Source organism: Nocardia sp. NPDC051911 (assembly GCF_040681035.1).
GTDB lineage: Bacteria > Actinomycetota > Actinomycetes > Mycobacteriales > Mycobacteriaceae > Nocardia > Nocardia sichangensis.
The window spans coordinates 110,205-154,094 of record NZ_JBFAXY010000021.1 but is presented as its reverse complement, the minus strand read 5'-3'; the positions used below and the strand labels follow the sequence as shown (position 1 = coordinate 154,094).

Annotated in this window: 34 protein-coding genes and 1 pseudogene (1 of these 35 cut by a window edge); 15 read left to right on the top strand and 20 right to left on the bottom strand. The window is 69.9% G+C overall.

Features of this window, described 5'->3' with window-relative positions; genetic code table 11:
* Window positions 1-105: 105 nt before the first annotated feature.
* The 8 genes and pseudogenes from AB0L97_RS24920 to AB0L97_RS24885 form a co-directional block, all read right to left on the bottom strand.
* Window positions 106-224, bottom strand: a pseudogene (locus tag AB0L97_RS24920) (transcriptional regulator); the annotation flags it as partial.
* Window positions 225-260: 36 nt separating this feature from the next.
* Complete coding sequence (locus tag AB0L97_RS24915) at window positions 261-1,496, bottom strand: cytochrome P450 (protein WP_364433652.1); 1,236 nt, start codon at window positions 1,494-1,496, stop codon at window positions 261-263.
* Complete coding sequence (locus AB0L97_RS24910; RefSeq protein WP_364433649.1) at window positions 1,493-2,764, bottom strand: cytochrome P450; 1,272 nt, start codon at window positions 2,762-2,764, stop codon at window positions 1,493-1,495. Before AB0L97_RS24910 ends, AB0L97_RS24915 begins: the two co-directional genes overlap by 4 nt.
* Window positions 2,761-3,333: an ATP/GTP-binding protein gene (locus AB0L97_RS24905; RefSeq protein ID WP_355076707.1), complete on the bottom strand. Its 573-nt coding sequence runs from the start codon at window positions 3,331-3,333 to the stop codon at window positions 2,761-2,763. The genes AB0L97_RS24910 and AB0L97_RS24905 overlap by 4 nt, the downstream gene beginning before the upstream one ends.
* A gap of 52 nt (window positions 3,334-3,385) precedes the next feature.
* Window positions 3,386-3,751: a DUF742 domain-containing protein gene (locus AB0L97_RS24900; protein ID WP_355076479.1), complete on the bottom strand. Its 366-nt coding sequence runs from the start codon at window positions 3,749-3,751 to the stop codon at window positions 3,386-3,388.
* Window positions 3,748-4,164, bottom strand: a complete 417-nt coding sequence (locus AB0L97_RS24895) for a roadblock/LC7 domain-containing protein (protein WP_355076477.1) — start codon at window positions 4,162-4,164, stop codon at window positions 3,748-3,750. The genes AB0L97_RS24900 and AB0L97_RS24895 overlap by 4 nt, the downstream gene beginning before the upstream one ends.
* On the bottom strand, window positions 4,161-5,543 hold the full coding sequence (locus tag AB0L97_RS24890) for an ATP-binding protein (protein WP_364433644.1): 1,383 nt from the start codon (window positions 5,541-5,543) through the stop codon (window positions 4,161-4,163). The genes AB0L97_RS24895 and AB0L97_RS24890 overlap by 4 nt, the downstream gene beginning before the upstream one ends.
* 483 nt (window positions 5,544-6,026) lie before the next feature.
* Entirely contained in the window at window positions 6,027-6,443 is a 417-nt protein-coding gene (locus AB0L97_RS24885; protein ID WP_355076474.1) for a hypothetical protein, read from the bottom strand.
* A gap of 175 nt (window positions 6,444-6,618) precedes the next feature.
* Here AB0L97_RS24885 and AB0L97_RS24880 point away from each other — a divergent pair, with 175 nt between their 5' ends.
* Entirely contained in the window at window positions 6,619-7,026 is a 408-nt protein-coding gene (locus tag AB0L97_RS24880) for a TIGR03668 family PPOX class F420-dependent oxidoreductase (RefSeq protein WP_355076705.1), read from the top strand.
* A gap of 95 nt (window positions 7,027-7,121) precedes the next feature.
* Window positions 7,122-7,553: a nitroreductase/quinone reductase family protein gene (locus AB0L97_RS24875; RefSeq protein WP_356965373.1), complete on the top strand. Its 432-nt coding sequence runs from the start codon at window positions 7,122-7,124 to the stop codon at window positions 7,551-7,553.
* A 25-nt stretch (window positions 7,554-7,578) separates the two neighbouring features.
* Here AB0L97_RS24875 and AB0L97_RS24870 read toward each other — a convergent pair whose 3' ends face one another.
* The 6 genes from AB0L97_RS24870 to pruA form a co-directional block, all read right to left on the bottom strand.
* On the bottom strand, window positions 7,579-8,796 hold the full coding sequence (locus tag AB0L97_RS24870) for an MFS transporter (RefSeq protein WP_355076471.1): 1,218 nt from the start codon (window positions 8,794-8,796) through the stop codon (window positions 7,579-7,581).
* Window positions 8,796-9,437 (bottom strand): GntR family transcriptional regulator, encoded by a 642-nt coding sequence (locus AB0L97_RS24865; RefSeq protein WP_364433640.1) that lies wholly within the window; start codon window positions 9,435-9,437, stop codon window positions 8,796-8,798. The genes AB0L97_RS24870 and AB0L97_RS24865 overlap by 1 nt, the downstream gene beginning before the upstream one ends.
* Before the next feature lie 281 nt (window positions 9,438-9,718).
* A complete protein-coding gene (locus AB0L97_RS24860; protein WP_355076468.1) occupies window positions 9,719-11,128 on the bottom strand; it encodes an amidase in 1,410 nt (469 codons plus the stop codon).
* 117 nt (window positions 11,129-11,245) lie between these two features.
* On the bottom strand, window positions 11,246-12,691 hold the full coding sequence (locus AB0L97_RS24855) for an amino acid permease (RefSeq protein WP_355076466.1): 1,446 nt from the start codon (window positions 12,689-12,691) through the stop codon (window positions 11,246-11,248).
* A 162-nt stretch (window positions 12,692-12,853) separates the two neighbouring features.
* The gene (locus AB0L97_RS24850) at window positions 12,854-13,810 is read right to left on the bottom strand and encodes a proline dehydrogenase family protein (protein WP_364433635.1); all 957 of its coding nucleotides are present in this window, start codon (window positions 13,808-13,810) and stop codon (window positions 12,854-12,856) included.
* The gene (gene pruA / locus AB0L97_RS24845; RefSeq protein WP_364433659.1) at window positions 13,810-15,447 is read right to left on the bottom strand and encodes an L-glutamate gamma-semialdehyde dehydrogenase; all 1,638 of its coding nucleotides are present in this window, start codon (window positions 15,445-15,447) and stop codon (window positions 13,810-13,812) included. Before pruA ends, AB0L97_RS24850 begins: the two co-directional genes overlap by 1 nt.
* A gap of 125 nt (window positions 15,448-15,572) precedes the next feature.
* Between pruA and AB0L97_RS24840 the strand changes: the two genes are divergently transcribed.
* From AB0L97_RS24840 to AB0L97_RS24780, 13 genes are all read left to right on the top strand, one after another.
* Complete coding sequence (locus AB0L97_RS24840; protein WP_364433632.1) at window positions 15,573-16,820, top strand: helix-turn-helix domain-containing protein; 1,248 nt, start codon at window positions 15,573-15,575, stop codon at window positions 16,818-16,820.
* Window positions 16,821-17,071: 251 nt separating this feature from the next.
* Window positions 17,072-19,069: a serine/threonine-protein kinase gene (locus AB0L97_RS24835; RefSeq protein ID WP_364433629.1), complete on the top strand. Its 1,998-nt coding sequence runs from the start codon at window positions 17,072-17,074 to the stop codon at window positions 19,067-19,069.
* A gap of 244 nt (window positions 19,070-19,313) precedes the next feature.
* Complete coding sequence (locus AB0L97_RS24830) at window positions 19,314-20,246, top strand: LysR substrate-binding domain-containing protein (RefSeq protein ID WP_355076459.1); 933 nt, start codon at window positions 19,314-19,316, stop codon at window positions 20,244-20,246.
* A 97-nt stretch (window positions 20,247-20,343) separates the two neighbouring features.
* Window positions 20,344-22,026: an AMP-dependent synthetase/ligase gene (locus AB0L97_RS24825; RefSeq protein ID WP_364433624.1), complete on the top strand. Its 1,683-nt coding sequence runs from the start codon at window positions 20,344-20,346 to the stop codon at window positions 22,024-22,026.
* Between the two features lie 95 nt (window positions 22,027-22,121).
* Window positions 22,122-23,381: an NAD(P)/FAD-dependent oxidoreductase gene (locus AB0L97_RS24820; protein WP_364433621.1), complete on the top strand. Its 1,260-nt coding sequence runs from the start codon at window positions 22,122-22,124 to the stop codon at window positions 23,379-23,381.
* Window positions 23,378-23,983: an SGNH/GDSL hydrolase family protein gene (locus tag AB0L97_RS24815; protein ID WP_364433618.1), complete on the top strand. Its 606-nt coding sequence runs from the start codon at window positions 23,378-23,380 to the stop codon at window positions 23,981-23,983. Before AB0L97_RS24820 ends, AB0L97_RS24815 begins: the two co-directional genes overlap by 4 nt.
* 28 nt (window positions 23,984-24,011) lie before the next feature.
* Window positions 24,012-30,572, top strand: coding sequence for an SDR family NAD(P)-dependent oxidoreductase (locus AB0L97_RS24810; RefSeq protein ID WP_364433615.1), 6,561 nt, complete (start codon window positions 24,012-24,014; stop codon window positions 30,570-30,572).
* The gene (locus AB0L97_RS24805; protein ID WP_364433612.1) at window positions 30,569-32,620 is read left to right on the top strand and encodes a beta-hydroxydecanoyl-ACP dehydratase; all 2,052 of its coding nucleotides are present in this window, start codon (window positions 30,569-30,571) and stop codon (window positions 32,618-32,620) included. The genes AB0L97_RS24810 and AB0L97_RS24805 overlap by 4 nt, the downstream gene beginning before the upstream one ends.
* A complete protein-coding gene (locus AB0L97_RS24800) occupies window positions 32,617-34,185 on the top strand; it encodes a PfaD family polyunsaturated fatty acid/polyketide biosynthesis protein (RefSeq protein WP_364433609.1) in 1,569 nt (522 codons plus the stop codon). The genes AB0L97_RS24805 and AB0L97_RS24800 overlap by 4 nt, the downstream gene beginning before the upstream one ends.
* Window positions 34,182-35,864, top strand: coding sequence for an acetyl-CoA carboxylase carboxyl transferase subunit alpha (gene accA, locus AB0L97_RS24795; protein WP_364433606.1), 1,683 nt, complete (start codon window positions 34,182-34,184; stop codon window positions 35,862-35,864). Before AB0L97_RS24800 ends, accA begins: the two co-directional genes overlap by 4 nt.
* Window positions 35,864-36,382: a biotin/lipoyl-containing protein gene (locus AB0L97_RS24790; protein ID WP_355076446.1), complete on the top strand. Its 519-nt coding sequence runs from the start codon at window positions 35,864-35,866 to the stop codon at window positions 36,380-36,382. The genes accA and AB0L97_RS24790 overlap by 1 nt, the downstream gene beginning before the upstream one ends.
* Entirely contained in the window at window positions 36,379-37,755 is a 1,377-nt protein-coding gene (locus AB0L97_RS24785) for an acetyl-CoA carboxylase biotin carboxylase subunit (RefSeq protein WP_364433602.1), read from the top strand. The genes AB0L97_RS24790 and AB0L97_RS24785 overlap by 4 nt, the downstream gene beginning before the upstream one ends.
* 133 nt (window positions 37,756-37,888) lie before the next feature.
* Window positions 37,889-38,491, top strand: a complete 603-nt coding sequence (locus AB0L97_RS24780; RefSeq protein WP_355076442.1) for a hypothetical protein — start codon at window positions 37,889-37,891, stop codon at window positions 38,489-38,491.
* 112 nt (window positions 38,492-38,603) lie between these two features.
* Here the strand turns inward: AB0L97_RS24780 and AB0L97_RS24775 are convergent, their stop codons facing one another.
* The 6 genes in view from AB0L97_RS24775 to AB0L97_RS24750 are tightly spaced (at most 34 nt apart) and all read right to left on the bottom strand, a layout consistent with a single transcriptional unit that may run on beyond the window.
* Entirely contained in the window at window positions 38,604-39,416 is an 813-nt protein-coding gene (locus tag AB0L97_RS24775; protein ID WP_364433598.1) for a carbohydrate ABC transporter permease, read from the bottom strand.
* On the bottom strand, window positions 39,406-40,356 hold the full coding sequence (locus tag AB0L97_RS24770; RefSeq protein WP_364433595.1) for a sugar ABC transporter permease: 951 nt from the start codon (window positions 40,354-40,356) through the stop codon (window positions 39,406-39,408). Before AB0L97_RS24770 ends, AB0L97_RS24775 begins: the two co-directional genes overlap by 11 nt.
* Window positions 40,357-40,360: 4 nt before the next feature.
* Window positions 40,361-41,218, bottom strand: coding sequence for a metallophosphoesterase (locus tag AB0L97_RS24765; protein ID WP_364433592.1), 858 nt, complete (start codon window positions 41,216-41,218; stop codon window positions 40,361-40,363).
* Window positions 41,215-42,588, bottom strand: a complete 1,374-nt coding sequence (locus tag AB0L97_RS24760; protein WP_364433589.1) for an ABC transporter substrate-binding protein — start codon at window positions 42,586-42,588, stop codon at window positions 41,215-41,217. The genes AB0L97_RS24765 and AB0L97_RS24760 overlap by 4 nt, the downstream gene beginning before the upstream one ends.
* A gap of 34 nt (window positions 42,589-42,622) precedes the next feature.
* A complete protein-coding gene (locus tag AB0L97_RS24755; RefSeq protein WP_364433586.1) occupies window positions 42,623-43,756 on the bottom strand; it encodes an ABC transporter ATP-binding protein in 1,134 nt (377 codons plus the stop codon).
* Between the two features lie 9 nt (window positions 43,757-43,765).
* Window positions 43,766-43,890, bottom strand: partial view of an alpha/beta fold hydrolase gene (locus AB0L97_RS24750; RefSeq protein ID WP_364433583.1) — the 3' end only. The gene runs 769 nt beyond the window's last position; only the last 125 of its 894 coding nucleotides appear in the window; its start codon lies off the right edge, out of view; its stop codon occupies window positions 43,766-43,768.

Genomic DNA, 43,890 nt, shown 5'->3' with positions numbered 1-43,890 from the left:
TCGCACGCTGGGTTGCGCGGGCAGCAGTGCCCGCCCTTCACCTCCGCTCGTCCCAGTGTTGGGAGTGACTGCCCAAGGCGAGCATTAAGGAGTGCGTAGCAGAGATGTCACCCCGGTGAGTATTGCGACCTCTGCTCGCCGTAGGCCGGGCGACCGCCGCCGGCCCACTGTCGGCAGACCGACGTCCTTCGGCGTGATCCGGCCCTACGGGTGCGGAGTCGCACAGCTGGGCGCGCCGGTGCGAATTCGCCGGTCACGGATCAGTTCCCGAGATAGACCGGAAATGCTTCGAGGTCGTTCTGGGTGAGCACCGGCAGGTTGCGGATCTGTTCGACCGGCACGGCGAAGCGCAGGCCGGGGAAGCGGGCGAACAAGGCGGGCAGCGCGATGCCCGCTTCCATGCGGGCGAGCGCGGCGCCGGGGCAGATATGCGGGCCGTAGCCGAAAGCCAAGTGCCGGTTGGCCGTCGGGCGGGAGACGTCGAAGTCGTCGGCGTCGTCGCCGTGCACGGCGAAGTCCCGGCCGATCGCACGGTAGGACATGACCACACCCTCGCCCTTTTCGATGACGGTGTCGCCGACGGCGATGTCCTCGGTGGCGAAACGCATGAGCAGATGGGTCACCGGGCTGTCCCAGCGCAGGGTCTCCTCCACCGTGGCGTCCCAGGTGTGGTCACCGGCGTGGACGGCGCTCAACTGCTCCGGCCGCGCCAGCAGGGCGCGCACGGTGTTGAGGATGAGGCCGATCGTGGTCTCGTGCCCGGCGGCCACCAGCGCCTTCAGGTTGCCGACCACTTCCTCTTCGGTCAATGGCTCGGTGTCGTCGCCGCCGACGATGAAGGCGCTGGTCAGGTCGTCGGTCGGGTCGGCGGTCTTCTTGCGCACCAATTCGGTGAAATACAGGTCCAATTCGTCGATCACCCGCAGCCGCTCGTCCTGCGGCGTCAGCAGCGAGAAGAACGCTTTGTACCAGTCGAGCAGCATCGGATGGTCGGCGCGGTCCACGCCCATCAGCTCACTGATGACCCGCATCGGCAGCGGGTAGGCGAACACCGTCTTGAGGTCGACCGCCGCGCCGTCGCGTCCGGCCTCGGCCAGGTCGTCGAGCAGTTCGGCGGTCATCCGCTCGACCGCGGGACGCAGCGCGTCGAGCCTGCGCTTGGTCAGCGCCTGGGTGGTCTTGATCCGCAGCCTGCGGTGCTCGGGACCGTCGACGGTGAACATGGAACGGCCCGCGTCGACCATACCGATCAGCGGCCACTGCCTGGTCACCGCGCCGGACTGCCACAGTGACCAGGCGTTGATGTCCTTGACCAGCCTGGTGTCGACGAGCAGCTGCCTGGCCAGCGCGTGCCGGGTGACGGTCCAAGCGGGCACGCCGAGCAACTCGATCCGGGTGAGCGGACCCGCGGCGCGCAGCCTGCTGGTCTCTCCGCCCAGGTCGCCGACCATCGGATCGATGACAAGGGCTGCTGCGTGTGGGCATTCTCTGCTCACGGGGTACCTCCGACGGCGCGAACGGGTGTGAAGCGGACGGGCAGGGATGTCATGCCGCGCAGGAAGGCCGACGGTCGCCGGACCAGGTTCTGGGCGGGCACCGCGAGATCGAGGTCGGGCAGCCGGTCGAGCAGCACCTCGATGCCGGTGCGCGCGACGACCTCGGCGATCTCCTGCGCGGGAAACGGGCAGCGGTATTCGCCGTAGCTGAACGCGAAGTGCGCGCTGTTGCCCGAGTGTGCCGGCTCGGCGCCGTCGGAAACATGCTGGCGCACATGGGGATCGGCGTTGGCCGCGGCCAGGCCGAGCAGCAGCATGTCACCGGCCCGGATGACCTTGTCGCCGAGCCGCGTGTCGCGGGCTGCCCACCGTCCGGCGAGGATCTGGGTCGGCGTGTCCTCCCACAGCACTTCGTTCATCGCCTGTCCCACGCTGTGTCGCCCGCCGCCGAGCGCCGCGGCGAACCGGTCGTCGGTGAGCATCAGCCGCACCGAGTTCCCGATCCAGTCGGCCGTGGGCAGGTATCCGGCGGCGGTGACCGCCATCAGGTCCAGGACGTATTCCTCGTCGGAGAACGGACCGGGATGCGCCAGCATCCAGGACACCAAATCGGCGCCTCGCGCGACTTTCTTGGTCGCGAGCAACCGCCCCATGTGCTCGGCGAACTGCTGATGCGCGGCTTGGGCGTCGGCCCCGCCGTCGGCGAGCGTCTTCATCGTCCACGCCAGCCGCGGTCCGTCCGCGTCGGGGAAGCCGAGGATCCGCGCCAGGGCCAGCACCGGCAGCGGTTCGGCGAAATCGGCGACCAGCTCCGCTTCGCCCCTGCCGCAGAACGCGTCGATCAGGCGGTCGGCCAGGTCCTCGCAGGTGCGGCGCAATTCGAAGGTGTCGACCGTCTCCAACGCCGGTTCCACCATCGCCACGTGCCTGCGGTGCTCCGCGCCCGCGGTGAAATAGATCGACGGCATCGGCTGCCCGACCATCGGCAGCAAGGGCCAGTCCGGCGGGATGTTCGGCCACTGGTTCCACCGCCCGACATCGCGGGGGAACAACTCGGGATCGTTGGTCACCTGATGCAATTCGCGGTAGCCGATGACCAGCCACGCGGGGACGCCGCCGGGCAGCTCCACGGCGACCACCGGTCCGTGCTCCCGGCGCATCTCGTGATAGAGCTGATGCGGGTCGGTATGGAAACGCGGGCCGCTCAACGTGACCGGTGCGGTGCGGACGGGGCAGCTGTCGGTGGAACTCGGCGCGGGCGTGGTCATGACGCGGCCTCCGGAGTCGGGAACAAGGGGCGCCGGGCCGCCGGGGACGGCGCGCGGGAATAGAGGTGCTCGACGAGGGTGATGAGGACGCCCTTGCCGGACTCGCGGGAGCGGGCGTCGCAGTCGATCACCGGCACGTACCGATCCAGGTCGAGCGCGTCGCGGACCTCGTCGGGGCGGTGGCCCTCGCCGAAGTCGTTGCAGGCGACGACGAACGGCGTCTTCTGGTGTTCCAGCCGGTCGACCGCGTACCAGGAATCCGCGATCCGGTGCGGGTCGACCAGCACGATCGCGCCGAGCGCGCCGGTGAACAGCCGATCCCAGAGGAACCGGAACCGCTGTTGTCCCGGTGCGCCGAACAGGTACAGCACGTGCTCGTCGTCGATGGTGATGCGCCCGAAGTCGAAGGCGACGGTCGTCGTCGATTTGCCCGGCGCGCCACTGGGATCGTCGATCTCCAGCCCCTCGTCGGTCATGATCGCCTCGGTATCGAGCGGCCGGATCTCGCTGACCGCGCGGACCATCGTCGTCTTGCCGACGCCGAAACCGCCGACGATGACGACCTTCAGTCCCCGCGTGGTCGCACGGTGCAGGGGCGCGTCCGCGCGGGCGGGACGCGGATCAGAGCTTGCGGAGTCCAACGAGCACCTTCTCGAGCGTCGTGGTGTCGGGCAGGCAGTGCCATGGCGAGTCGGACGGACCGGCCTGCGGAGGACGCACGGTGATCTTGCCCGCGTGCAGCAGGTCCGACAGCAGGATGGTCGCGATGCCGACCGGAATCCGCAGCTCGGCCGCGATTTCGACGACGGCGGTCGGAGCTCGGCACAGGTCGAGGATCGCCACGTGCTCGGACTGCATGCCCGGCGTCGGCGCGCACTCGCTGACCACCAGGGTGACCAGATCGAAGGTGTCGGAGTCCGGTTTGCTGCGCCCGCCGGTCAGCGTGTAGAGCCGATCGGGGTCGTCGTCGCGGCCTGGTCTGCTCACGACACGCCCGCTCCCGGGAAGCGCGGCGTGGCCGCCAAGTGTTCGCCGAGCTGTTCCACCAGCTCCCGCATATTGTGGCCGACCAGCCCGGCGTCCGCGTCCTCTGCGGCGACGACCGCGATGTGCGCGCCGAGCCCGGCTTCGACGATGAACAGGATGCCGCCGTAGAACTCCGTCATCGACTGGCGCACCCCGGGCCGGCCGTCGCCGAATTCCACCGACGCGCCGTGCGAGAGGCTCTGAATGCCCGCCGAGATGGCGGCTAGCTGGTCGGCTCCGTCCACGGTGAGTTCGGGCGTGTGGCAGATCTTCAACCCGTCGCTGGACAGCAGCAGAGCGTGCCTGGTGCGCGGTGTGCGGGTGAGCAGCTGTTCCAATAGCCAGCTCAGCTGGGCGGTCTCGGAGGTCGTCATCGTTCGTTCTCCATGGAGACGGAAGGGGCAGGGGGAGTGGTGGTGGCGCTGCCGGTCGTGGGCCCGGACACCGCGCGCTGGAACGCGCCGAGCGAGTCCGGTCGTGCCGGAGGAGGAGTCGGTGCGGTGGCCTCCGGCGCGCCGATGCCCTCGGGATGGACAGCGGCCAGCGTGCTGCCGCGACGCCGCTTGGGCAGCGCTCGGGGCGCGACGGCGGGAGCGTCCAGCGCGGGCGACGGACGCACGGCCTCCGGATCGGCGGATTCGTGGTCGAGCGGCGCGGCCGCGCGAGACCGCTCCCGCGCGACGGGCAGCGTGCCCGTGGTGGTGGACGGCTGCGGCCGTTCCGCGCGGGTGGTGAGGTCTCGCGGGATCACCACGACCACGGCGGTGCCGCCGATGGCGGAAGGCCGATAGGAGACGGTGAGTCCGTGCTTGCGCGCCAGATTGCCCACCACGGCGAGGCCGAGCCTGGTCCCGGTCAGCGAGGACAGGTCGGCTCCGGCCCCGCGGGCGTCCGGCGCGCCTGCCGAGACCGCCGCCTCGGCCCGGCGCAGCGCCGACTCGCTCATGACCAATCCGCTGTCCTCGATGGTGATGATCACGCCCGCCGGAACCTCGGCGGCGTAGACGTGCACCTCGGTGGTGGGCGGGGAGAAGTTGCAGGCGTTGTCGAGCAGTTCCGCGAGCGCGTGCATGACGCCTTCCGCGGCGTGACCGGAGACCGCGATGTCGGCGATCGCGCGCAACCGGACTCGCTGATAGCCCGCCACACGTCCCATCGCTCCACGCAGAATCGATTCCATCGCAATGGGTTTGGCCCAGCGGCGGCCGGATCGCGCGCCGCTGAGCACGGCGATGCTGTCGGCGAGCCTGCCCGCCTGGGCGGTGCGGTGATCGAGCTGCAGCAGATCGGCGAGCACGGTGGGGTCGCCGTGGCGGTGCTCCATCTCGCGCAGCTCCGCGAGCATGCTGGTGGTCATCGCCTGCATGCGGCCCGCCGCGCCCGCGAAGGCCGCCATGGCCGCGGCGCGACGACTGTCACTGCTCTTCGCGCGCGCTTCGTATTCGGCGACCGCCGCGCTCGCGGCGGTGACCTCGGCCTCCGCGCCGCTGGCGACGAGCGCTCGGTCGTCCCTGGCCCGGCCCGCGTCCCGCCGGGCGTGCCGGGCCTGCCGACGGAAGTGGACGGCCGCCGTGGTGGCGGCGCACAGGGCGACGGCGGCGGCGGTGGCGCCTGCCGCGAGTGGGATCCGGAATTCGGCGGGCGCGTAGTACACCGCCGCCGTGACGACGGCAGCGGTCGCGACAACGCAGGCCCACAATGTCGCGTACGGCGGTTTCGGATGCCGGACGGCGTCTTCGCCGGGCTCACTCACCGCCGGATTCAACAACTCTGACAAGTTCCGTACTTCCGCACTCGCGCTTGCCGCCGGGAAACGGCACAGCTGCCCCCTTCTGCGTGCCTCGGCACCCCAAATATGCAGACCGACAAGCAGTTTCGAAATATCGCGGCCCGAGCATAGCGGGGTGGGCGGTGCGGCGCCACTCGGGCGTATTTCACGGGAAAGCGGCGCGGGCGGATATTCCGCTGCCGTGTCGATGCTCGGATTACGCTGACGACGCGGCGGAAAGTGCTACACGGCGACGCGCTCGGTGCGAAATGGGGAAATTAACGTTTGCCTAGAATTCACTATCGGTATGCCGGGGGGTCCTGTGTGCGGCCGTATTACCGATGCGATATTGCAAGCTTGGATTATCGACGCGTCATGCGATCGCGTCCGCGAGTGGCGGTGGCGCCGGGGCGGTGTGGCCGGCCCGCCGGGCTTCCCGGGGGCCGTAGCCGAGCCGCTGTCGTTCGATCAGAGTTGTGCGGTTTGCTCGCACGGGGGCAAGCCGTCGGCCTGGCGGAGAACTTCGGCGACGGACTCCAGGTACAGCAGGGTGCGCAGCGATACGCCGTTCACGGCCTGTCCGAGGCGGCGCAGGGCCGAATTGTCCAGGTGTGCGATCACTTCGGCGTCGCATGCCCGGTCGGGACCGGGATCGAACACGAAATAGTTGGGGTCGAGCCCGAACACGTGGGCCAGCCCGGCGCGGGTCTGCTCCGGGAGCGTGGCGACCTGACCGCGTCGAACTTTCGTCAGGTGACCTGGTTCCAGGTCGTACCCGGCTGCGGTCACCCATGTCTCGACCGTATCGTCGGCGAGCGGGCGCCCGTGCGCACGCTCCCACATCTCGAACGCTAGGTTCAGCCGGGCAGTGATATCGATTTCCACAACCGCCTCCACCTTCTGACGACATAGCCTCTTGACGGGTCACACATTGACTCGACCGTAGCGTGGTAGTAGTCGATCGCCGTGATTTCACGGCAAATGTCCGGTTGCATAGGGGGCGGAACATACTCGATCCCCGATTTCCGGGGACGGCGAGCTCGAGGAGGCGGGTGTGCGGCTGAGTTCCGAGGAGGCGCGCAAACGATTCGCGACCAGTCCGGTCGCACGGTTGGCAACGGTTTCGCCGCAACTGCGCCCGCATTTGGTGCCCATAGTCTTCGCAGTGGCGGGGGAGGTCGTCTACACCAGCGTCGACGCGAAACCGAAGACGACCACGGCGCTGCGCCGCCTGGACAATATCGCGGCCAACCCCGCGGTCGCCGTGCTCGTCGACCGGTACGGCGACGACTGGACCCAGCTGTGGTGGGCTCGCGCCGACGGTGCGGCCCGCATCGCGGACGGCGCCGAGGCGCAGGCGGCGATCGGTCACCTGACCGCGCGTTACTCCCAGTACGAACAGCAGCCGCCACCGGGCCCGGTGATAGCCATCGATGTGGCGCGGTGGTCGGGGTGGTCCGCCCGCTGAGCGAGCCGCGCCGATTCGGGTACAGTCCGATTCGTGATCTCCCGTTGCGGGGGTCGTCGAGCCGAACCACCCGTCGAGCCGATCGTGAGGATCGTATGCCCTCGAATTTCGCGCTGAAGGCCATGAATACGGCGCATCGCGTCCTGCTGAAGATCAGCTTCGGGAAACTGGGCAACGACTTCTCCGGCATGCCGTCGCTCGAGCTCACCACCACCGGCCGCAAATCGGGCCGGCCGCACGCGGTGATGCTCACGGCGCCGATCGTCGACGGTGACACCTATGTCGTGGTCGCTTCGCGGGGCGGCGACCCCGTCCACCCGGCGTGGTTCCTGAACCTGCGCGACAACCCGGACGTCGTCGTGTCGGTGCGCAACGGGCCGAAGGTGCCGATGACGGCTCGGGTGGCCACCGGCGAGGAGCGGGCGGCGTTGTGGCCCCGGGTCACCTCCGCGCAGTCGGTCTACGCCGGTTATCAGACGAAGACCACGCGCGAGATTCCGCTCGTCCTGTTGACGCCGAAGGGTTGAGAGCGGCGCGGCGGATCGGTGACCGTCAGGCGCGATAGTCGCGCAGCACCGGGCCGAGGCATCCGGCCGCCGCGAGCGCGCCCGCACCGAACATCGCCGGATAGCCGAGACCGAACGTGTCGTGCAGGAACGAAAGCAGGGCCGGGGTGCCGAATCCCAAGTAACTCGCGGAGTAGAACACGGCCGTCAGCCCGGCCAGATCGTCCGGGCGGGCGATGCGTTCGATCTCCTGCAGCCCGGCCACCAGACCGATGCCGTAACCGGCTCCCAGCACCACGGCGGCGGCCACCGTCGCCCACAGGGTCAACAGACCGGAAGCCGTCGCGGCGAGCGCCATCCCGATCGTGACCGCGATCAGTGCCACCGCCGCCGCCCGCGCGGTGCCGGGCCGGTCGATCCGGCGCGCGACGGACTGGACGGCGAACCCGCAGCCGAGGGTGATGACACAGATCATGGCGGAGAACGCGATCGGCGCCGCGCCGACCCGAGGCGCCATCAGCGCGGGCAGCACCGCGTAGGCCGCCGCGGCGGAGGTGAACAGCCACAACGCGGCAGGCAATGCCACCGTGCGGAAGCGCCGGTGCCCCGCCGCGGGAATGCGCAGGTCGTCGCGGAGGCTCCCCGGATTTCGCCGCCCGGAGACGGTTTCCGGGGTACGCCGGACCCACACGGCGGCGATCAGGCATAGGCCTACGTTGATCAGATACGCCAAGGTGTTCGGCCACGGCGCCCATTGCGCGAGTACACCGGCGCAGCAAGCGCCGATGGCGAAGCCCGCGGTGAGGCTCATCGCGGAGCGGCGCGCGCCCGTGCCCGCGGGTAGCTGCGGACTATAGGGCGGTTGTGCCAGCTCTTTGAGCCAGCTGCCGCCGACCGCCATCGCCAGCCCGAGCGCGATGCCGCACAGCACCCGTCCCGCCGACAGGAGCGGCACCGAAGCGGACCCGAACGCGAGCAGCAGTGAACCTGCCGCGGCGATCAGCGGCGCCGGCCGCAGCAGGGCCCGGCGGCCGTGGCGATCCGACAGCGGGCCGCCGATCAGCAACGCGGGCACGATGCCGAGCACGTAATAGAAAAGCAGCAGGTCGACGGTCGTGGCCGCCAGCCCGTCGCTCTTGTACATCACCAGCAGCGGTGTGAATTCATTTCCGCCCCAAGCGATCGCGAACATCGCGGCGGCGACGCCCGGCCATCGGCTCGAGACGACCCGGTCGCGGGGCGCGGTGACGGTGAGTGTCGCCATCACCGGCCTCGTAGTTCCAGTTGGTGCACGCCGGACAGGTGCTCGACCAGCGCGTCGGCGAACCCGTCGACGTCCGAGGACGCGACGAGGTCGGCCAGCCGCGCGTGCTGATCGATGATCCGGGTGATGTCGACCGGGCCGCGGTGCAGGGCGACGCTGTTCATCCGGCGCTGGCGTTCCCGCAGCGAGTCGTAGAAACCCGACAGCAGCGGATTGCCACCGGCCAGGACGTAGGTGCGGTGGAAGTCGGTGTCGGCGACCGCGAATCCGTCGAGATCGCCCGCGGCGGCCAGCTCGCGCTGCCGCCGGATCGAGGAACGCAACGCCTCGACCAGCATGCCGGGGTCGTTCGCGGTGGCGCTGCGGACCGCGGCGGTCTCCACCACGTACCTGGCGTGCGCGACGTGCTCGGCCTCGTCGGGCGGGATCGGCGCCACCAGCGCGCCGCGCTTCGGGTACAGCTTCATCCACCCCTCGGTCTCCAGCCGCAGGAACGCCTCGCGCACCGGCGTGCGGGAGGTGCCCAGGTCGGCGGCGATCTCGCCCTCGCTGATCAGCTCCCCGCCCGCGAGCGCGCCGGACAGGATGCGCTCCTTCACGGCGCGATAGGCCTGCTCAGCGGATGAATACGTCTTAGACACAAGTTGTATCTTAGCCTCGCGTTCGCCAGGAGTTCGCGAGGGGTGGACCGACCGGCCGCGTCCTACCAAGCAGCGATCGCGGAAGGTCCGTGGCGAGCATTGGCATGGCGTACCCGGGCACTGACCGCCCGGCAGGACGCGGCGGCCCCCGCGACAGGTGGCTCCGCTCACCGACCGGGGTGGTGCGGCGGATGTCACGTTCGGACCGGACCGCGCATTCGGGCGCGCCGACGCTGCTGCCGGGAACGGTGGGCCTTCCGGCTCTGGCGACGCCGTGCAGGCTAGCGGTGCGAAAGGGCGACCGGGCGGGGATGCGGGCGTGCCTGCTCGAGTTGCGCGGCGACCGGAAGAATCGTCGTCTCGCCGTTCGTGGGGCCCACCAGCTGCACCGACAGCGGAAGCCCGTCGTCGCCTACGCCCGCGGGCAGCGAGGCGGCGGGGTGACCGGTGACGTTCCACAGCTCGGTGTAGGCGACCATCGGAATCGAGGCGAGCTGGGCTCGTACCGTGTTCGCCCCGTCGAGCACGCCGAGCCGCGGCGGGCGGATCGCGATGGTGGGAGTCAGCAGCAGATCACATTCGGTGAAGACGCGGTCCATCTTGCGCGTCAACGCCTCACCGCGCCGGATCGCCCATTCGACGACCGGCCTGCGTGCCCAGGCGCCGACTGCCATCGTCTGCTTGGTGCGGCGTTCGAGCAGTTCCGGATGATCGATCTCGGCCAGTTCCGCGCGCACGCCGCCGAAGAACTGCGGGAAGAACGCGTGCATGGATTCGGGATAGTGCGGGTCGACCTCGGCCACCGTGTGGCCCAGTTCGGTGAGCAATTTCGCGGTGTCGCGGACGGCGCGCACATACTGCGGATCGAGTTTCACCATCAGGGCGTGCGGTTTGGTGCTGTAGCCGATGCGCAACGGACGGGCCGGTTCGCGCGCCGCCGCCTCGAACGAGGTCGGCGGTTCCGGAGCCCGGAATCGGTCGGTGGGGGTGCTGCCGCGGATGACGTCGTAGACGACGGCGGAGTCCAGCACGCCGCGGGTCAGCGGCCCGGCGGCACCCAACGCCCACCACAGGTGCTCGTTCGGGGACATCGGCACACGCCCGCGTTGCGGCTTGAGACCGAATAATCCGCAGCATGCCGCCGGGATCCGGATCGACCCGCCGCCGTCGCCTGCGAGTGCGACGGGCACCAGCCCGGCCGCCACCGCGGCGGCCGACCCGCCGCTCGATCCGCCTGGAGAGCGGCTCGGGTCCCACGGATTGCGGGTGACGCCGAACGTGCTGGACTCGGTGAACGGCCACTGCCCGAATTCCGGCATCGCGGTCTTGCCGACGATGATCGCCCCGGCCGCGCGCAGCCTGCGCACGGCTTCGGCGTCCGCCACGGCGGGCGTGGCATTCGCCCTGGTGCCGAAGGTGGTCACCACACCGGCGACATCGAACTCGTCTTTCACCGCGACCGGCACCCCGTGCAACGGGCCGACCGGCTCGCCCGCCGCGCGCTCGCGATCCCGCTCGACGGCCGCCGCCTTGGCCTCATCCCGCAGGACATGGGTGAACGCGCCGAGATCCGCCGCGGCATCGATTTCGTCGAGCGTCGCCTCGACCAGTTGCTCCGCCGAAAGAGCGCCCTGGGCCAGTAACTCGCGCTGTTCGAGCACACCCGCCGACACGGCCTCGCGCAGGTCCATCCGCCACCGCTCCTTCCGAGCCGCGCGACGTCGCGGCTGTCGCCGATGCCGACGTTTTCGACCGTAAGCAGTCGAGCGACCTTTCCGCAATGGTGTACCCGCCGACGGCCCGCGTGGTCAGGAAGTCGCCGGGCCTTCCGCCGCGGCGGGCCGGGGCCGCTCGAGCCTGGAATGGGTGCGCGAGTAGGTGAAGTAGACGATCAGGCCGACGACCAGCCAGATCACGAAACGCGCCCAGGTCTCCCACGGCAGCGACCAGATCAGATACACCGAGAACCCGATGCCGATCAGCGGCACGACCGGCATGAACGGCAGGCGGAACTCGCGCGGCTCGTCGGGGCGGGTGCGCCGCAGCACGATCACGGCTACGGACACCACGATGAACGCCATCAGGATGCCGATATTGGTCAGTTCGGCCACCACGGTGATGTCCAGCAGACCGGCCATCAGCGCGGCTCCGATGCCGACGATCCAGGTCACTCTGGTGGGCACCTTCCGGACCGGATGGGTCTTGGCGAACCATTCCGGCAGCAGGCCGTCGCGGCTCATGGCGAACCACACGCGGGTGACGCCGAGCATGAAGGTGAGCACCACGGTGACGATGCCGATGATGGCGCCGATCGCGATGATGTTCGCGACGCCCGGCTGCCCGACCGATTCGAACGCGGTGGAGAACCCGCTGGTCGGGCTGATCTCGGTGTACTTCTGCATGCCGGTGAGCACCAGGGTTGCCAGGACGTAGAGGACCATGGCGATGGCCAGTGAATAGATGATCGCCTTCGGCAGATGCTTCTTGCCCTCGGTGGACTCCTCGGCGGCGGTGCTCATCGCGTCGTAGCCGAACACGGCGAAGAAGACGGTGGCCGCGCCCGTCCACACCGCGCCCGTGCCGAACGGGAAGTAGGGGGTGTAGTTCGAGCTGTCGATGTGGAACACGCCGAGCGCGATGATCAGCACGACGAGGGCCACCTTGATGCCGACGGCGACGGTCTCGAACCGGCCGACGCTGCGGATGCCGCGCGAGAGCAGCCAGGCCGTACCGAGGCAGAACAGCATGGCGAACACGTCGACGACGTGGCCGTCACCCGTTCCCGCCGCGCCCAGCATCCAATCCGGCACTGCGATGTCGACCTGTTCCAGCAGGAATTTGAAGTAGCCGGAGACGCCGATGGCCACCACCGCCGCGACCGCGACGTACTCCAGCAGCAGATCCCAGCCGATGAACCAGCCCGCGATCTCGCCGAGCGACACGTATCCGTAGGTGTAGGCGGACCCGGCCTTGGGCACCATCCCGGCGAACTCGGCGTAACACAGCGCGGCGGCGGCGCTGGCCACACCCGCGATGAGGAACGAGATCAACACCGAAGGCCCGGTGACCGAGTGCGCCACCGCGCCCGCCAAGGTGAAGATGCCCGCGCCGATGATGCCGCCGACACCGATCGCGGTGAGCTGCCACAGGCCGAGCGACCGCGACAACTGCTCGTCGGCCGCGGCGGCTTCGTCGTCGACCTCGCCGAGCGGCTTTCGGCGCGTCATCTGGGCGCGTAGGTGAGCGAGGACCATGCTGTTCCTTAAAGCTGTGTTCGTTTCTCCAGCGCCGACGGCACGTACTCGGTCGAAACCGTGTGTTCCGCCAGTATGGTCGCGTGGCGCCGCAAGTGGCGGCGAAAAGCGTGCCAGTGCTGGTGACTCGGTTCAGTGGGCTTCGTCCGTCCGTGCTCCCGCTCAGCGGTCGCGGAAGGAGCGCAAAAAGAACGCGATGTTGGCGGGGCGCTCGGCCAGCCTGCGCATGAAGTAGCCGTACCACTGGTCTCCGTAGGGCACGTAGACGCGCAGTGTGTGGCCCACTCCGGCCAGGCGCCGCTGTTCGGTGTCGCGGATGCCGTGCAACATCTGGAACTCGAAATCGCCTGATTTCCGGCCGCTTTCCCGCACGTGGCGCAGCGCGGCATCGATCAGCGCCGGGTCGTGCGTGGCGATCATCGGATAGCCCTTGCCTTCCATCAGAACCCGCAGGCACCGGAGATAGGACTCGTCCACGGCGGAACGGCTCTGATAGGCCACCGACGCGGGTTCGCGATAGGCGCCCTTGCACAAGCGGATCCGCGATCCCGGGCCCGCGAAGGTGCGGCAGTCCTCCTCGGTGCGTTTGAGATAGGCCTGCAAGACCGTGCCGAGCCATGGGAAGTCCAAACGCAGCTCGCGCACGATCGCCAGCGTCGCGTCGGTAGTGGTGTGGTCTTCGGCGTCGACGGTCACCCAGACCCCGGCGGACTTCGCCGCCGTGCAGATCTCGTAGGCGTGCTCCCGGGCGATCGCGTATCCGTTCTGCGGGAGCGACTGGCCCAGCGCGGAAAGCTTGAGCGATACCTCCAGCTGCGGCACCGGAGCATCGTTCACGGCCCGCAGTTCCGCCAGCGCCGACAGCAGCCGCAGGTAGTGCACGACGGTGCCGCGGGCGCTGTCGAGATCGGTGGTGTCCTCGCCGAGGTAGTCGATGGTGACCGAGCGGCCGGAGCCGAGCAGCGCCGAGGTCGCGGCGACCGCGTCACCCTCGGTCTCGCCCGCGATGAAACGGTCGACCACCTTCTTGGTGGCCGGGATGCGGGTGATCGCGCGCTCCACGCGCGGGGAGCGGGAGGCCGCCAGCACGGCGGGCCGCAGCAGTCCGGAGAAGGCCATCACAACTCCTGGTGCGGGTAGCGGTGGTCGGTCGCGGGGACGAAGGTTTCCTTGATCGTGCGAGCGGAGGTCCAGCGCAGCAGGTTCTGTGCCGAGCCTGCCTTGTCGTTGGTGCCCGACGCGCGCGACCCGCCGAACGGCTGCTGGCCGACGACCGCGCCGGTGGGTTTGTCGTTGATGTAGAAGTTGCCTGCCGCGAAGCGCAACCGGTCGGCGGCCGTGGCGATCGCCGTGCGATCCCGGGCGATGACCGAGCCGGTCAGGCCGTAGGGCGAACCACGGTCGATCAGGTCGAGCACGGACTCGAACGAGCCACCGACCGAATCGTCGTACACGTGCACGGCCAGGATCGGGCCGAAGTACTCGGTGCGGAACGCCTCGTCGGCCGGGTCGTCGCCGAGCAGGACGGTCGGCTCGACGAAATAGCCGATGCTGTCGTCGGCGTGGCCGCCCGCGGCGATGGTCAGGCTCGGGGTCGCCTTGGCGCGCGCGAGGGCTTCGGTGTTCTTGTCGAAAGCCCGCCGATCGATGAGGGCGCCGCCGAAGTGACCGAAATCGGTGACGTCGCCGTAGCTGAGCCCGGCCACCCGGTCGATGAACTCGCGGCCCATCCGGTCCCACACCGATCGTGGCAGGAAAGCGCGCGAGGCGGCCGAGCACTTCTGGCCCTGGTAGTCGAACGCGCCGCGGATCAGGGCCGTACTCAGTACGTCCGGATCGGCGGAGCTGTGCGCGACGACGAAGTCTTTGCCGCCGGTCTCGCCGACCAGGCGCGGGTAGGAGTCGTAGCGGTCGAGATGCGCCGCGACGGTGCGCCAGAGGTGGCGGAAGGTCGCGGTGGATCCGGTGAAGTGGATGCCGGCGAGCCGGTGGTCGGCCAGTGCCACCTCCGACACCTCGGGGCCCGCGCCGTGCACCATGTTGATCACGCCTGGCGGCAGCCCCGCCGCCTCGAGCAGCTTCATCGTCCAGTACGCCGCCACCGATTGGGTGAGAGCCGGTTTCCACACCACGGTGTTGCCCATCAGCGCGGGCGCGGTGGGCAGGTTGCCCGCGATGGCGGAGAAGTTGAACGGCGTGATCGCGTAGACGAATCCCTCGAGCGGCCGGTAGTCCATCCGATTCCACACCCCGGGCGCCGAGATCGGCTGATCCGCCAAGATCCGTTGAGCGAAGTGCACATTGAACCGCCAGAAGTCCACCAGCTCGCAGGGGGTGTCGATCTCGGCCTGGTAGGCCGTCTTCGACTGGCCCAGCATCGTTGCGGCGGCGATGGTTTCGCGCCACGGCCCGGCCAGCAGGTCCGCGGCGCGCAGGAAGATCGCGGCGCGCTCGGCGAACGGCAGCGCACGCCACCCCGGTGCCGCGGCGGCGGCCGCCGCGATGGCGTCGCGAACCTCGCCGGGCCCGGCCGTGGTGAGCGTGCCGAGCACGGCGGCGTGCCGGTGCGGCTGCGTCACCGTGACGCGTTCGCCCGAGCCGTGCCGATGCACACCGCCGATGACGTGGGTGACCTCCGTCGGGGTCGCGGCCAGATCGGCCAGCTTCGTCCGCAGGCGCTCGCGTTCCGCCGTGCCCGGCGCGAAGCTGCCCACCGGCTCGTTGACCGGCGGGGGCGGGGACACGACGGCGTCCATGGAACCTCCAGCTGTCAGATGAATTTTTGGTACTGGGAAGTCAACACCGGAAAACTGTCCGGACAATGAGCCTATTGGACAAAGATGAGGCAAATGCGTTGTCGAGTTGGCCGAAGGACGGGAACGTGGGCGGGGATGGTGAGGAAGTCGCCGCGGACATCGACCTGTTCGCGCTGGCGCAGATGATCGCGGACCACGCGGGCGGGATGGTGTCGATCGAGGACCCGCGGTCGCATGTGCTCGCGTACTCGGCGTCCGACGAGACCGCCGACGAGTTGCGTGTGCGATCGATCCTCGGCCGGGAAGGACCGCCGGAGTACCTGAGCCTGCTGCGGCAGTGGGGCGTGCTCGATCGGCTGCGCGACACAGACGAGATCGTCGACGTGCCCGCCCACGACGAGTTGAACATCAAGCGCAGGCTGGCGATCGGGATACGCCGACCCACCGACGCGCGGGCACGCGCTCCGCGCGTGCTCGGCGCGATCTGGCTGCAGCAGGGGGATCGGCCGTTCCACCCGGACGCGGCGGAGATCCTGCGCGGCGCGGCGGCCGTCGCGGGACGCCTGATCTCCCGGAGCCTGGACGCGCCCACCACCGAGGCGCTGCTGATCCGCCGGCTGTTCGGCGCGGGTGCGGCGGTCGACGCCGCGGCAGTGGCGAACGCGCTGCATCTGCCGTCGACCGGTCCGGCCGCGGTGATCGGCTTCGCGCTCGCGTCGGGCGAGCACGCGTCCGGCGCCGACCGGGCCGCGCTGGGTGGCGTACTCCGGTTGCGTGCCAGTTCCTTTCGCGGTGACTCGGTGAGCACCGCGATCGGTGACCGCGTCTACGTGCTGCTGCCGGGCTACCGATCCGAGCAGGCGTTGACGGCCTGGACACGTCAGTTGATCGAGCACTTCGACACCAAGGGGTCGCTGTCGCTGCGGGCCGCGATCGCTTGCCCGGTGCCCGATCTCGGCCGGGTGGCCGACGCGCGCGCCGAGGTCGATCGGGTCCTCGACCGCACCGCCGCGTCGCCCGCGAGCCGGGTGACCACCCTCGCCGAGGCGCGCACCGCGGTGCTGCTCGGCGAGGTGCTCGATCTGGTGGCAGCGCGGGCGGAACTGCGCGATCCGCGGCTCGGCGCACTGTTCGACTACGACCGCAAGCATTCCGCGAACCTGCGCGACAGCGTCGAGACCTATCTGCGCGAACACGGCGACGTGCGCGACGCCGCCGCGGCACTGTGCGTGCATCCGAACACGCTGCGCTACCGGCTGCGCCGGGTCGAGGACATCCTCGGCATGAATCTCGACGACCCCGCCGACCGCCTGCTGCTGGAGATCCAGCTCGCCCTGCACCGCCGCCCGCGTAAGCCAGAGGCATCCGGTTGACGACGGCTGCCGGTGGCGACCACCGCGACGGGTTCGCGTCGTCGCGATGATCGCCACGACCGTGGCGGCAACCGGCATCGGTTCGCGGCATTGGAGGCCCCACCGCGCTGGGACCTGCGCTGATGGCTTCCGGCCGCTGACCGGCCCGCTGTGCGATACGTCCGCCGAAGGGGTTCGCCGGGCTCTACAGTTGAGCGCGGGAAGCCGGGGCACGACCCCCGGAAGTCCGGGTCCCCGTCACGGAGGACGAGATGACGACGCGACGTCAGACGCTCGAGGTGGGGTCGCGATTCGGGCCGTATCGCCTGGATCGCCTGATCGGTCGTGGCGGCATGGGGGAGGTGTTCGAGGCCTATGACACCGTCAAGGATCGCGTCATCGCGCTGAAGGTGTTGCCGGAGCGGTTGCACGACGACCCGGTGTTCCGGGAACGATTCCGGCGCGAATCGCACGTCGCGGCGCGGCTGCAGGAACCGCACATCATCCCGATCCACGACTACGGCGAGATCGACGGCCGGCTCTACATCGACATGCGCTTGGTCGGCGGCGACAGCTTGCGCGCGCTGTTGAAAGCGCAGGGGCCGCTGGAGCCGGAGCGGGCGGTCGCGATCATCCGGCAGATCGCCGCCGCGCTGGACGCCGCGCACGCCGACGGCCTGGTGCACCGCGACGTCAAACCGGACAACATCCTGCTCACCCCCGACGGCTTCGCCTATCTCGTGGACTTCGGGATCGCGCAGTCGGCGACCGGGGAAAGTCTCACCGGCACCGGCTCGGCGATCGGGTCGTTCCACTACATGGCGCCCGAGCGGTTCCACTCTCGCACGGTCACCCCCGCCGCCGATATCTATGCCCTGACCTGCGTGCTGTACGAGTGCCTGACCGGTTCGCGGCCGTACCCCCGCGACACCGAAGCGCAGATCATCTCCGCGCACCTGTTCGAGCCGCCGCCGCAGCCGCACTCGCACCGTCCCGGCCTGCCCCTCCGGCTGGACGACGTCGTCGCGCGCGGCATGGCCAAAGATCCGCAGGCGCGGTACGGCACCGCGGGTGATCTGGGGGCGGCGGCGCAGGCGGCGGTCGTGGTGGGCCCGGCTACGGGCCCGTCGGAGTCGCTGGGGACCGCGGACGCGCCTGCCGGTGCGGGTAGTCCGGAGGACCGGTCGGGGGCGGCGGGCCGCGGTCACCGCCCGAGGCGGCCACACCGCCGTCGGTTGTTGCGTGTGCTCGCCCTGCTGGGCGTCGTGCTGCTCGCCGCCACGCTCGGCTTCCTGGGCTGGGAGCTGGTCCGGCCTACCTCCGGCACCGCCGTGCCCGACGCGAGCGCGCCGAACGGCGCGGACGTCGAACTGCTCTCGCTGGTCGGCCCCTCCGGCTACAAACGCGCGAATTGTGTGCACGAGACTCCCGACGCTCCCACGGTCGCCGTCGTGTTCTGCGCCGCGAATCCGGCGGCGAGCGACCCCGTGGCGCGATTCCTGCGGTTTCGCACCGTCGACCAACTGCGCGGCTACACGTCGTCGTTGCTGACCGCGCTGCACGGACACAACTGCCCAGGAGATCCGCCGGGGCCGGACGGGCCGATGCTGCGCGACGGCGTGGAAGTCGGCCGCAAGTCGTGTTTCGAGAGCAAGATGGACGATCCCGCCGCGCCGCGGCCCGCGCTGCTGCTCACGGACGAGCGGGCTTCGGCGGCCGCGGTGTACATCTGGAACCCCGACGAGCAGCCGTACCGCGACTATGCCGCCGTGCGTAACCGCCTCGGGTTCCGCACCTCCGACGTCGCCCGCGATCCCGACTATTTCACGCAGGCCGATCATGCGGTGCTGAACCATCTGGCCGGTGATTTCGGGCCGGCCAACTGCCGCCACGCCGACCCGCCGCCCGGTCCGGTGGCCGCGGCGCTGGCCTGCGGGACGAAGGCCGGATTTCCGGCCGCGGAGTTCTTCGGCCTCTCGAACCCGGAGTCCGCGACGGCACTGTACGAGGCCGACCGCGCGCAGTTCTCCGGCCATGTCTGCGGTCGCGGCGACCAAGGTGACGATGTCTGGCGACAGGACGGCAAAGTCCTCGGCCGTTATTTCTGCTATCCGAACACCGATGCGGCGCTCGGCCCGAACTGTCTGCTGGTGATCCATCAGCAGTACGCGGTCATCGGGAATTTCTGCACGCTGCGCGCCGATCACCCGGAACCGGGGCCGAAGAGCGAAGCCGACCTGACGGCGTGGTTCCACCAGTATTTCGGCTAGTGCCCCGGCCCGCGCCGCGGTGGCAGCGCGGTTGCCCCACACCGGGTTTCCGTCTTTCGAGTTGCCCTCCGGCGGGGTTTCGGGGAAGCTGGATGGTCACGGGCGCGAGTAGCACACCCTCTCGTCCCTTCGGCGGCAGTTCACCGATCGGCTACGGTTTCGGTGTCGTTCGTCCGATCCCGGTTCATCCTCGGTTACTTGGTGGCGCTACCGTTTCCGGTACGCGGAAAAAGGAGCCGGCGGCATGGAGTTCCGACATCTGGTTTCGTTCATCACGATTGCCGAAGAGCTGCATTTCGGCCGCGCAGCGCAGCGCTTGCATCTCACGCAGCCCAGTCTCAGTGCCCAGCTGCAGAAGCTGGAGAAATCGCTCGGCGTGCAACTGGTCGCACGCAACTCGCACGAGGTCAAACTGACCCCGGCGGGCCGGGAGTTCGAGAGTCAGGCCCGGCTCATCGTGGCGCAGATGGACCGCGCGGCCCAGGCCGCGAAGGCGACCGCCGAAGGGCGGGCGGGCACCCTCAACATCGGGTACAACCTTCCGGCCAGCAGACACGTGCTGCCGGAGGCGCTCACCAGGATGACGGAGCGACATCCCGACATCGTGGTGTCGCTGTGGGAGAAGCGCACGGGCCCGCAGTTGGCGGCGCTCTCCGACGGGTCGCTGGACCTCGCCCTCGTGTACGGCCATCCCAGTACGACCGACTTCCGGTACCGGCGGCTGCTGCACCGGGTGCCACTGGTCGCCGTGGTCGGGCGCAGGCATCGGTGGGCCGACCGGCCCGGCGTTCCCTTCGCCGAACTGGAGGGCCAGGAATGTGTGCTCTTCGCCAGGGAACAGTGTCCGGCCATGTACGACTCGATCTTCCGGGCGGCGGCGGATTCCAGGATCTCCCTCGCCGTGGCGCAGACCGCCGACGACCCGGGTGCGACGGCGCACATGGTCTCGGTGCGCCCGCTGGTGGGCTTCGCCTCGCTGCCGCGGGCGATTTCGATGGGCATGGGCGGACCGGGAACGGCTTCGGTCGCGGTGAAACTGTTCGATCCGGTGCCGACGCTCGATTTGTACGCGGTGTGGCGTGCGGACGAGCCGAATCCGGCGGTCGGCTTTTTCCTGGATTGCATCGATTCTCCGGAACCGGCGCAAATCGATATTGCCCGCGCGGTATCGGCCTGACCACGTCGATAGGTGATGACATTCGTGCGGTAGGAACCGCGATGTCGGCGACGCGGTAATTCCGTGCCGCCGACCAGAATTCGACATTGTGAACACAGTGTCTGTCATCGCAGTGTCGGTCGGTGAGAATGGTTTCGATCTGCCGGACTCGGCGAGTTTGTACTCGGTGATTTCCGGCGCGGCTGCCGAGCACCCGGACCGGCTTTCGCTGTGCGACGCCGACGGAACGCGGCTCACCAGCGCCGAGGTGGACCACAGGGCCCGTGCCCTGGCCTCGGCTCTGGCCGAGCGCGGCGTCGCGGCGGGTGATCGGGTCGCGGTGCTCGGCCGCACGAATCTGTCGTGGGTGCTGCTGGATTGCGCGCTGCTGGCCCTGGGCGCGGTGGTGGTGCCGGTCTACCCCACCTCGTCACCGAGCCAGATCGAGCACATCCTGAGCGACAGCGGAAGCGCGTATTTCGCCGCCGAGAGCGCCGAGGACGCCGAGCGGCTGCGCGCGGCCGGCGCGGGTGAGGTCTGGGCCTTCGAGCAGATCGCGGACTGGGCCACCGGCGCGGTCGATCCGGGGCTGGCCGCGCGCATCGCCGCGGTCCGGCCGGACGACCTGGCGATGATCGTCTACACCAGCGGCACCACCGGCGTGTCGAAGGGCTGCCTGATCACCCATCGCAACATGTTCGTGTCCTCGTCGAACACCGTGCGCCGCACCGGTGCCATGTTCGACGGGACCACCGTGCTGGCCCTGCCGCTGTCGCACGTCTTCGGCCAGACCATCCTGTTCGCCTGCCTGTTCGGCGGCAGCCGCACGCATCTGCTGCCCGGCATTCCGGACCTGGTGCCCACGTTGCCCGCCGTGCGGCCGACCTTCCTCGCGATGATTCCCTACGGCTTGGAGAAGATTCGGAAGTATTGCCGCACCCTGCTCACCGAGACCGAGGAGCGGGAGGCGGTGGAGCGCGGTCTCGACCTGATGCGGGCGCGAGCCACGCCGGAGCCGTCGACGCACCCGGTGGCGGCAGCGCTCGGCGGTGAGCTGCGCTACGTCATCTCCGGCGGCGCCTCGCTGGACGATTCGACGGTCGGGTTCTACGCGGCCTTCGGCGTGGAGCTGCTCAACTGCTACGGCCTCACCGAAGCCGCCACCGCCGTGACGGTGAGCGCCCCCGAGACCAACCGGCTCGGCACGGTCGGCAGGCCGATTCCGGGGACCTCGGTGGCCATCGCCGCGGACGACGGCGAGGTGCTGGTCGGCGGACCGCACGTGTCGCCGGGGTACTGGGGCGCGGCGGCGAGCCAGTCGCCGGTGGACCCGGAGGGCTGGCTGCACACCGGCGACCTCGGCGAAATCGACGACGACGGATTCCTGCGGATCACCGGGCGTAAGAAGGAGATCCTGGTGACCTCCGGCGGCAAGAACGTGGCGCCCACGCCGCTGGAAGACCGGATCCGGCTGCATCCGCTGGTGTCCAACTGCATGGTGCTCGGCGACGGCCGCGATTTCGTGACCGCCCTGGTGACTCTGGATCAGGCGCAGGTGCGGCGCTGGCGCGCCACCGAGCCGGACGGCGATCTCACCGCCTCCGTGCAATCGGCGGTCGACGACGCGAATTCGCTCGTCTCGCGCGCGGAATCGATTCGGGCATTTCGAATCGTGGACGGAGATTTCACCGTCGAGGACGGATTGTCGACTTCGTCACGAAAACTGCGCCGCGCCGCGATCGCCGAAGCCTACGCGGCGGATATCGAACTGCTGTATTCCGCGCCACGGCCCGCACGATAGCCGCGGCCGATCGGCCGATGAATCAGGGCCCGGAGCGGTGGTCGAGCGCCAGGCACGGCCACAGACTCGAATCGGAATTCGACTACCGGAAAGTGATGCGAAACATGTACGACGTCATCGTTGTCGGAACCCGGGTCGCGGGCGCCCCGCTGGCCATGTTGCTGGCCAGGAAGGGCTACCGGGTGCTCGCCGTCGACCGCGCGAGTTTCCCCAGCGACACCCCCTCGACCCACTACATCCACCAGGCCGGGCTCGGCTTCCTGAAGTCGTGGGGCCTGCTGGACGAGGTCGTCGCCACCGGCGTTCCGGCGATCCGCCACCTGAACTTCTCCTACACCGACATCGTGATCAAGGGCTTCGCCGATACCGCCGCCGACGGCATCGACGCCGTCTACTGCCCGCGCCGCACGGTGCTGGACAAGATCCTGGTCGAGGCCGCGGGCAACTCCGGCGTCGAGGTGATCCAGGGCTTCACCGTCTCCGAACTGGTCTTCGACGGTGACCGCGTGGCCGGCATCCGCGGGGCGATCGGCGACGGCGCCGAGCAAGAGTTCCGCGCCACACTGGTGGTCGGCGCCGACGGCTCGAACTCGCTGGTGGCCAAGGCCGTCGGCGCACAGGAGTACGAGGGCTCGCCCGCGGCGTGCTTCGTCTACTACTCCTACTACGAGGGCGTCGACTGGGGGATGCAGCACCGCACCGGATTCGGCGAGCAGCAGTTCGCGTCCTGGCCGACCAACGACGATCTGGCCTTGGTCGCGGTCATGCGCAAGCGGGACCGGTTCCGCGAGTTCCGCGCCGACCCGGACGCCGGCGTGCAGGAGATCGTCGACCAGGTCGACCCGGAGATCGGCGCTCGCCTGCGCGACACCGGCAAGCGGGTGGAGCAGTTCCGCCCGATGCTGTACCCGGACAACTACCGCCGCGCGTCGCACGGCCCCGGCTGGGCGTTGGTCGGCGACGCCGCCTACCACAAGGATCCGTTCACCGGCTGGGGCATCACCGACGCGTTCAAGTACGCGCAGTTGCTCGCCGACCACGTGGACGAAGGCCTGTCCGGTGCGCGTCCGATGGACGAGGCGCTGGCGGAGTATCAGCGCGAGCGCGACGCGCAGAGCGCCAGCACCTACGAACTGACACTGAGCATCTCGGAGCTGTCGCTGACCCCGTACTACGACTCGGTGTTCCGCGCGACGTCGCTGGACGCGGACTACACCAAGCACTTCTTCGGGCTGATCGCGGGAATCTACTCGCCGGACAGGTACTTCGGCGAGCAAGAGCTGGCCGCACTGTACGAGAAGGTGGACTTCCCGGCGGCGGCCAGGCACGTCAGCAAGGACGGAGTGACCGCATGAGCGCGCCCGTGCTGACCGCGCTGGGTGACAGCTTCGTCGAAGGGCGCGGCGACGCCGCGCCCGGGGGCGGCTACCGTGGCTGGGTTCCGCGTCTCGGCGGCCAGCTCGGGCTGCGGCCCGCGGCGGTGCGCAATCTCGGCGAGCACGGCGCGACGACCACCGTCGTGCTGGAAAATCAACTGCGCGTGGCGCTTTCGGGCCGTTCCGGCCTGTTCGGCGTCGTGGTCGGCGTGAACGACCTGGTGAGCGATTTCGCCGAAGACCGCTTCGCCCGCAACCTCGCCGAGCTGTTCGGCGGCCTGCGGGCAGGCGGCGCGACCGTGTTCACGGCCAGCTACCCGGACATCCCGGCCCGGCTGCCCGTGCCCGACGGCTTCCGCGCGCTGCTGCGCGAGCGGTTCGCCTTCGCCAACGCGGTGCTCGCGCACGTCACCGCCGACACCGGCACGCTGCTGCTGGACATCGCCACCCAACCCGAATGGGAGCGGCCGGAGATGTGGACCGCCGACGGTCTGCACCCCAGTTCGCTGGGCCACCACCGGTTCGCCGCGAGCGTCGCCGAACTCGTCGCGTCGCGCACCGCGACGACCGTGGCCGCCTGACCATCCACCCGGTTCGAGAGGAATTTCCGTGACAGACGACAGACGCCTGGCGCGCAACCCGATCGCCATCGTCGGGATGTCCGGGCTGCTGCCCAACGCCCACAATCATCGAGAGTACTGGCAGAACATCGTCGACGGCGTCGACTGCACCACCGAGGTCCCCGGGTCGCGCTGGAGCCTCGACGACTACTTCGATCCCGACCCCGCGACGCCGGACAAGACCTACTCGCGCCGGGGCGCGTTCCTGCCCGACATCGAGTTCGACCCGTTGGAATTCGGGCTGCCGCCCAACCAACTCGAAGTGACCAGCACGATGCAGACGCTCAGCCTCGGCGTCGCGCGTGACCTGCTGCGCGACGCGGGCGCGGTGGACTCCGCCTGGTACGACGCCGGCCGCACCGGCGTGGTCCTCGGCACCACCGGCCCGGTGCCGCTGATGCACCCGCTGGCCGCGCGGCTGTCCACGCCGGTGCTGAAGGAGGCGGCGCGCTCGGTCGGTCTGTCCGACGCGGACGCCGACGCCATCGCCGATCGGTTCGTCGCGGCTTTCGCGCCGTGGGAGGCGAATTCGTTCCCCGGCCTGCTGGCCAACATCACCGCGGGCCGGGTGGCCAACCGGCTCGGTCTCGGCGGCATCAACTGCACCGTGGACGCGGCGTGCGCGGCCTCGCTGGCCGCCTTGCGCACCGCCATCGCCGAACTGCAGGACGGCCGCGCGGACATGATGATCACCGGCGGCGTGGACACCGAGAACACCATCTTCATCTACCTGTGCTTCAGCAAGGTCGGGGCGCTGTCGTCCAGCGGGCAGATCAGTCCCTTCTCCGCCGACGCCAACGGCACGCTGCTCGGCGAGGGCATCACCATGCTCGCGCTGCGCAGACTGGAGGACGCGCGCCGCGACGGCAACCGGATCTACGCCGTCATCCGCGGACTCGGCTCCTCCAGCGACGGCCGCGCCAAGAGCATCTACGCCCCGCGCGCGGGCGGCCAGCGCGTCGCGCTGGACCGGGCCTACGCCGACGCCGAGATCTCGCCCGCCGATGTCGCGCTCATCGAAGCGCACGCCACCGGCACGCCCGTCGGCGACAAGACCGAGCTCACCGCGCTGAAGGAGCTGCTGACCGACGCGACGCCGGAGCGGGCCTTCGCCGCCCTCGGCAGCGTGAAGTCGCAGATCGGGCACACCAAGGGCGCCGCGGGCACCGCCAGCGTGATGAAACTGGCGCTGGCGCTGCACCAGAAGGTGCTGCCCGGCACCATCAACGTCTCGGCGCCCAACGCCGAGATCGCCGCCGTCGACGCGCCGTACTACGTGAACACCCGCACGCGTCCGTGGATCCGTGACCCGCAGCGCCCGGTGCGCCGCGCGGCTGCTTCGGCATTCGGCTTCGGCGGCACCAACTTCCACGTCGTGCTCGAGGAGGCGGACGCCGACCGCGCCGCGCACCCGGTGCTGCACCGCACCGCCCGCGCGCACCTGTGGCACGCGCCCGACGTGTCCGGACTGATCGATGCGGTGCGCAGCGTCGCGCCGTCCGACGGGGGCGAGATCCCGGAGGATCACGCGCGCATCGGGTTCGTCTCGGTGGACGAGGAGAACGCCGCGCATCTGCGTTCGCTCGCGGTGGACGAACTGGTCCGCAACCCCGACGCCGCCGACTGGGAGCACCCCGAGGGCGTGTACTTCCGCGCCGCCGCACTGCCGGATCGCAAGGCGGGCGCGCTGTTCGCCGGGCAGGGCAGCCAGTACGTCGACATGGGGCTGGACGCGGCGGTGAACAATCCCGCGGTCGGCGCGGCGTTCGACGCGGCCAACGAGGCGTTCGCGGGCGCGCCGGTGCGGTTGTCGTCGGTGGTCTTCCCGCCGCCCGCGTTCGATGACGACGTGGCGGCGGAGCAGGAAAGCGTCTTGCGCCGAACGGAATTCGCGCAGCCCGCGATCGGCGCGCTGTCCGCAGGGCAGTTCACGGCGCTGTCGGACTACGGCTTCCACGCCGACGGGTACCTCGGGCACAGCTTCGGTGAGCTGACCGCGCTGTGGGCCGCGGGTGCGCTCAGCACGGCCGATTTCTTCGCGCTGGCTCGCGCTCGCGGCGTGGCCATGACGCCTGAGCCGGGTGTCGAGGCGGGCACCATGGTGGCGCTCGGTGCGTCCCGGCAGACCGCCGAGGAACTGCTCGACGGTGTCGAGGACGTCTGGATCTGCAATCACAACGCGCCCGACCAGGTCGTGGTCGGCGGCGGTGCGGAGGGGATCGCGGCCGTCGTCGCGCGCTGCGGTGAGCGTGGCGTGGCGACCCGTTCGTTGCCGGTGTCCGGTGCGTTCCACACGCCCTATGTCGCTCACGCCACTACGGCGTTCGGCGCCGCGATCACCGAGGTGCACATCGGCGCGCCGGACGCTCCGGTCTTCGCCAACACGCCGGACGCCCGCTACGGCGACGACGTGGCGGCCAACCGGGCCGTGCTGACCGAACAGCTCGGCAAGCCGGTCGAATTCGTGGCCGCGCTCACCGCGATGCGCGACGCGGGCTGCACCGTGTTCGTGGAGTTCGGGCCGAAGCAGGTGCTGACCTCGCTGGTGCGGCGCACCCTCGGCGACGACGTGGTCGTCATCGCGACCGACTCCGGCCCGATCGGCAACAGCGATCTCGCGCTGACCCGCGCGGCGGTGCGCCTGGCCGTGCTCGGGTTCGGCCTGCACGGCATCAACCGCCACACCGCGCCGGAGCCGGAGGAGGCGGTCACCGGTCGCGCCATGACGGTGACGATGTCGGCGCCGGAATACGTGCCCGACACCCGGCGCAAGTCCTACGCCGCCGCGCTCGACGCCGAATACCGGCTCAGCGTGCTCGCGGCGGCTCCCGCTCCGGTCGACAGCGTGGTCGATCACCAGCCCGCCGAGCAGCGGGCCGTGCCCACCGCTTCCACCGCAGCAACGGAGACACCCGTGTACCCCACACCGCAGCCCGCCGGCACCGGTTCGGACGCGCTGGAGAGCGCGCTCGTCCAGCACCTGCACACGCACCGCCAGTTCCTGGACGGCCAGCTGGACATGGCCCGCGATCTGGCCGGCGCGCTCGGCGACGGCAGGCTCGACGCCGCCACCGTCCGCGCCATCGAAGCGGTCAAGGAACACGGTGTCGCGATCAGCCACAGCCACGCGCGGGCCAGCGAGGTGCTCGCCCAGCTGGTCGAGCTGGAGAGCGGCTTCGCGCCGGTGTCACGGTCATCGACGCAGGTCACGCGCCCCGCGCCCGCCCCGCGCGCGGCGATCGAGCCCGCGCCGGTACGACGGCCGCTGGCCACCGCCATGGTCGTGGACGAACACCGCGCTTCCGCCCCGGAACCCGGCGTGGCGCCCGCTCCGGCGACGAACGGGCACGCTGCTCCCGCCGACCAGGTGACCGGCGACGCGTTGCGCAGCGCGCTGCGTGAGGTGGTCGCGGAGAAGACCGGTTATCCGGTGGAGATGGTGGATCCGTCGATGGATCTGGAAGCCGACCTGGGTGTGGACTCGATCAAGCGGGTGCAGGTGATCGGCGCTCTGCAGGAACGCTTCCCGCAACTGCCGAACCTCGGCCCCGAGCAATTGGGCACGGTGCGAACGCTGGACCAGATCGCCGAGCTGCTCGGAGCCACCGGCGCGCCGACCCCGGCCGCGCCGTCAGCGACGTCGAACGGCACCGCTCACGTGGTCACCGACGACCAGGTCTCGGGTGCGGCGTTGCGGCGCGCGCTGCGTGAGGTGGTCGCGGAGAAGACCGGTTATCCGGTGGAGATGGTGGATCCGTCGATGGATCTGGAAGCCGATCTGGGTGTGGACTCGATCAAGCGGGTGCAGGTGATCGGCGCTCTGCAGGAACGCTTTCCGCAGTTGCCGAGTCTGGGTCCGGAGCAGTTGGGCACGCTTCGCACGCTGGATCAGATCGCCGAGCTGCTCGGCGCGCAGGACGCCGGATCGTCGGCGAACAGCGCGGTCGCCCCGGCCGACGCTGAGGTGACGGACGACGCGTTGCGGCGCGCGCTGCGCGAGGTGGTCGCGGAGAAGACCGGTTATCCGGTGGAGATGGTGGATCCGTCGATGGATCTGGAAGCCGACCTGGGTGTGGACTCGATCAAACGAGTGCAGGTGATCGGCGCGTTGCAAGAACGGTTTCCGAATCTACCGAGTCTGGGCCCGGAGCAGTTGGGCACACTCCGCACGCTGGATCAAATCGTGGTGGAACTCGCCGGGACGGCGGGAGGTGATGTCCACCCAAAAGCTGAGGCCGCGGCGGGAACGTCGCGGCACGCCGTCGAACTGGTCGCGCTGCCCGCGCCGGATCGGGCGGTGGCGCCCTACCGGGACGGGGCGCGGGCGGTGCTCGTCGACCTGACCGGCGAAGCGGACTCGGGATCGGACGCGCTCGCGGCAGCGTTGAGCGGGCTCGGTTGGACTGTGCGACAGATGGATTCGGCACACGGGTTGGACGGCGAGCCGCTCGACCTCTGCCTCGTCCTGCTGGGCGGCACCGCCGACTGGGCATCGGCGCAACGCCGCCTGACCGACGGCATCCTCCTGGCCGGCCGTACTGTGCCGCTGCTGCGCGGCGGATCGGACCGAGCGGCCTTCGTGACGGTGACGCGGCTGGACGGCGCACTCGGTTTCCACGGCACCGAGCAGCCCGAACACGCGCTGCTCGGCGGGATCGGCGGTGTGGTGAAAACCCTGGCCGCCGAACAGTCGCAGCTGTTCTGCCGGGCGCTCGACGTCGACCCGGCCTGCTCCGCACGGCAACTGGCCGAGTTCGTCACCGCCGAGCTGTTCGATCCGGCTCGCGACACGCTCGAGGTCGGCATCGATGCGGCGGCGCGGCGATGGACTCCGGTGCCGAGCGGGCACGCGCCCGCGCGCACCGTTCTCCCGGTGCGAGCGGGCACGGAGCAGGATGCCACCGTGCTCACCGCCGAGGACGTCCTGTTGGTCACCGGCGGCGCGCGCGGCGTCACGGCGACCTGCGTGCTGGCGCTGGCCGCGCGCAGCGAGGCGCGCTTCGTGCTGCTCGGGCGCTCCGAACCGGCCGCCGAACCGGATTGGGCGGCAAGGGTTTCCGATGCCGATCTGAAGGCCGCCGCGGTACGCGCGCTGGCCGGTTCCGGCGCGAAGCCGCGCGATATCGAGCGTGCCGTGTCCGGAATCCGCGCAACACGCGAGATCCGGGAGACGCTGACCGCCCTCGGCTCCCGCGCCGAGTACCTCGCGGTCGACGCCACGGACGAGCAGGCGGTCGCCGCCGCGCTCGCACCGTGGCGGGACTCGATCACCGGCGTCGTGCACGGAGCGGGAGTGCTGGCCGACTCCGTGATCACGGACAAGACCGCCGAATCGGTCGCGCGCGTGCTCGATCCCAAGATCGCCGGACTGGCGTCGGTGCTCGGCGCGCTCGGCGAACTGCGTCATCTGGTGCTGTTCACCTCCGTGGCCGGGCTGTTCGGCAATGCCGGTCAGGCCGATTACGCGGCAGCGAACGAGGCGCTCTCCCGATTCGCGGTGAGCCTGCGGGCGCAACGGCCGAATTGCCATGTCACCGCGATCGACTGGGGTGCGTGGGACGGCGGCATGGTGACTCCCGCCTTGCGGGAACACTTCCGGACGCGCGGTGTCGAATTGCTCGACCCGCAGGTGGGCGCGGCGGCGTTCACCGAGCAGTTCACCGAGGCGCGCTCCGCGGACACGGTCGTGCTCATCGGACCCGCGAAGTCGTTGTCGGACACCACGTCCGCCACCGGCACAGTCCGAGCGCGGCGGACGATCACCGGGATCACCGCGGACCCGATCATCGCGGCGCACCGGATCGGTGAGCACATCGTGCTGCCCGCGACCTTCGGGCTCGGCGCGATGATCAACTTCGCCGAACGCGGCCTGCCGGGCCGCACGGTGGTCGGCGTCCGGGACTTCGAAGTGCTCAAAGGCATCGTCTTCGAACGGCCGCTCGACGAGTTGGAACTGGAAATCGCGCCGGAAGAGGGCGCGTCCACTGTGCGGGCGACGGTGCGCGGCGAGAATGCCGTCCACTTCCGCGCAACCCTCGTGCTCGCCGAAACGCCGGATCGGCCACCGTGCAAGCCGGTGCCGGGTGGTTCTGTCGGCGAGGCGACCATCTACCGCGACGCCGTCCAGTTCCACGCGCCCGCGTTGCAGGGACTGCGCCGGGTCCGGGCGGTCTCGGACGACGCGATCGTCTTCGACTGCGAACTGCCCCCCGCCACCGTGGCGGGCGGCGCCTACGCCGGGCGGCTGCACGACCCGGTCCTGGCCGACCTGATCCTGCAGGGGCCGCCCGTGCTGGGCCACCGGCTGCTCGGCAGCGCCTGTCTGCCGCTCGGCGCCAAGCGGATCGACTACTTCCGGCCACTGCCCGCGGGCGAGCCGTTCGTGCTCACCGTGGACAACCCGCGCCCCGGTCGTGTCGACGCCCGGATCGACGCCACCGCCACAACGGCGGACGGCACTGTACTGCAACGTTTCTCGGACGTCACCGTGGTGACGACACCCGATCTGACGGAGAAGTTCCAGACCTCGGTGAGGCGGTGGATGGCATGACAACCCTGGAATTCGACGGGATTCCGTTCGATCCGGTGACGGCGCTCGCGGAAACGGGGGAGGGCGTCGACGAGGCGCCGACGCTTCGGCCGGGCTCCGACGACACGGTCACGCCGGCGAGCCCGTTCGCCGGGTACGCGGAGACGGCCCCGGCCGCCGGTCTCGCGGTCACCGGAACACAACCCGAGGCGCGGGCGGCGCATGCCGACGGCTCCGCCTCGCGTGCGGCCGGTCCGCTCGCCGAAATCCGCACCGGCGTCGTCGCCGCGCATCGGGCGGCGTTGAGCGCGCAGCTGGCCATGCAGCGGGCGGTGTGGCAGCGAGCGCTGCGCCGTTCGTCGGTCACGGCCGAGGCGGCCGGTCACGTCCACGAAGGACTGGAGGCGTCCGGCGTCCGGCGCGAATTCACCGCCGCCGAGTCCGCCTTCAAGCCGCCTGCTCGGACCGACCGCACGCGCCTGGATCGAGCGGACCTGCTCCGTCTCGCCGAAGGTGAGCTGAGCGTCTTCGGCTCCGCGTACCGGCGCCCCGGCACTGTGGCGGCGGTCCGGCTGGGCGGTTCGACCCGGCTCGCGCTCACCGAGGTGACCCGCATCGAGTTGTACGGCGGCTCCGGCAAGGGCAGCGTCGAAGCACGATTCGAGGGCGACCCGCACGCGGCGGCGACGCAGGTCGCGGAGGTGTTCGCGCTGTATCTCGGCCTGCCGCTGGTGCTGTCGGGCAGCTCCCTGGTCGCCGAACGCGCGGGTACGGTCGCGGGTGCCGCGTCCGGCACGATCACGCTGACGGTGACCGCGCTCGACTTGGTGCCCCGGCCGTACGTCACCGGCGCCGTCCGCGTCGCGGGCGCGGAAGGCGCGCTCGACGTCACGGTCACGGTGGTGGAGCGTCCGGGCAGCGGGGTCGGCCCCGGCCAGGTCTCGGAAAGCCTGCTGCTCAACGAGTTCCACATGGACCACCTCGCCCGGGGTGACCAAGGGATCGCCATGGGACCGGAATTCGCGGAGTACACCGGGGTGCGGGCGACCCGTCTGCCGACCGGCGGCCTGCTGCTGGTCGACCGGGTGCTCGACTTCGACGGCAAGCGCGGGAACCTGGACGGCGCGTCCTACACCACCGAATACGACTCACCCGCCGACTCCTGGTACTACGGCGACACCGCGAACGACTCCATGCCGCACTTCGTCTACATGGAGACCTCGTTGCAGGCGGCGCTGCTGATGGGCTATTACGCGGGTCCCACGCTCACCCAGCCCGGCACCACCCTGAGCCTGCGCAACCTGGGCGGCACCGCCACCGTGCTGCGGCAGCTCGATTTGCGGGACAAGACGATCCGCCAGTCCTCTCGGCTGCTGTCCACCACCATCCTGCCCGGTTCGTCGCTGCAAACCTTCGACTACACGCTCAGCGTGGACGGCGAGCCGTTCTACACCGGCGAGACCATGTTCGGCTACTTCAGCGACGAGGCCTTGGCCAACCAGACCGGACTCGACGCGGGACGCCCCGCGCCGAGCTGGCTGGCGGAGCACCCAGGCGCACGGGTGCGCACCATCGATGTCGCCGCCCGCCGCGCGAACCCGGCCGCCCGCCTGTGCTCGAGGCGCACCCTGGCGCTGATCGACCGGGTCGAGGTGGTCGACGGCGGCGGCAGCTACGACTCCGGATATCTGCATTCGCTGCGCGAGATCGATCCGTCCGACTGGTATTTCGCCCGGCACTTCCACCTCGACCCGGTGATCCCTGGCTCGCTCGGTGTGGAATCGGTGATCCACGCGATCCAAGAGTGGATGATCGACGCCGGATTCGCCGACACGCTCGGCGATCCGGTCTTCCGCATCCCCGCAGGCCGGACGTTCAGCTGGCGCTACCGCGGGCAGTTCCTGCCCACCGACGGCACCGTAGAACTCGAGGCCCACATCAAGGAGATCCACCGCGGCCCGCGCGGCGTCACCGTCGTCGCCGACGGTTCGCTGTGGAAGCCGGGGCTGCGCATCTACGAGCTGACCGATCTCGCGGTCGAACTCGTCGAGCGGGAGGAGCGCTCATGACCACGTCCCGGGCCGGTATTCTCGCCGACACCGCCGACGGCATCACCGCCGTCCTGTCCGACCTGACGCGCCCGTGCTGGATCGTGCGCCACGACGGCCGGGTGGGCGCGACGTCCGACGAGCGCACCGCGGCACACGCGGAGGTGCTCGCGGCGGTGGCTCCGCTGCCGCCCGAGCAGCTCGGTGATCGGCGATTCGCCGCCGCCCACGGCGTGCGAGCGGCCTACGCGGCAGGCGCGATGGCGAACGGCATCGCCTCGCCCGCTCTGGTTTCGGCGATGGCGCGGGCGGGATACCTCGCCTCCTACGGCGCGGCGGGCGTTCCACCCGCCGCGGTGGACGCGGCACTGGCCGAGCTGAGCCGCACGCTGGTCGGAAAACCGTTCGCGTGCAATCTCATCCACAGCCCCGCCGAGCCCGCCTTGGAGCGCGCGATCGTCGACGCCTGCCTGCGGCACCAGGTTCGCTGCGTGGAGGCGTCGGCGTTCATGGGCCTCACCGGTGAGGTCGTGCGCTACCGGGCGGCGGGGCTGGGCGTCGACCGGCGAGGACGCGTCGAGGTGCGCCACCGCCTGATCGCGAAGGTCTCCCGGGTGGAGGTGGCCGAGCCGTTCCTGCGTCCGGCTCCCGCACGGCTGCTGCGCGCACTGGTCGAAGCCGGTGACCTGACGCCCGAGCAGGCGCGGCTCGCCGAACAGGTGCCGATGGCCGACGACATCACGGCCGAAGCCGACTCCGGCGGTCACACCGACCGCAGACCACTGCTGGTACTGCTGCCCGAGCTCATCGCGGCACGGGATCGACTGGCCCGCACCGTGCCCGCCGCCGCGGCCGTTCGTGTCGGCGCGGCGGGCGGCATCGGCACCCCCGCAGCCGCGGCCGCCGCCTTCGCGCTGGGCGCCGCTTACGTGGTGACCGGTTCGGTGAATCAGGCCACCGTGGAAGCCGCCCAGTGCGACACCGCCAAACAGCTGCTCACTCAGGCGGATTTCGCCGACTGCGCCATGGCGCCGTCCTCGGACATGTTCGAGCTCGGCGTCCAGGTGCAGGTGCTGCGTCGCGGCACCATGTTCGCCACCCGCGCGCAGCGGCTCTACGACACCTACCGCGCCTATGACGGCATCGACGCGTTCCCGGCCGAGCTGCGCCGCGAGCTCGAGGCCACGCTGTTCCAGCGGCCCCTCGACGCCGTGTGGGAGGACTGCGTCAGCTACTTCACCGAACGCGATCCGGCCCAGCTGGCCGGCGCGGACGCGGACCCGAAACGCAAGATGGCGCTGGTGTTCCGGTGGTATCTGGGGCTGTCGTCGGGGTGGAGCATTCGCGGCGAGGCCGGTCGCGTCGCCGATTACCAGATCTGGTGCGGGCCCGCGATGGGCGGGTTCAACAACTGGGCGGCCGGAAGTTATCTGGCGGCGCTGCGCAACCGGCACGTCGCCGACATCGCCGACCAGATGATGCTGGGCGCGGCCTACCTCACCCGCGTCGCCCAGCTGCGCACCGCGGGCGTGCGGCTACCCGCCGACTGCGCCCGCTTCGTACCCCGACCGAGGGAGGAACGATGACCACACTGGAGACGGGTCCGGACACCCGGACCTCCTGGATGGTGTGCCCGTCCTGCGCCGCCATGCTCTACGCCAAACGCTACGAGCGCGCGGGCCGGGTCTGCCCGGATTGCGACGGGCACGGCATGCTGACCGCGGACCAGCGCACCGAGGCGCTGCTCGACCCGGGATCGGCGCGGCACATCCAGCCGTCCGCCACCGCGGTCGATCCGCTCGGCTTCACCGACTCCCGGCCCTATCCCGAGCGGCATGCCGAGGCGAGCCGTCGCACCGGGCTGCCCGACGCCATCCGTTGCGTGCGCGGCACGATCGGCGGCGCACCGCTGGTGCTGGCGGTCATGGACTTCCGCTTCCTCGGCGGCAGTCTCGGCGCGGCCGTCGGCGAAGCGGTCACCGGCGCTGCCGAGACCGCGCTCGCGGCGCGGGTGCCGCTGGTGCTGGTCACCGCGTCCGGCGGCGCCCGCATGCAGGAGGGCATCCTCGCGTTGATGCAGATGGCCAAGACCAGCCAGGCGCTGCGCGAACTCGACGACGAGGGCGTGCTGACCATCTCGGTGATCACCGATCCCACCTACGGCGGCGTGGCGGCCTCCTACGCCACGTCCACCGACATCATCATCGCCGAACCCGGCGCGCGTCTCGGCTTCGCCGGACCGCGGGTGATCCAGCAGACCATCGGCGAGACGCTGCCCGCGGGCTTCCAGACCGCGGAATTCCTGCTCGAACACGGTGTGGTGGACATGATCTGCCACCGCTCGGCCCTGCGGGACCGGCTGGCGCGCCTGCTCGCGCTGGCCGCCGACAGCTCGCGTCCCGTCGAGTTCGCCGACGACGAGAATCCGGTCCGCGCCGACGCGACCCAACTCGCCCCGCGCGACGCCTGGCAGAGTGTGCGCGCCGCGCGCGAACTCGCCAGGCCGACCACGCTGGACTACTTGGCCGCGTCGTTCGACGAATTCGTGGAGCTACACGGCGACCGTTTGTCGGCCGACTGCCCGGCCATGATCACCGCGCTGGCCCGCCTCGACGGCGCGCCGGTCGTGGTTATCGGCACCCAAAAGGGTCACACCGCAACCGAATTGGCGCAGCGCAATTACGGCATGCCCACCCCGGCCGGATACCGGAAGTCGGCCCGCGTGCTGCGCCTGGCCGCCAAGCTGGGCATTCCGGTGATCACCCTGGTCGACACCGCAGGCGCCTACCCCGGTGTGACCGCCGAGGAACAGGGGCAGGCCGTCGCCATCGCGGAATCGCTCAAACTGCTCGCCGGGCTACCCGTGCCGGTGGTCACCGTGGTCACCGGCGAGGGCGGCAGCGGGGGAGCGCTCGCGCTGGCGGTGGCCGATCGAGTGATCGTCTGCGAGAACGCGGTCTATTCGGTGATCAGCCCGGAAGGGTGCGCCTCCATCCTGTGGAAGGACGCTACCGCCGCACCCCGCGCCGCAGCCGCCTTGCGGGTGGACTCGACCTCCTTGCTCGAACTCGGCGTCGCGGACGGCGTACTGCCCGAGCCGCCGGGCGGCGCGCATCGCGATCCCGCCGCGGCCGCCGTCGCCCTGCGTCAGGCGCTGCGTCACGCCGTGTCCGATCTGGCGCGACTCCAGGCGGCGCAACTGCTCGACCGGCGCCACCACCGTTTCCGTGTCTTCGGACTGTCCACGAACGATCAGGAGAAGTGATGACCGAGTCCGTGACCACCGAGCCCGCGGGCCGCGCGCTGAATCCGGTCGACGCCGACCAGGCGCTGACCGTGCTGTCGCGGCACGCGCTGTCCGTGCGGGCCGAGACCGCGCCGACCTCGGTGACCGTCGCCAACGGCCCGCTGGTGCTGCGGATCAGCTGGGATGGGCACAACGGCACCAGTGGGCCGGTCGCCGTCGCACCCACGGCGGCCGCCCCGGTCCCCGCGGCGCCCGCAGAGTCCGCACCGCAGGACACTCGTTCGGACGCGGATACTTTCACGCTGACGGCGGAAACCGTCGGCGTGTTCTATCGCGCGCCCGAACCCGGCGCGGCGCCGTTCGTCGCCGAGGGCGACCCGGTGCGGGCCGGTCAGCAGGTCGGCATCGTCGAGGCGATGAAGCTGATGATCCCGGTGACCGCGACCAGGGAGGGCCGGGTGGCGGAATTCCTGGTGGAGAACGGGGAAGCGGTCGAGCACGGCGCGCCGCTGCTGGTGCTCGAGGTGGTGCGATGACCGTGCGACCGATCCGCAAGGTGCTCGTCGCCAATCGCGGCGAGATCGCCGTGCGGGTCATCCGCACCTGCGCCGAACTCGGGATCGCCACCGTCGCGGCGTATTCCGCGGCCGACGCCGACTCGGCCGCCGTCCGGCTCGCCGACCAGGCGTTCCGGATCGGTCCCGGGCCCGCGAAGCGCAGCTACTCCTACATTCCCGCGATCATCGAGGCCGCCAGGGCCACCGGCGCCGACGCCATCCACCCCGGATACGGATTCCTCTCCGAAGACCCGGATTTCGCCGAGGTGTGCGAGGCGGAGGGGTTCGTGTTCGTCGGCACCCCCGCCGCGATCATGGCCGATCTCGGCGACAAGTCGACGGCACGGTCACTGATGGCCGCGGCGGGGCTGCCGCTGCTGCCGGGCAGCCGTGAGCCGCTCGACACGGTGGACGAGGCGCACACCCTCGCCGACGACATCGGCTACCCGGTGATCATCAAAGCGGTCGCGGGGGGCGGCGGCCGCGGGATGCGGGTCGTGCGTGACTCGGCGGACTTCGCCGCGGCCTGGCAGGAGACCCGCGCCAACGCCACCGCCGTGTTCGGCGACGGCCGCCTGTACGTGGAGCGCTACCTCGACTCGGCGCGGCACATCGAAGTCCAGATCCTGGCCGATCGGCACGGCACGGTGCGGCATCTCGGCGCGCGCGACTGCTCCTTGCAGCGGCGGCACCAGAAACTCGTCGAGGAGTCGCCCGCGCCGGGGCTGTCCGAGGAACTCGTCGCCCGGATCGGGGCAGCGGCCGTGCGCGGCGCCGAAGCCGTCGGCTACGTCGGGGCGGGAACCTTCGAATTCCTGTTGGATCAGCGGGGCGATTTCTACTTCATGGAGGTCAACTGCCGGCTACAGGTCGAGCATCCGGTCACCGAGATGGTCACCGGCATCGACCTCGTCGCCGAGCAGTTGCGCATCGCCTCCGGGCTGCCGCTGGCGTTGTCCGCCGACGTCGCCACGCCGCGCGGTGTGTCCATCGAATGCCGGATCAACGCCGAGGATCCGCAGCGCGAATTCGCGCCCGCCCCAGGCACGCTCACCGAATGCACGCTACCCGGCGGACCGTTCGTCCGGATCGACACCCATGTCGGCCCCGGCTATGCCATTCCGCCGCACTACGATTCGCTGCTCGCCAAGATCATCGTGTGGGCTCCCGACCGTCCCGCGGCCATCGCGCGGATGCGCCGGGCTCTGGCCGAGACCAGAATCCATGGCAGGGGCGTGGCCACGACGACCGAATTCCTGCACGACATCCTCGATCACCCCCGATTCCGCGCCGCGGATCACGACACCGCCCTCATCGGGACCCTCACCACGGTGTCGCGCGTCGCCTCATGAAGCCGCCGTCATCGGACGCGGTGACGGCACGCGTCCGATGGCGGCGCCCTTGCCTCCGTCGCGTGAGAAACAGACACGGCCGCTCGTTCGATGAGACCATTGTGCTGCTCGGTGGGCGCAGGAGGAGGCGAGCATGATCGACGGAATGGCGATTGCCGCTTATTTGGCCGCAGCGGTAGGGGGAGCGAGCGGAAGGTGGCTGAACACCCAACTGGACGAGGCGTTCAGTGCCCTGACCGCGACAGTGACGCGGAGGCTCGGACGTCAGCCCGTCGAGATCCTTTCCCAGAACCCGGACAGCATCCAGGCGCGCCGCCGCGTCGCCACTGCGATCGAGCGCGAAGCCCTGATCGACGAGCAATTCGCCCGGGAACTGTCCGAAATACGCGCTCGGCTGGATCAGCTGGACGCGCCGAGTGTGGTGGCGCAGCTCGAACAGGGCGGTCAGGTCGTGGTGAACAACCGGGGCCAGGTGGTCGGGCGCGACTACATCAGCACCAACACCAACATCGACGTTCCCCGTCCTGATGACCTCTCGAGAGCCCCTGCTTGGGCGAAAGCGTGCATCTGGATCGGCGGGGCGATCGCGGCCGTCGGTTTCGCGCTCTTCATGTCGGCGCTCTTCCAGCACAACGCGGAACCCGGGACAGAGTTCGCGATCTTCGCGATCGGAGGCGGTGTCATGGCCGTCGGCCAGCTCGGCGCGAACACATCGACTCCCCGGCCGCGGCGTTGATCGGCGACCACCACCAGCAGTGCCCGTCCGGATGATGGGAATACCCGGTCGACGGCGGCATCGCCGACCGGGGTTCTCGAAGTTATCCGACCTCGAAAACCCCGTCGACGATCTATTTCAACCCCGACCGCACGAACGCGTTGACGATGTGCCGTTGCAGCAGTAGGTACATCAGCAGCACCGGCAGGCAGGCGAGGCTGGCCACCGCCATCATCGGACCCCACTGATCGCCCTCGGTGCCCATGAAACTGCGCAGACCGAGCTGCAACACGCTGTTGGACTGGCGCAGCACCACCGCGGGCCAGAAGTACTCGTTCCACGCGTTGATGAAAAGCAGGATTCCCAAGGCCGCCAGCGCGGGGCGCAGATTCGGCACGACCACCGTCCACAGGATCGACCAGGAGGAGCGGCCGTCGATCTTCGCCGCCGCCACCAGCTCCTTCGGGAAGCTCGCCATGTGCTGGCGCAGCAGCAGCACCGCGAGCGCCGAGCACAACGTCGGCAGCACCACGCCGACCAGGGAGTTGATCAGCCCGAGTTTGGTCAGCAGGACGTAGTTGGGCAGCATCGTCACCTGGAACGGCACCAGCCAGGTGCCGACGAACGCCAGGTACAGCACCTTCTGGAACGGGAAGGTGTACATCGCGAACGCGTAGGAGGCCAGCAGCGCGATGAGCAGTTGCCCCGCCGCCGAGAGCGCCGCGACGAAGAAGGTATTGCCGATCAGGGCCACCACGTCGACTTTGTCGGCCGCGTCGGCATAGTTGGCGAACGAGATCGGCCAGGGGATCGGCGACAGCGAGGTGACGTCCTCCGGCCGCCGCAGCGACGTCGCGAACAGCCAGTAGATCGGGAACGCGCACAGCACCGCGGTGACGGCCAGCAGCAGATGGCTGCCCGCGGTGCGCAATCGGTCAATCATCATGGAAAGAAACCTTTTCCGAGACCCACACCAGCACGCCCGCGATCACGCCGAACCCGGCGAACAGCAGCACACCGGCGGCGGCGCTGAGTCCGGCGTCGAAGCTGTGGAAGGCGTAGTCCCACAGCAGGTAGTAGATATTGGTGGTCGCTTGCGCCGGACCGCCCTGCGTCATCGAGTCGATGAGCGGGAAAGTCAATGTGGGACTGAGCAATACCGTGGTCAGCACCAGGAACAGCAGTGTGGGCGACAGCAGGGGCAGGGTGATCCACCGTCGGATCTGCCGGGCGCTCGCCCCGTCCACCCGGGCGGCCTCGTCGTAGTCACCGCTGATACCCGCCAGCCCGGCCCAGATCACCAGGACGGCGAAGCCGAGCAACTGCCATCCGGTGATCAGGATGATCACCCCGTGCGCGGTGTCCACGTCGTAGACCCAGTTGCGATGCGAGCGCAGAACCTGATCGACGAAGCCGCTGCCGGGATGCAGCAGCCAGCGCCACACCGCCGCCGCCGCGACCGGCGCGACGAGGAACGGCGCGAAGACGAACGCGTGGTAGACCGTCCGCGCCCGGCCGTGCACCCGTCGGCTGGCCAGCGCGATGAGCAGCGGGAGCAGCACCGTGAACGGCAGTATGCCCACGATCAGCACCCCGGTGCGGCCCACCGAATCCCAGAAGGCCGGGAGATCCAGCAACCGTTCGTAATTGCCGGTGCCGACCGGCTTCATCGGTGAGGTCGGCAGCAGGTTCCACGAATACGTGGACAGCTCGACCGCCTGGACCAGCGGCCGGTAGATCCACACGACCAGCAACGCCAGCGCGGGCGCCAGATACAGGTACGGCACGGCGAACCGCCCCGCCCGGCGGAACCGGGCGGGGCGATGCGACGGGGTGACCGTTTCGGCCGCTTCCGTGGCAGGCAGCGGCGATTCGACGACGAACATCGAGTTACCCGGCCTCCGCGGCCAGCGCGGCGAGTTGATCGAGCACGTCCTGCTCGGGCCGGTCGTAGAGGGTCTCGGCGGGCGTCGCCTCGATCGCCGTGGCGACCATCGTCGAACCGAGCAGATCGATGCGGCTGTAGCCGAAGCCGATCAGTCCCCGATGACGTCCCGCCGGTGCGATCGTATCGATCCGGTAAGCCAGCGCCGGACCGATCCAGACCGGAATGCCCGCCAGCGCCGCCGCTCCGGTGAGATGGTTGTGCCCGCAGACGATCAACCGCACATCCGAACCGGCCAGCACCTCGGCCAGCAGCTGCGGCCGTTCCAGCCGCAGGTACTCGGTGGCCGCGACGGGCGAGGGGATCGGCGGGTGGTGCAGCACCAGCAGCGTGCCGCGCGCCGCCGGTTCGCGCAGTTGCTCGGCCAGCCAGTCCAGCTGGTGCTCCTCGAGCCGTCCGTCGTGCCGTCGCGGCGTCGTGCTGTCCAGCGCGATCACCCGCAGACCCGCCACGTCGGCCACCTGGTCGTGGGTGGTGTCCGGGTCCAGCGCGGCGGGGTCGGCCCCGAGCAATTCGCTGGCGAAGGCGGTGCGCTCGTCGTGATTGCCCATGACGTACACCGTCTGCGCGCCGAGTTCCTCGGCCACCGGCTCGACCGCGCCGCGCAGCCGCCGGTAGGCCTCGGGCGACCCAGTGTCGGTCAGATCGCCCGAGAGCACCAGCGCGTCGATGCGCTGCCGTGAGGCACGCAACTGCTGCAGCACGTGGGTGAGATTGGCGTAGGTGTCCACCATCCCGTGCACCCGTTCCCCGGCGGGCCGGATGTGGGTGTCGGTCAGCTGGACGATCGTCACCTCGCTCATGACGTCGGCAGGAGTTTGGCGCCCTGATCGCGGGCGGCGGTGAGAGTGGACTGCGGGTCCTTGCCCTGGAACACGATCGCCTCGACGGCGTCCATCATGCCGTCGCGGATCTGCAGGTAGTTGGTGCCGGGCATGGAGATCCACGGTTCCATGTTCGCCAGCTGGGCGACGTTCGGCCCCAGCAGCGGATTCTCCTTCGACCAGGTCTGCAACCCCTGTGGGTCGTCCATGAGGCCGGTGCGCAGCGGCAGGTAGCCGATGCCCTGCGAGATCTTGGTGTAGGCGGATTCGCTGGTGAGGAACTTGATCAGCTCCCACGCGGCGCGCTGCTTGGCCGGGTCGTTGGACAGGATGTGCAGCGAAGCGCCGGAATTCGTCGGCACGGTCGGCTTGCCCGCGAAGCTGGGCATCGGCGCCGAGCGCAGGTCCCACTTGTCCTTCGCGCCGGTCACGAAGGTGCCCTGGATCGCGCTGGTCTCCAGGATCATGCCGATCTCACCGCGGGCGAAGGCTTCGTAGCCCTGTTTCTGATTGAGCTTCGGCATGCCACCGGAGTCGACCAGTTGCCTGCTCATCGCGGCGACCTCGACCGCGGGAGCGTCGGCGAAGGTGAGCTTGGTGCGGTCCTCGGAGATCACCCGGCCGCCGTTGGAACGCACCATCGACTGGAAGCACCAGTCCTTGGCGGTCTTGGTCAGGCAGTCGACGTAGATGCCGCCCTTGCCGGTCTTCCCGGTGATCGCCGTCGCGGCCTCGGCGACCTGCTGCCAGGTGGCGGGCGGCTTCGCGGGATCCAGGCCGGCGTCGGCGAACAGCGAAGCGTTGTAATACAGCACGGGCGTGGAGAACACGAACGGCACGCCGTAGGTGTGACCGTCCCAGTCGGCGAGTGTGCGGGCCTTCGGCGCGAAGGGGTGCTGGGCCCCGTCGAAGTTGTGCTGCACTTCCTGCTTGCCGACCAACGTGTCCAGCGGCTTGGCGCCGAGCTGGTGGATGGTGAAGTCCAGGTCGCTGAAGCCGAGCTGGGCGACGTCCGGCGGCGAGCCCGCGACCATCTGATTCTGGATGCTGGAGATGGTGTCCGTGGCCGGGTTCGGGCTGTTGCCCTGCGGCTTCTGCGCGGTCACCGTGATGTTCGGGAACTTCTTGCGGAAATCGGCGATCAAGGAGTTGAAGGTGTCGGTCCAGGCGCCGGCGAGTCCGTAGTTGTAGGACTCGAACACGATCGACACCTGCTGGTCCGGCTTCAGTTCCGGGATCCGCGCGCTGTCGGCGTTCGAGTCGGTGGTGGTGCTCCCGAGTCCGCCGCAAGCGCTGAGCGCGACGGTGGTTGCGAACACCAGGCCCAGAACGGGCGCGGTGCGTTTCACGGTGTTTCTCCTCATCGAGTAGGGGTGTTCGGGTTCAGGCGACGGCGACGGGTTCGCCCGCGCTGTCGACGTGGGCGTCCTGCCGCGTCTCCTGCCAGGTCAGGCGCAGCCCGGAGGTGGCATGGAACAGGTGGATGTGCCCCGGGGCGGCTCGCAGCGCGATGTTGTCGTCGACCGCGACGCCCGCGGGCCGCGGCGCTCGGGCGCACAGGACGCGATCACCGGTGGTGAAGTGGATCAGTTCCTCGCTGCCGAGGTTCTCCACCATCGTCACCCGGCCGCGGATGTCGGCGCCGGTCGGATCCAAGCGCAGCTGTTCCGGGCGGATGCCCGCGACCACTTCCAGGTCGTCGTCGAAACCCTTGACGCCGATGGCCAATTCGGTATCGATCCCATCGGCCACCACGCGCAGCGAGCCGTCGCGCTCGGTGACGACGGCGGGGAACAGGTTCATCGGCGGCGCGCCGAGGAATCCGGCGACGAAAGTCGAACGCGGACGGTCGTAGAGCTCGGTCGGTGTGCCGACCTGCTCCACCCGACCCTCGTTGAGCAGCGCGATCCGATCGGCCATGGTCATCGCCTCGACCTGGTCATGGGTCACGTACAGGAACGTCGCGCCCAGCCGCTGATGCAGCCCGATCAATTCGGCGCGCGTCGCGCTGCGCAGCTTCGCGTCCAGGTTCGACAGCGGCTCATCCATCAGGAACGCGCCGGGATCGCGCACCATGGCGCGCGCCAGGGCCACGCGTTGCCGCTGCCCGCCCGACAGCGCGGACGGCCTGCGGCGCAGCAACTCGGTCAGCCCGAGCACCCCGGCGACCTCCGACACCCGCTCGGCGATCCTCGCGCGCGGTGTGCGCCTGGCGCGCAACGGGAATCCGATGTTCTTGGCGACGGTCAGGTGCGGGTAGAGCGCGTAACTCTGGAACACCATGGCCAAGTCCCGCTGTTGCGGCGCGTGATGGGTGATGTCCTTGTCGTCCAGCAGGATTCGCCCGTCGGACGGATCCTCCAGACCGGCGATCATGCGCAGCAGCGTGGATTTGCCGCAGCCGCTCGGGCCGAGCAGCACCATGAACTCGCCGTCGGCGATGTCGAGGCTCACCTCGCGCACCGCGTTGGCGGCGCCGAATCGCTTCGACACCGCTTCGATTCGCAGTCGTGCCACCGTCGCCCCTCAGCCCGGCAGCTCGCCCGCGACGATCCAGGTCGCCACCCGGGCCGCGATCGCGGGGGAGTCCTTGATCCACAGGAAGTGGTCGCGATTGGCCACCGGGGCGTTCTCGTCGATGTGCCAGTGGG

Excerpts from the sequence above, each read along its gene's own strand:
- AB0L97_RS24775 (WP_364433598.1), bottom strand. The coding sequence starts at position 39,416 with ATGATGATTGACCGATTGCGCACCGCGGGCAGCCATCTGCTGCTGGCC.
- pruA (WP_364433659.1), bottom strand. The coding sequence starts at position 15,447 with ATGGACGCCGTCGTGTCCCCGCCCCCGCCGGTCAACGAGCCGGTGGGC.
- AB0L97_RS24790 (WP_355076446.1), top strand. The coding sequence starts at position 35,864 with ATGACCGAGTCCGTGACCACCGAGCCCGCGGGCCGCGCGCTGAATCCG.
- AB0L97_RS24805 (WP_364433612.1), top strand. The coding sequence starts at position 30,569 with ATGACAACCCTGGAATTCGACGGGATTCCGTTCGATCCGGTGACGGCG.
- AB0L97_RS24815 (WP_364433618.1), top strand. The coding sequence starts at position 23,378 with ATGAGCGCGCCCGTGCTGACCGCGCTGGGTGACAGCTTCGTCGAAGGG.
- AB0L97_RS24780 (WP_355076442.1), top strand. The coding sequence starts at position 37,889 with ATGATCGACGGAATGGCGATTGCCGCTTATTTGGCCGCAGCGGTAGGG.
- AB0L97_RS24820 (WP_364433621.1), top strand. The coding sequence starts at position 22,122 with ATGCGAAACATGTACGACGTCATCGTTGTCGGAACCCGGGTCGCGGGC.
- AB0L97_RS24835 (WP_364433629.1), top strand. The coding sequence starts at position 17,072 with ATGACGACGCGACGTCAGACGCTCGAGGTGGGGTCGCGATTCGGGCCG.
- accA (WP_364433606.1), top strand. The coding sequence starts at position 34,182 with ATGACCACACTGGAGACGGGTCCGGACACCCGGACCTCCTGGATGGTG.
- AB0L97_RS24765 (WP_364433592.1), bottom strand. The coding sequence starts at position 41,218 with ATGAGCGAGGTGACGATCGTCCAGCTGACCGACACCCACATCCGGCCC.
- AB0L97_RS24895 (WP_355076477.1), bottom strand. The coding sequence starts at position 4,164 with ATGACGACCTCCGAGACCGCCCAGCTGAGCTGGCTATTGGAACAGCTG.
- AB0L97_RS24850 (WP_364433635.1), bottom strand. The coding sequence starts at position 13,810 with ATGGCCTTCTCCGGACTGCTGCGGCCCGCCGTGCTGGCGGCCTCCCGC.
- AB0L97_RS24870 (WP_355076471.1), bottom strand. The coding sequence starts at position 8,796 with ATGGCGACACTCACCGTCACCGCGCCCCGCGACCGGGTCGTCTCGAGC.
- AB0L97_RS24800 (WP_364433609.1), top strand. The coding sequence starts at position 32,617 with ATGACCACGTCCCGGGCCGGTATTCTCGCCGACACCGCCGACGGCATC.
- AB0L97_RS24910 (WP_364433649.1), bottom strand. The coding sequence starts at position 2,764 with ATGACCACGCCCGCGCCGAGTTCCACCGACAGCTGCCCCGTCCGCACC.
- AB0L97_RS24875 (WP_356965373.1), top strand. The coding sequence starts at position 7,122 with ATGCCCTCGAATTTCGCGCTGAAGGCCATGAATACGGCGCATCGCGTC.
- AB0L97_RS24785 (WP_364433602.1), top strand. The coding sequence starts at position 36,379 with ATGACCGTGCGACCGATCCGCAAGGTGCTCGTCGCCAATCGCGGCGAG.
- AB0L97_RS24770 (WP_364433595.1), bottom strand. The coding sequence starts at position 40,356 with ATGTTCGTCGTCGAATCGCCGCTGCCTGCCACGGAAGCGGCCGAAACG.
- AB0L97_RS24855 (WP_355076466.1), bottom strand. The coding sequence starts at position 12,691 with ATGGTCCTCGCTCACCTACGCGCCCAGATGACGCGCCGAAAGCCGCTC.
- AB0L97_RS24830 (WP_355076459.1), top strand. The coding sequence starts at position 19,314 with ATGGAGTTCCGACATCTGGTTTCGTTCATCACGATTGCCGAAGAGCTG.
- AB0L97_RS24860 (WP_355076468.1), bottom strand. The coding sequence starts at position 11,128 with ATGGACCTGCGCGAGGCCGTGTCGGCGGGTGTGCTCGAACAGCGCGAG.